This is a genomic window from Pirellulales bacterium, from assembly GCA_035546535.1.
In the GTDB taxonomy this organism is placed as follows: Bacteria; Planctomycetota; Planctomycetia; order Pirellulales; family JACPPG01; genus JACPPG01.
Map to the genome: position 1 here is coordinate 1 of DASZWQ010000176.1, position 57,671 is coordinate 57,671.

General features: G+C 60.3%; 41 protein-coding genes (1 of these 41 running past the window's edge). 13 read left to right on the forward strand and 28 right to left on the reverse strand.

Annotated elements, in window-relative coordinates:
• Positions 1-105 precede the first annotated feature (105 nt).
• The 7 genes from VHD36_20180 to VHD36_20210 all read right to left on the reverse strand — a co-directional run bounded on the left by VHD36_20180 (position 106) and on the right by VHD36_20210 (position 12,059).
• The gene (locus tag VHD36_20180; GenBank protein HVU89658.1) at positions 106-810 is read right to left on the reverse strand and encodes a hypothetical protein; all 705 of its coding nucleotides are present in this window, start codon (positions 808-810) and stop codon (positions 106-108) included.
• A 574-nt stretch (positions 811-1,384) separates the two neighbouring features.
• Positions 1,385-3,085: a glycoside hydrolase gene (locus VHD36_20185; GenBank protein ID HVU89659.1), complete on the reverse strand. Its 1,701-nt coding sequence runs from the start codon at positions 3,083-3,085 to the stop codon at positions 1,385-1,387.
• Between the two features lie 646 nt (positions 3,086-3,731).
• Positions 3,732-4,424: a class I SAM-dependent methyltransferase gene (locus VHD36_20190; protein ID HVU89660.1), complete on the reverse strand. Its 693-nt coding sequence runs from the start codon at positions 4,422-4,424 to the stop codon at positions 3,732-3,734.
• A gap of 925 nt (positions 4,425-5,349) precedes the next feature.
• Positions 5,350-6,288 carry a hypothetical protein gene (locus VHD36_20195; GenBank protein HVU89661.1) on the reverse strand — a complete coding sequence of 313 codons (939 nt, stop codon included), beginning with the start codon at positions 6,286-6,288 and terminating at the stop codon, positions 5,350-5,352.
• A gap of 785 nt (positions 6,289-7,073) precedes the next feature.
• Positions 7,074-9,872, reverse strand: a complete 2,799-nt coding sequence (locus VHD36_20200) for a cellulase family glycosylhydrolase (GenBank protein ID HVU89662.1) — start codon at positions 9,870-9,872, stop codon at positions 7,074-7,076.
• 21 nt (positions 9,873-9,893) lie between these two features.
• On the reverse strand, positions 9,894-11,021 hold the full coding sequence (locus tag VHD36_20205; GenBank protein ID HVU89663.1) for a DegT/DnrJ/EryC1/StrS family aminotransferase: 1,128 nt from the start codon (positions 11,019-11,021) through the stop codon (positions 9,894-9,896).
• A 39-nt stretch (positions 11,022-11,060) separates the two neighbouring features.
• Positions 11,061-12,059, reverse strand: coding sequence for an NAD(P)-dependent oxidoreductase (locus VHD36_20210; protein HVU89664.1), 999 nt, complete (start codon positions 12,057-12,059; stop codon positions 11,061-11,063).
• 1,401 nt (positions 12,060-13,460) lie between these two features.
• Here VHD36_20210 and VHD36_20215 point away from each other — a divergent pair.
• From VHD36_20215 to VHD36_20225, 3 genes are all read left to right on the forward strand, one after another.
• Complete coding sequence (locus tag VHD36_20215; protein ID HVU89665.1) at positions 13,461-14,705, forward strand: PEP-CTERM sorting domain-containing protein; 1,245 nt, start codon at positions 13,461-13,463, stop codon at positions 14,703-14,705.
• 548 nt (positions 14,706-15,253) lie between these two features.
• Positions 15,254-17,557 (forward strand): DUF4159 domain-containing protein, encoded by a 2,304-nt coding sequence (locus tag VHD36_20220; GenBank protein HVU89666.1) that lies wholly within the window; start codon positions 15,254-15,256, stop codon positions 17,555-17,557.
• Between the two features lie 250 nt (positions 17,558-17,807).
• The gene (locus VHD36_20225) at positions 17,808-19,115 is read left to right on the forward strand and encodes a Gfo/Idh/MocA family oxidoreductase (GenBank protein ID HVU89667.1); all 1,308 of its coding nucleotides are present in this window, start codon (positions 17,808-17,810) and stop codon (positions 19,113-19,115) included.
• 212 nt (positions 19,116-19,327) lie between these two features.
• On the opposite strand, the gene lysA is transcribed toward VHD36_20225, so the two are convergent.
• Positions 19,328-20,629 (reverse strand): diaminopimelate decarboxylase, encoded by a 1,302-nt coding sequence (gene lysA, locus VHD36_20230; GenBank protein ID HVU89668.1) that lies wholly within the window; start codon positions 20,627-20,629, stop codon positions 19,328-19,330.
• Positions 20,630-20,960: 331 nt separating this feature from the next.
• On the opposite strand from lysA, the gene VHD36_20235 reads away from it, so the two are divergent.
• Positions 20,961-21,221, forward strand: a complete 261-nt coding sequence (locus VHD36_20235) for a hypothetical protein (protein ID HVU89669.1) — start codon at positions 20,961-20,963, stop codon at positions 21,219-21,221.
• A 225-nt stretch (positions 21,222-21,446) separates the two neighbouring features.
• On the opposite strand, the gene VHD36_20240 is transcribed toward VHD36_20235, so the two are convergent.
• The 3 genes from VHD36_20240 to VHD36_20250 form a co-directional block, all read right to left on the reverse strand.
• Positions 21,447-22,220: a biotin--[acetyl-CoA-carboxylase] ligase gene (locus VHD36_20240; GenBank protein ID HVU89670.1), complete on the reverse strand. Its 774-nt coding sequence runs from the start codon at positions 22,218-22,220 to the stop codon at positions 21,447-21,449.
• Positions 22,221-22,442: 222 nt separating this feature from the next.
• Positions 22,443-23,384: a formylmethanofuran--tetrahydromethanopterin N-formyltransferase gene (gene fhcD, locus VHD36_20245; protein ID HVU89671.1), complete on the reverse strand. Its 942-nt coding sequence runs from the start codon at positions 23,382-23,384 to the stop codon at positions 22,443-22,445.
• Positions 23,381-23,995 carry a 5-formyltetrahydrofolate cyclo-ligase gene (locus tag VHD36_20250; protein ID HVU89672.1) on the reverse strand — a complete coding sequence of 205 codons (615 nt, stop codon included), beginning with the start codon at positions 23,993-23,995 and terminating at the stop codon, positions 23,381-23,383. The genes fhcD and VHD36_20250 overlap by 4 nt, the downstream gene beginning before the upstream one ends.
• A gap of 349 nt (positions 23,996-24,344) precedes the next feature.
• On the opposite strand from VHD36_20250, the gene VHD36_20255 reads away from it, so the two are divergent.
• Positions 24,345-24,581, forward strand: a complete 237-nt coding sequence (locus VHD36_20255) for a hypothetical protein (GenBank protein HVU89673.1) — start codon at positions 24,345-24,347, stop codon at positions 24,579-24,581.
• A gap of 73 nt (positions 24,582-24,654) precedes the next feature.
• On the opposite strand, the gene VHD36_20260 is transcribed toward VHD36_20255, so the two are convergent.
• The 13 genes from VHD36_20260 to VHD36_20320 form a co-directional block, all read right to left on the reverse strand.
• Positions 24,655-25,956 carry a hypothetical protein gene (locus VHD36_20260; protein ID HVU89674.1) on the reverse strand — a complete coding sequence of 434 codons (1,302 nt, stop codon included), beginning with the start codon at positions 25,954-25,956 and terminating at the stop codon, positions 24,655-24,657.
• Between the two features lie 69 nt (positions 25,957-26,025).
• Positions 26,026-26,970, reverse strand: a complete 945-nt coding sequence (locus tag VHD36_20265; protein HVU89675.1) for a lactate/malate dehydrogenase family protein — start codon at positions 26,968-26,970, stop codon at positions 26,026-26,028.
• Between the two features lie 291 nt (positions 26,971-27,261).
• A complete protein-coding gene (locus tag VHD36_20270) occupies positions 27,262-28,134 on the reverse strand; it encodes a class II aldolase/adducin family protein (protein ID HVU89676.1) in 873 nt (290 codons plus the stop codon).
• 335 nt (positions 28,135-28,469) lie between these two features.
• Complete coding sequence (locus VHD36_20275) at positions 28,470-28,775, reverse strand: EutN/CcmL family microcompartment protein (GenBank protein ID HVU89677.1); 306 nt, start codon at positions 28,773-28,775, stop codon at positions 28,470-28,472.
• Between the two features lie 60 nt (positions 28,776-28,835).
• Positions 28,836-29,405: a hypothetical protein gene (locus tag VHD36_20280; protein ID HVU89678.1), complete on the reverse strand. Its 570-nt coding sequence runs from the start codon at positions 29,403-29,405 to the stop codon at positions 28,836-28,838.
• Positions 29,406-29,657: 252 nt separating this feature from the next.
• Entirely contained in the window at positions 29,658-29,918 is a 261-nt protein-coding gene (locus VHD36_20285; GenBank protein ID HVU89679.1) for a EutN/CcmL family microcompartment protein, read from the reverse strand.
• A gap of 72 nt (positions 29,919-29,990) precedes the next feature.
• Positions 29,991-31,442, reverse strand: coding sequence for an aldehyde dehydrogenase family protein (locus tag VHD36_20290; protein HVU89680.1), 1,452 nt, complete (start codon positions 31,440-31,442; stop codon positions 29,991-29,993).
• 272 nt (positions 31,443-31,714) lie between these two features.
• Positions 31,715-32,032, reverse strand: coding sequence for a EutN/CcmL family microcompartment protein (locus tag VHD36_20295; protein ID HVU89681.1), 318 nt, complete (start codon positions 32,030-32,032; stop codon positions 31,715-31,717).
• Positions 32,033-32,036: 4 nt separating this feature from the next.
• A complete protein-coding gene (locus VHD36_20300) occupies positions 32,037-33,221 on the reverse strand; it encodes an acetate/propionate family kinase (GenBank protein ID HVU89682.1) in 1,185 nt (394 codons plus the stop codon).
• Between the two features lie 47 nt (positions 33,222-33,268).
• Positions 33,269-33,538: a BMC domain-containing protein gene (locus tag VHD36_20305; GenBank protein HVU89683.1), complete on the reverse strand. Its 270-nt coding sequence runs from the start codon at positions 33,536-33,538 to the stop codon at positions 33,269-33,271.
• 168 nt (positions 33,539-33,706) lie between these two features.
• A complete protein-coding gene (gene eutM / locus VHD36_20310) occupies positions 33,707-34,006 on the reverse strand; it encodes an ethanolamine utilization microcompartment protein EutM (GenBank protein ID HVU89684.1) in 300 nt (99 codons plus the stop codon).
• Positions 34,007-34,256: 250 nt separating this feature from the next.
• Positions 34,257-34,931 (reverse strand): phosphate propanoyltransferase, encoded by a 675-nt coding sequence (locus VHD36_20315; protein HVU89685.1) that lies wholly within the window; start codon positions 34,929-34,931, stop codon positions 34,257-34,259.
• Positions 34,928-35,689 (reverse strand): DeoR/GlpR family DNA-binding transcription regulator, encoded by a 762-nt coding sequence (locus tag VHD36_20320; GenBank protein ID HVU89686.1) that lies wholly within the window; start codon positions 35,687-35,689, stop codon positions 34,928-34,930. Before VHD36_20320 ends, VHD36_20315 begins: the two co-directional genes overlap by 4 nt.
• A 244-nt stretch (positions 35,690-35,933) precedes the next feature.
• On the opposite strand from VHD36_20320, the gene VHD36_20325 reads away from it, so the two are divergent.
• Together VHD36_20325 and VHD36_20330 are read left to right on the forward strand one after the other, a co-directional pair.
• Entirely contained in the window at positions 35,934-36,455 is a 522-nt protein-coding gene (locus VHD36_20325; GenBank protein ID HVU89687.1) for a GNAT family N-acetyltransferase, read from the forward strand.
• 65 nt (positions 36,456-36,520) lie between these two features.
• Positions 36,521-38,101: a TIGR04222 domain-containing membrane protein gene (locus tag VHD36_20330; GenBank protein HVU89688.1), complete on the forward strand. Its 1,581-nt coding sequence runs from the start codon at positions 36,521-36,523 to the stop codon at positions 38,099-38,101.
• 118 nt (positions 38,102-38,219) lie between these two features.
• On the opposite strand, the gene purN is transcribed toward VHD36_20330, so the two are convergent.
• From purN to VHD36_20350, 4 genes are all read right to left on the reverse strand, one after another.
• Positions 38,220-38,849: a phosphoribosylglycinamide formyltransferase gene (purN, locus tag VHD36_20335; protein ID HVU89689.1), complete on the reverse strand. Its 630-nt coding sequence runs from the start codon at positions 38,847-38,849 to the stop codon at positions 38,220-38,222.
• Positions 38,850-39,095: 246 nt separating this feature from the next.
• Entirely contained in the window at positions 39,096-42,590 is a 3,495-nt protein-coding gene (gene ileS / locus VHD36_20340; protein ID HVU89690.1) for an isoleucine--tRNA ligase, read from the reverse strand.
• 262 nt (positions 42,591-42,852) lie between these two features.
• Positions 42,853-43,686: a purine-nucleoside phosphorylase gene (locus tag VHD36_20345; GenBank protein HVU89691.1), complete on the reverse strand. Its 834-nt coding sequence runs from the start codon at positions 43,684-43,686 to the stop codon at positions 42,853-42,855.
• Positions 43,687-44,002: 316 nt separating this feature from the next.
• Positions 44,003-44,434, reverse strand: a complete 432-nt coding sequence (locus tag VHD36_20350) for a hypothetical protein (protein HVU89692.1) — start codon at positions 44,432-44,434, stop codon at positions 44,003-44,005.
• 859 nt (positions 44,435-45,293) lie between these two features.
• Between VHD36_20350 and VHD36_20355 the strand changes: the two genes are divergently transcribed.
• The 6 genes from VHD36_20355 to VHD36_20380 form a co-directional block, all read left to right on the forward strand.
• The gene (locus VHD36_20355; GenBank protein ID HVU89693.1) at positions 45,294-46,145 is read left to right on the forward strand and encodes a hypothetical protein; all 852 of its coding nucleotides are present in this window, start codon (positions 45,294-45,296) and stop codon (positions 46,143-46,145) included.
• A 361-nt stretch (positions 46,146-46,506) separates the two neighbouring features.
• The gene (locus VHD36_20360; protein HVU89694.1) at positions 46,507-48,198 is read left to right on the forward strand and encodes an aminotransferase class I/II-fold pyridoxal phosphate-dependent enzyme; all 1,692 of its coding nucleotides are present in this window, start codon (positions 46,507-46,509) and stop codon (positions 48,196-48,198) included.
• Between the two features lie 6 nt (positions 48,199-48,204).
• Complete coding sequence (locus tag VHD36_20365) at positions 48,205-49,221, forward strand: GDP-mannose 4,6-dehydratase (protein ID HVU89695.1); 1,017 nt, start codon at positions 48,205-48,207, stop codon at positions 49,219-49,221.
• The gene (locus VHD36_20370; protein HVU89696.1) at positions 49,218-50,411 is read left to right on the forward strand and encodes a DegT/DnrJ/EryC1/StrS family aminotransferase; all 1,194 of its coding nucleotides are present in this window, start codon (positions 49,218-49,220) and stop codon (positions 50,409-50,411) included. Before VHD36_20365 ends, VHD36_20370 begins: the two co-directional genes overlap by 4 nt.
• A 581-nt stretch (positions 50,412-50,992) precedes the next feature.
• Positions 50,993-56,689, forward strand: a complete 5,697-nt coding sequence (locus VHD36_20375; protein HVU89697.1) for an Ig-like domain-containing protein — start codon at positions 50,993-50,995, stop codon at positions 56,687-56,689.
• A gap of 183 nt (positions 56,690-56,872) precedes the next feature.
• Positions 56,873-57,671, forward strand: the 5' portion of a protein-coding gene (locus VHD36_20380; protein ID HVU89698.1) for a formyltransferase family protein. 278 nt of this gene lie beyond the right edge of the window; 799 of the gene's 1,077 nt are visible here — the first part of the coding sequence; it begins with the start codon at positions 56,873-56,875; its stop codon lies beyond the right edge, outside the window.

Sequence of the window (57,671 nt, forward strand, 5' to 3'; positions counted from 1 at the left end):
CAATTGCCATTGTTCGTCCGTCAGGTCGCTGGGATAATTCGCGCACATCGTTACGGCTCCGTCTTCCTTGACTTGAGAACCAAGACGGCGGAGTCGTAACGTTTTTCATCGATTCATGCAATTTGAAAACACGGTCTTAGAGAATTCGCTGGCGGACAAAGCGCGACGCTGTCGTCGAATATCAGTCTCAGCGTTAAGCGAGTGAAGGTGGACCAAAGGACTCGATGGAACATAGCCGTCCCTAACCATCCACTGACAGAACTCCTTCATTGCATTCAAGTAGTGGTTGCTGGTCTTGACGCCAATACGCTTCGTGCGACGCTCCTCGGCCAGCCAACCGAGCAGCTGAGAGCTTGAAATGTCTGCCCAGCACTTCAGGCGACACCCAGCGAGAACCCGTTCGACTCGGCGACACGTGTGGTCAACATGTTTGGACGAATTACCCTTACTTTCGAGATAGCGTTGAAATGAAGTGAGGTGCTCGATCAATGGTTTCGATTTACCGTCCTCATGCGGATCACCGAGCCCGGACTGAAGGCGCTCGGCCTTACGTTCGAGTTCAGCGGCCAGCTGTGCTGTCGCCTCCTTGTCGGCGTATCCGGCGACTCGTTGCCAGCATCCCCTCGCATTCCGATATTGGACATACCACTTGCGCGACTCTTGAGTGAATCGCGTACCACAGTCGGCGACCGGTAAGACAATGGTCCGTCCGGATCGCTTAAGGCGGACGAAGCTACGGCCGTTCTTCAAGACAATTTCCGCGTCACTTGGAATCGGCTTCGTTGTCTTGACCTTGAATATGTGAGCCATACAGACGCTCCCCGACGAAAACCATGAGCCTTGGCCATCACGCTGCCAAGTTTAGGCAGCCAGCGCGAAATCGTCTTTCGCAATCTTGTGCAAACTTCTGTGTGCGTAAGTGGTTAGCAAGAAACGCGATGCAACGCCGAGCCGCGGGTTCGATTCCCGCCGCCTTCAGATAAGGGCGCGCGGCCGCTCGGGACAACCAACACGTCGATTCGATCGCCCACTTTGCCCTATTGCCGTTTATCAAAGCGGAGTACTTCGCAGCTCGGCTTCTGATCCGCATTGATCTCGCATTAAACCGCGACACGACGCTCGCTATTGCCGCTCCACGCATCGATCGCCTTGGCTGAGAGTGAAGCCCTTGCGACGGCACATTTCTAGTCACTCCCCTTCATCGTGCAACGACTGATATTGGATTTGGTGATACCTGAGTTCGGCCACAATGTTCGACGAGTCGGTTCAGCTTGCGCCCTGCCCGCTCGCCAGTCCAAAAGTCCACTTCCGAGCGCTTCATGCGTAACGCTGCACAACACATCTCTCTGCGTCGCTGAACTGCTTTTGCACTGCCGGTAATCACTTACTTCTCGCCAACCCAGAGGGCGTCATACGAACCTCGCTCATTGGCGATATCTATCATCACAGAGCGAGGCGGTAGCACCTTCTCCGAATAGCTATACGGGCTCTCTCCGAAATTCGCTACGATTACTGATCGATTACCGAATGACGTACGCTGTACCAGACGGTCTTCGGTAAGTATGTCAAACGCCGTCATGCGTTTTCCGGCTAACAATCTGTGTACTCTAGTAAAGACTTGGTAATGCCGACATATTCTGTCCCGGCGCGCTGCATACTCATCTAAGTTCAGGTGGTACAGCGGAGGAACACAATAGAGCATGTCAATTAGCTCCACTGTCGCGGCCTGATCCAGAAACTTCAAAGACCCAGTAGTCCAGTGATGCGTCGATATTAATGAGTCGTGAAATACCGTCTGATATAATGGCAGTCTAAAGCGCGGTTCAAAGTAAATGGCCTGGTACTCGGGCTTCAAGGGAACGGAAGACATAAATAGACGCGGACCGTCTGATGGCCAATTGCCTCCCAGCCAGTACTGGGACTTTGGATCGGTCAAATCGGGATCACCAAATCCGATAACCGGCGTTGCGATTCCATGCGCAAAGTCGATCGCAGGAACTGCAAAAGCTGCGCCTCCTTCGGATCCGACGGGTATTCCCCACGTATTACTAATCCACTTCAATCGTCGTAGTCGCCAATTGGCATCGCCCCTTTGCGACGCCGTGTGTTGCGACGAAAAATCATCCAACAATTCGCCAGCCGCGTCGCAATCAACAAACCACGCTGAGTACTCGCCTCTTCGCATCATCCGTGATACTCTGCTTTTCACGTAGGGAAATGCTGCTATAGGACTTAGTGCAAAGCCAGTTCCTTGAAAACCCGGAACGGGTTTGCAATCCCGACTTAGTACCGGACCTTGCCGAAAAAGCCGCCAATCAAAACTAGCAGTCTCCCACGTTACGTCGACTTCATCGCTATGGCGGCGTGTCGTATTCGGAGCATGGATCGTGTGATACGAATCGTACGGCCCCACAAGAAGTCCGTCGCGATCTGCTTTTGCTAACACGTCTTGATGGTATGTTCCACTTGACAAGTCACCAAAACATAAACACATCTTGTCAAAACCATCCGTGTGCAGACGATCGAGCATTTCAATCGATACGCCGTCTCCCCACTTATCTACCTCCGAAAACATCCCCGGCAAAGCGATGGCCAATAAATGCGCGTTTGCCTTTGCCACTTCCGTTGGACTTGTGCATCCCTTGCGAAGTATCGCTGCGCAAGAACGGGAGCCCTGAATCGTCCGCCAATACCTTGAGTCATAGAAGCCAGAGCATTCCAATACCACTCCAATCGCTTGCGCTGCCTCCCGCTTGTCATAGATCGAAGGCGCGTCGCTCTTGGCTATATTACGAATTGCACGTCGCCCGTCACTTTCAAGCAACAACCATAATCTATAGGCAGGAGTTGGCTCCTTCGTCACTTCAGCAGACAAAAGCACGTTCGCCAGCTTCCGCCAATCCGTGACATTATGCCGACTGATTACGCCATCCCCCCATAAATATGCATGGGCGGCTCCAATCAGTCGCGTCGCTCGTGGCACGATAGCGCACTTTTCATCAAACGTGACGAACTCGCCACGTCGAACAAGCAGATCTCTAAATAGAAGGGCTGGTGCGACCGGCGAGTCGTCGCAGAATTTCACAATTACTTGGTAATCGTCGTTATTTCCGCGTCGAGGAAAACTATGCGTAAGCCCTACCGTAAGATGGCCGCTTTCGCTTCCAAATACTAGTCGATTATTGAACTGCGTTGGGATTACATACGTGCATGTATTGCCTGGACGTCGTACGGCCCAAAACGGCATTGTCAGATCACCCGCTGTGTCCATCGGATATCCCGACAGAAATGACTGCCACCGTTCATCGGTGCACGGGATATTCAGGCCTTCGTAGTACGGGAGTATAAGAGAGTCCGCTGCACCGCGACAAATAATACGGGGCCATTCTATCGAAAGCGGTACGGCGCTCTTAATTGTTGTTACGATACTGTCTCCGCTCACGCACACGAACACTTCGGCATGCGCGCCCACTAGCTCAAGCGATAATGTGGACCTTGTCTGATTCCGCCGCACAATTACTTCCTGAGAAGAAAGCGGCTCTGCGACCACCACGCGCTCCCCGCTGGGGAGGACCGCGATCATTTCGAGTGTTTCTGTGTTAACAGCAGCACTGACGTTTCCGTCGCACAGATGCACATACCCAGATGCAGCGCAATCCGGTCGCCCTGGACCTGCCCAGATCCACACGGTTGCGACCGCAAGCACCGCACACCGCCGTCGAGTATTCCCGCTACCCGGTATCATAAGAAGCCTTTTTTTTGAAGATCAAATACTGCGCCTGCCCTGGTCCCACCCTTCTGTTGAACTGATGAACAAGATAAAACGCGCCGGAAGAAAACCACGCCTCCACCGTGCCTCGCGGCAGCACTACTGGAAAACGCTCGGGGGTCTGGAGCCATTTATTTATTTCTTCTGAGTCAAAGGTGTCTTCAGGAAACATATCGAACACCACATAGCCGCCCGGACGACACACTCGCATCATTTCCCTAAAATAAGAGAACGATACGAGCAACGGTACGTACACGAACACACCGTGTGCATGAACTAGGTGACAGCTCCCACTTTCAGTCTGTGAAAGGCTGATACCGTCTGCTGCACGAGCAATGACACTCTTGAATGTGCTGTAGAGCCATCGCTCCCATGCGGGTGCCGTCTCATAAATCTCGTATGTACACGATTCTAGTCGATCTAACGTATGTTTTAAGAAGCGACCGCTCCCGGGACCGATCTCTAAAACGCTAATACCCTTAGTTAGCTCGCAATGCGACAACATTTCTTCGACCACAGTCGTCGCCTGGCCCACACATCCCCATAAAGTCTCAAGGTAGTCGCCGACCTCTTGCTTCGCCGCGTTCGCGGCCGTAATTGTTTCGTCAAAATCCAGAAAAGGCTGTCCATATTGGCTGGATCGAGAGGTATGCATAGTGCATGCTCGCCATGGCTTGTGCGACGTCGCCCGCCAATAGCACGTTACATCGGAAGCCGAAGATATCTAAAGGCGTCAAGAAAATCACTACGACAACTTAACACAGCAAAGTTAGTTATTTTACGGTCCAGCGGCCACGGATTCTGGCGCACGGATTTAGCGATGGGCCTCCGATTTAGTTGAACTCCAATGAACGCGAGTACTCTTGTCATCTGCCCAGTCGGATCTTGTATCAATGCCTCGTATTCTACGTATAGCACCTCGCACTTCTCACGAAGCGCGCCTAAACAGTCGCTCCACAGGCGCCGCTCGTTGTTACAGAACTCCATGAACTCGTTCCAATCTACTTCCACCGCATCTGCATTCGGCGCTTCCCTCGAATACCACCGTTCAGTCCGCATTGCTATTTTACGGGACACGAAGGCCTCCAGCATATCAGTCCTATAAAGTGCTATCACTTTCGGCACGCCTAGGTCGCGCGCAACGTCTGACGCGCTAATAGCATTTATGGCAAACTGATCGATCAAGACCTTCGCACCGACGAATTGTCGTGGTAGTCGGCCACACAGGGGAAGCTTTACGAAAAACGACAAGATGTGTAACCGCTTCCGCACGCGGCATTTGTGTGTGACGTTGCCGTACACTTCGAAGTTCGCATTTATAATTTCGCGATGGCATGTGACGCGCCAATGCTGCTTCAAGTAGTCGACCATAAGATTCGATCCTGACCTGGCCGAACTAAGGACGAGGAAATTCCTGCGGCGAACGGTACCAAGTACGATTCCCAATAGTGCCGCGGTGAGTTGCACGGGAAGACAGCACCGTATGGTGCCGAGCATGCGGTCTTTGCTAAAGCCTCTTCCCATGATATGGCTCTTCCGACGTCTATACTCTACAGGCTATCGAGTCTCTTAAAGGAACCTTACAGGTGAAACAAGAAGCCTTTTGCAGACCCTTCCGGCTTATGAAGTGGTAGAAGCACCTGTGAGTGCTCAGCACAGAACGTCCGTAGTCCACCCGCGCGCGCATTTCCATATTGCTGAAATACTACTACAGTGTGATCGGGGACAAAATACGGCACAAAGCGTTCCCACAACACTTGCGTAAGGTGGAAGTCTTGGCTCATGTCAAATACAATGATCCCAATGGACTGACCGCTCCACTCGAGTCCATTAGTCATCGTCAGAGTAACATCGCATTCATGGATTTCCACGTAGTCCAACCAGTCGCCACACATACGCTCGAAAACGCTACGAAACGAGTCGCCCGTCGTTACCTGTAGCTCTGAGCGGACATCGGCTCGCAAGAGCCGTGTCATATAGTCTTCCCACGTGAAACGATCATACACATGGAGCAGTTTCGATTCGCGCCGCAGATTGCGCTGCAAGCCCCGCACAAGGCAACGCGATCCGCTCCCAAGCCAGCATCCTAATTCGACACACTCACCAGTGGTGCCATGGGTGCTCGCCAGCCATTCAAGGTATGCCATCGTATCTGGATGGAGCATATTTGGAATGCTCGCATATTCAGTATGATGCGAAAGCACTGCCCAAGGACGCTCCTGACTCGCGCAGCTCTCTGAGGAGTACTTCAAATTCTCCGCAGCGACAGTAAGGTATTCGCCAGCTTCGCGATCAGCGAGCCCCAACTCCTTGTATTGCGATATCAGGTCCGCTACCTCTTCTCGTACGGGCACAAGCACTTCACCGGATTCTCGCAAATAGTAATTTTGCAAGCGACCACACAGTATGATGAGCCGCAAATAGAATTCCGCTTCACCGTAGGCTTCTAAAATAAACTCCCTGTCCAGCACTCGGCGAGCAAGGGATCGTACCGCATCAACCGCCTCCGTCGTGTCCATGTTCTGGAACCTTATCGCATTGGGCCTCATGTGACATTAATAGATCGCAAGTGTGCCGACGCGGGAGGCAATAGGCACAATTGCGTACAGTTGTCGCCTTCCCCTGCAAGTGGTAGCGAGGCCCAGTTGGAAATTTTTTCTGAAAGCGGCCGGGGGTTTTGGCGGACCGACTCGGTGGCAACGTCGCATGGCGCAACGTCAAGAAAGCAAAATAGCTTGTGGAGCACGCTTTGCGGGGCCATCACCAAGTCTTCATACGAGACAAGCCGGGACTCACATTCGCGAGCGGCTAAAAGGTTTAGACAGCGCCTCCACCGATCCCGTTCACGTTCGCGATACCGCAGAAAGTGGCTCCAGTCCACTGCTACCGCGTCCTGATTTTGGAGTCGTGTCGAGTACCAGAGATTATTGCGCTGAGCCACCTTAAGCGATACATATGCCTCGAGAGCGTTACGTCGATACAAGACGATCGTCCGAGCTGCCGAGCTGAAGTCCAAGAACGCTCCTAAATCAATAGGAAGTTCATCAAAGTGGTGAGTATGAACCTTCGAGCCCACAAGGCGCCCACGACTATCTGAATAGGCAGACCGCACATACTCGCATAGCGCATCTCGACCCATCGTTTCAGGTGCCGCATCCTTTCGGCCATCGCCATTCAGGATTTCCCCCCGACACCAAATATCCGAATGGCAATTTAGGTAATTGACCAGCAAGGATGAGCCACTTCGAGCGGAACTGAGCAACACGAAGGCGGGCATCATTGATATTCAGTGTCCAAATGTGTGTTACCGGCGTTCTGTGCTCTTCGCCAGTCGTCGTGATATCACGTCAAACATGTGTCCGCCCTCAACCCTAAACATCTGATCGAGCGACGGCCCTAACTCATAATCCATGGCATCCCACGCTTCGTCGCGGAACGCGTAAAGACACCACGACCATCGGAACTCGTCAAAAATATCCATCAAATCCGTTAGGTATTGCTGGGCACCGACGGTTTCGCGACAAATCCCAAATTCGCCAATGAATATTTGAGACGAGCTCAAGCCCATCTCTTTGCGCCACACTTCGATAGGACTAAGGTAATTCCTAAGTGTCGCCTTATCCCACACCAGTATGCCGCCTTCCGTTGAGTCCGGCGATTGCCTCACCGGGCCGGGATAACAGTATCGCTGTTTATTATGCGCACGATTAGTTAACGCCACTGGCTGATACATGTGGCACGAATACATAACATTGCTATCGTCTACCAGCTTAAGCTGCGATACCCTTTGCGGATTTGCCCAGTGCGTGCTTTCAAATATTACCTTCAGAGTTGTCGAATGGCGCCGAATTGCGGTTAGGCAATCGGCGTATATTGCATTTAGCATATCTATGCACGGATCCGGCCCCAGCTCTTTAGAGGACCTGGTTGTATCAAGAGGCGTGAATGGCTCGTTAAGAAGATCGAACGCGACGACATTGCGGTGCGAAGCGAAGTAATGTGCCAATGTATCCCATAGCTTAACGATGCGCATCCGGTGCTCTACGGACGCCCACATCCGAAGGTCGTACTCGTCCGCAACGCTGAACAGCCTTCCTGGAACATGAGTGAGAGTCAACACAACCTTGAGGCCGTGTTCCGCAGCCATTTCAATGGACGTTGCCAGCCGACTGACCGTTTCGTCGGATATGCAAATGTTATCCCCAGTTGCGTCGACCAAATACCGCAGATCTGTTGCATCGTTTACTGCCCCAATTCGTATCACTTTAACTCCCGCCTGGCGCACATCTCGAAAGTCCTGCCGCGTCGCTTCGGAAAACATATTCACGCCCGCAAACCTCGCATCAACATCCCACTCCACTGTGGTAGCAGGCACATCCACTTTCTTTGCTGAGGCACGTCGTAGACTGTACGGCCAGCCCGCCCTCATGTGATGCACGTACATGTTTACTCGCTCGGCCTGCACGTGTGGATTAAGGAACAAGGCCACCGACGCGTCCTCGGCGCTTGGGGTGAAGCGCGCCACGTCATCGGCTCTGATCTTCCATACCGGAATGTGCAGGATCGCACCGAACACATAGGACATCCAGTAGTCGTCAATCAGCCAAAAGTCCAAACGGGGAATCGGCACACTCGCGGCTGCTTGCATTACCTTAGTGCTTATAAGGCAGTTGTCCGCATGAAAGAAATGCACCTGCCTGTCGTCAACCCCCTCATCAAAAAAACGAATATGTTCATAATCGGTCCATATACGACCTGGATTCTCTTCATCCATGTCGTGCGGAAGGAACACGTGTCCACGAATACATAGGACAGCCTCGGGCCCATATTCGCGACGCTTGCTCATGAAGCGCGCTACGTAGTGCGTTGAGGGGATCACATCGTCGTCGCAGATTAGAATATCGGGGCTTCTTACGAGACTGGCCGCCGCGAGGCGCACGACACAATAATAATTGAACGACGACTGTATTAATGTAATATCTAGGACGTCACGGAAGCGAGCACATATGTGCTCCAACGCATCTTGTGTGTCCTTGTTGTTGTTCCAGATGATCACCTCGAACGTGCCGTCATACGTTTGTTGGCAAAGAGCCTCTAATATTACAGCGATGTTATCTAGCCGCTTGTAAGAACAGATAAGAAGGGACACGTCGTACGTGCGAAAGCGCTGTTGAGTGCTGGGTACTGGCAACGAACGGTATATTGCCGATTCGACCACTGCGTCTACAAACGTCTCTCTCGATAGTGTGCCGCCCTCGCGGATCTCCGCAAGATGCGCCACCGCGGCCTCAAGGCGTGCAGAATCCGATAACAATGCGGAAGCCTCGTCCAGCGATTCGTAAAATAACGGGTAGTCGTTTCCCAAATACTCTACAACTCCCGGAAGTCTATTTATTAGTAACGGCGTACCCCTCGCTATGCACTCCAAGACGGTAGTATTTGCCGGGGCGTCGTATAGATTTAAGAAGAGAACTGACCTTGCCACTAAAGCATCGTATTCCTCGTCGCTCACTCTCGGAAGTCGGAGAACTGATCCTGTGTCACGAACGTGATCTAAACGTGCATTGCTGGGCAATAATAGGTACTTCCTATAACCGGGTGCCTCGAGATCGAAGAACGCCTGGTAATTTCGCAAATATTCGCCAACGAACAATAAGCGTCGCTCGCTCTGCTGATTGTACGTGCGAAAGTCGAAGCGCGACGTTGTCGGCGTAAACGGGTAAGGTACTCGAGCGACGGGGATCTCTGGACATTCGGCGAGAAGATAATCCTTCAACACGGTAGAAAGGACGAAAAGCCCAAGACAATTCTTGGCGCTTGCGATCCAGGTGTCGAGTCGAAGAAGGCGTTCCAAGTCCGGAAACCACTTGAGGTTGTGGCGGGGCACCTGATGAAGAAACCCCACCCACGGCTCCGCAATTACATGTCCGGCAAACATTTCGTCTTCAACGGAACCAAGGAACTTGATTCCGTCGGCGCAGTGAAGGTTATCGCGGACTGCTTCGATGACGTCCTTCCAGCCGCCAGCATGATGCTCCCAGCCTTCTTGACCGTCGAGGCGTATACAACGCGCGTGGCCGTCTCGCATAAACATCCAGTCCATATAGGGCACGAAGACGACGGGCTAAGTGCTAATGCTTCTCACTGTGTGAGTAATGCGTGCGATATCATCATTTACAAGACCGACGTAAGTGGGCAGGTAAAGCCCTTGACTGCACAATCTTGAAGATACTGTGTAGCTGTGTCGATGGGTGTCTTTGGTCATGAATGGCTGGTCGTGCAGCGGCGTAAAGAACCGTCGCGTCTCGATTCCATTCCTTTGCAAGTATTGCTGCATTTCTTGTCGCGATACAGCACAGTCATCATTTACTAGAACTCCGTAGACCCAGTTTACAGCATCGGCCCATGAGGCTTGAGGCGGACATACGATTCCGGAAATACCGTCGAGACCAGAGCGATATGATTGAGCGATTCGCCGACGATCGGCAATCGCAGCATCAAGGTGGCGGAGTTGTGCCACGCCGATCGCGGCATGCATATTGGACATGCGAAAGTTAAAGCCAACGCTAGCATGGACGAAGCGCGTTTCGTCCGAGTCGCCAAAACACATGTTGCGAAGCGAACGCAAGCGCGAGGCAAGCGCGTCGTCATTGGTGACAACGATGCCGCCTTCTCCACAAGTAATAATTTTGTTCGCGTAAAAGCTAAATACAGAGGCAATTCCAAAGGTCCCGACTTGTCGCCCATCCACCTTTGCTCCGTGCGCTTCTGCGGCGTCCTCGACCAGGAGTAGATTATGCCGTGATGCGATACCAGCAATCGCTCCCATATTCGAGGGATGACCGTAGGTGTGCACAGCAAGAATTCCGACGGTGCGATTGGTGATTCGACTCTCTATCTGGCCGGGGTCCATATTCCAGGTTTCGTCGGCGTCCACGGGAATTGGCGTGGCGCCACAATGAAGGAGAGCGAATATAGGTGCCATCATGACGAAATCCGGGACGATCACTTCGTCCCCAGCTTGTATGCCTAGAGCGGCAAAGAGAAGTTGCAACGCGCACGTGCCATTGCATGTCGCTATTGCATGAGTAACACCGACTTCTGAAGCGAAGCCAGATTCAAATTGCGAAACAAATGCCCCCTGCGAAGAGATCCAGCCCCCATCAAACGCTTCGAGCAACAAGTTGCGCTCGTCGCCCCAGAAATAGGGCCGACTCACTGGGATTCGCATTGAGTTGTTGTATCCTTCCACCGTCACACTCCGTGCAACCACAAAGCGCTTGCGTTTACGTCATCGATACATATTGCAACCATCGGAAAAGGCTTCCCAGCTCCAACGGCTTCCATTCGCACGAAACCAATCGAGTGTTAATCGCAAGCCCTCCTCGATCGTAACGGTGGGTGCCCAGCCAGTTAAGTGTTTGAGTTTTGTATTGTCACACCTAAAATAGTCGATGTCACAAAGGCGTAAGCGTGCAGGATCGACCTCGATTTGCACATTGTCCAATTCCATTAGGCGCGCGAGCATCTTCACCAACTCCTCAACGCTATGTGCGTTATCTGATCCTACATTCACCGCAGTGCCCGACGGCACATCGGCCTCCAAAAGCGCAATGAGAGCTTTAGCGGTATCGTGGACATATGTAAAATCGCGCTGGGCCTTCGTGTTTCCTAGCTTCAAAACGGTGCCCTTATTAAGCTGAGAAATGATCTCCGGGATAACATAGGGCTCGGATTCTCTAGGGCCGTAGCAATTAAAGATTCTTGCGATTACAACAGACACAGAGTGCTCTATCGCGAACGTGTAGGACAGGCGGTCTGCCGCTAGCTTCGAGACAGCGTACGTGTTGACCGGCGCAAGAGGATGAGACTCGCTAGCACGCGGGGAGATGAGCGGGCCGTACACCTCAGTACTTGAGACGTATAAGACTCGTCGTATCGCGTGGTTGCGTGCTGCCTGTAAGACGTTGTAGTGGCCCGCTAAATTAATATCAAAGAAACGTTTTGGCATACTGTAAGCAGTCGGTACAAATGTGTCGCCAACACAGTTAATTACGGTCGATACATTGTGTTCCGAAATGGTGCGAGATAACTTCCATTCGTCCAGTAAATCACCGCAAATCGCGACCAAAGAATCGGGAAGACCAGCTACGTTCGACGGAACTCCATGCAAATAGTTGTCGTAGGAGACAACTTGGCAACCTCGCGATAGGAGTTCTCGAACAACCGCCGATCCGACAAAGCCGGCACCGCCAGCCACCATCACAGTTCCGTTTCGCAGATCAATCATCGGGAGCTCTCCTGTGCAACGCGCCGTCTCGTTGACTATACCTCGACTTAAGTAATATCGATGCGATGACTATAGAAGAATCGCCGTATCCTGTCTGGTAAAAGCCAAATGGCGATTCTCGTCGTCGTTGACGACGTCGCCGTAAGGCATGAGTCTCGCATTCGCCTATCGCATGTTAAGTGTCGTGAGGTCGTTAAAAGCTAAATCGCCGGCAGCTGCACCAGTCGCCTGAAGACGGCAGCGCTTCGCGGTCGTCAAGAAGCAGCTAGTGTAAGCGAAAATCAGACGACGCGGTGAGCGTTGCAGAAAAGAGACGATCGCTTTTCGAGATTCGACGCTTTCGCGAAGATCAAGGAGTGTCACCCGCTAACCATGCGAAGAAGAACTGAACCGACTAGCCCTAACTTTGTGCTAATATACGAAAAATCGTATCCCCGATAGCCAATGGAGACCTACAACAATAACGGCGCACCGACAGGTCGGCTCAGGTCCTTGTTATAGTTTTCGGATCTAAAATATGGACGGCGACCTAGAAGGATGCGACCTTGGCGTCGCAAGCTACCAAAAGGCTGAAGAATGTCAAGCATTTTGTCGAGATGCCGCACCCGGTGCGATCAATGCCCCAAAGTCGCGGCATAAAGCGTTCTGAAGTCTTGCAGGCAAAGACGAAGCGCCAGCGCTTTAGCCTACTAACATGGGCACCGACGCGCCGAAAGGTAAGTTGATCCCGACGTCGCATTAGATGTCACATTGTTAAGGAAGATGCCCCATTATCCTAGCTTTAATTGCGTCGGGGAAACTTGGCCAGGCTACCACGACTCGTGCCAAGTCGCCGTTCTCTATTAGGCTTGTGCAAACCCATGTGCAAACGCCGTCAACATCAGTTCCCAATCCGTTGGCCGCCAAGCACTTGTCGATCACGTCTCCCGGAATCATAATCCGCGTGTCCGGGGTTCGAGTCCCTGCGCCGCTATTTGCCGAAAGGCATTTAGCTCTATCGGTTTGCGTCGCCGGCCTTCGCCGGCCTTCGAATCTGCCCGTTCCCCTCGTTGTCATCGGCGGTTGGTGATCTCGAAGCGCCTCGAGCCGCCGGCCAAAAGCATCGGCCGCGGTCCGCGTCTTCTCGCCGACTTCTTAGGGCACGCTCGTGTTTAAAGACTTTCGATTGCAAATTGGATGACCGGCGATTACCTTGCACGGCATTCATCTGCCCTTGCACTCTGGTAAAGCCAGCCCAGCGAATCACGCCGCCGTCTCTCGACCGATTCGCCATCGTCCATATTTTGCAAGGGCTTGCCGTCTTTCTCGCCCATGGGCCGCCATCCGTGCGCTTGTTCGGTGGGTTGTTCGCGAGTGAACACGGCCCCTCTCGTTTTCACATATCTCCAGGGGGTAAGAACTATGATCCAGAAGACGCTGCTGTGCCAGATGCTCGTGCTGAATGCTGCTTGGATAGGGATGAGCTCTTCGACCTTGGCCGACGTTCAAAAAATCATCTTCACGATCGATCCATCGCAAAGTTCTCTTTCGGCAATTGCCGTCGACAATGCTTTTGGTACCACCGTCGCGCAGCCTGGCGGCAGCCTCAGCAGCCCGCTCAGTGGGCACTTCCTGGTCGAGTTCGATCCGACGAATCCGACGTCGATTCAATTCGATGGGGGCAATGGCTTCATGAACCTGGCCACTACCGGCTCGTACCTGCCCGGGCCCGATCCGGCCAATAATTCATCGTCGTTAACCACGCCGGCTCCGGCCGACCTGGGCGGACGCAGCACCGACGATCAGGTGCAATATGCCTATCGTGGACTTTCTTGGGATTGGCAAAGCCCCACGCTGCCGATCAACTCTGGCGATAATTCCTTCGACGTGAACCAGCTTGGCTATCAAGTGCTCGGCGGAGTCGCGGACATCATTTATCCGGGCCTGGGCGGAGGAACCGTTCAGTTCACCGGTGATTCGGGAAATGTTTCCGCCGTCGGCACCGCGAGCTTTTCGCAAGCTTCGCCTGGCAACTGGACATTCTCCTTCTCGTTCCATGTGCCTGAGGATTATTCATTCGGCAGCGCGGGGAGCGGAGTGATCGACTACGCCGGGCACCTGGTGGCGACTGCGCAGTTCGGCGCGGGCAACACGGCCCCGGTATCGGCTGGAAGCAACACGCCGCCGGCCTCGTTGATTGGCGGCGCTGCTCAGACCGGTGGCCTCGATGCATCGTTCGCCAACGTGACGACGTCCGGCAACGTCTATGCCCAGCAGATTCCGACCACCGGCCTGAGCGTGCAGGCGTACAATTCGTTGGCCACGGAAACCAACTTTCATCTCATCGGTGGCGCCACGCCGCAAATCTGGGAAGTGAGCTTTAGCGGCGCGTTCAGCGGGCCGGCAACGCTGACCTTTAATTACGACCCCACGCAGCTCGGTGGGGCGGATCCGTCCAGCCTGTTCATTGAGCACTTCAACAGCAACACGCAGCAGTGGGAAAACCTTGGCGGCATTGTCGACGCCACGAACCACACGATCACGATCCAGACCAGCAGCTTCTCGGGATTCGCGCTTGCCACGGTGCCGGAGCCGTCAACCCTGGCGCTCTTGGCCATGGGAGCGGTGTTCCTGGCCGGCCTGGTTCGTCGCAGGCGCCGAAAGTAGTTCGCGACAAGTTTGATACGGCCGTCGAGCAATTTGCGACCGCCGACGCCGATCAGATCAAGCGCGATCCTGCGCAGTTGCGAAAAGCAAAAAAGAACGGCCGGATCAAAGTCGTCGAGGAAGACGCTTCGATCCGGCCGTTCTGGCACTGCCGTGTGGCGCACCCACCGTTCATTTCACGGTACGGCCGTTCGGACGCGCGTCGGCGGGCTCGCGACCGATGGTTTTTGCATATGAAGAATGTTCTTAGGCGTTGCAAAGCGCGTTCCGTCTGAGCGAACCCAGGGACGCCTTTCAGTCGCTGCATGCAGGTAGCCGATTCACCGCCAGGAGAACTGCAAAGTTGAGATTCTCCGCGCGAATCTTCTGTAGCCGGCCTCTGCGAGGCAGGGAGTTCACGTGCCGCTTCCGGGGTCACAGACCCCCGGCTACAGACTTTGCAGTTCTCCTGGATTCACCGCCGAATTGGTTGAAAGGCAGTCATGCCGGGCATTAAGATGGATGCCGGAACAGCGTAGACCGGCAATTCTTTTCGCGGAGCTGTGCTGATGGCGGGTCGCCCTCTGGCGTGGCTTTTTCTCGCGCTGTATTGCGCGGCGAGCGTCGCTCCCCCGGCGCGGGCCGACGTCACGGCGGAACAGGTGCGCGAGGCAATCGATCGCGGCGTCACCTATTTGCGCCGCCAGCAGTTTCCTGATGGCTCGTGGCAGGAAATCGCGCCGATCATGGCGGGCGGTGTCACCTCGCTGTGTACGCTGGCGCTGTTGAACGCGGGGGTGCCCAAAGACGACCCGCAGATTCAGGCGGCGCTGAATATCTTGCGACAGATTCCCGCGGTTTCGAACTATCCGACGGCACTGCAAACGATGGTGTTTGCCATCGCCGAACCAGAGAAAGATATCCAGTTGCTGCGCCGCAATGTGCGCTGGATCGAAGAGCAGCAAAAGCGCGACGCGGCGCATCGCGGTATGTGGAGCTACCCACTCGGCAATGGCGACAATTCCAACTCGCAATTCGCCATCCTGGCGCTGTACGAAGCGCAACGCGCGGGGGTCTCGATCAGCCCGCACATTTTGCGCACGGCGCTCAGCTATTGGACGCAGTCGCAAAACTCCGATGGCTCCTGGGGCTATCAGCCCGGCCAGCAGGGAACGGGCAGCATGACGTGCGCCGGCATCGGTGCCGTGGCGCTGGCTCTCGATGTGCTCGAAGAGGGGGACGCCACGGTCGAAGGCGCTAACGTGCGCTGCTGCCGGCCGCATCGTCAGCAAGGTTCCATCGATCAGGCGCTCGATTGGCTCGCGAAGCATTTTTCGGTTCGCAGCAATCCCAACAACAACATGTGGCCTCTTTATTACCTTTACGGTTTGGAGCGCGCTGGCCGTTTGACGAATCAACGCTTCGTCGGCCTGCACGACTGGTACCGCGAAGGTTCCGAGGTGCTGGTCGAGCAGCAGAACCAGGTCACCGGCGCGTGGATCGAAAAGGGACTGGGGCAGATCAATCCGAATATCGGCACTAGTTTTGCCCTGTTATTTCTCGCCAAGGGGCGCCGGCCGGTTGTTGCCGCCAAGCTCAAACATCAGCCGAACGAAGATTGGAATCATCACCGCAAAGACCTGGCCCACGTGGTGGAGTACGCCGAAAAGCGCTGGAAACGCGACCTGACCTGGCAAATCATCGACGTCGACGCCGCCACGACCGAAGACCTGCTCGAAGCGCCGGTGCTGTACCTGTGCGGCGAGGACGCTCCGCAGATGAGCGATGAAGAAGTGCGGATGCTGCGCGACTACATCAACCGTGGCGGTTTCATCCTGGGGGACGCTGTCTGTGGCGGCAAGGAATTCGATCGCGGCTTTCGGGCCCTCGTCGAGCGTGTGTTCCCTGAGCCCGAGTACAAGTTGCGCTTACTGCCCCCCGAGCATCCCATCTGGAGCGCCGAAGAGCCGGTCGACGCCCGCTACCAGAGGCCGCTGTGGGGCATCGATCTGGGGTGCCGGACGTGCGTCGTTTACTGTCCCGAAAACCTGTCCTGCTACTGGGAACTGGCGCGCGAGCATCGCGAACGAAAATACGGCGGCGACATGGAGGCCCGCATCGACGCGGCTAAGAAGATCGGTGTGAACGTGCTGGCCTATGCCACGAACCGCGACCCGAAATACAAGCTCGACCTGCCGCAACTGGCGGGCGCCGGTCCGCGCGAAGCATTCGATCGCGCCAAGCTGTACGTCGCCACGGTACGACATTCCGGCGGCGCGAATGTCGCGCCTTTGGCGCTTCCGAACCTGCTGCGCTATCTGTCGGGCGAACTCGGTTTGCGCGCCAATACCGACGATCGCGAGCTGGGCCTGGCCGACGACCGGCTGTTCGAATTCCCGGTCGTGTTCATGCACGGCCGCGAGAAGTTTTCGCTCAGCGAGCAGGAACGCGAGAAGTTGAAGACATTCTTGCAGCGGGGCGGCGTGTTGTTCGCCGACGCGATCTGCACGAGCGAGGCCTTCGCTGGGGCATTCCGGCAGGAAATCGCCACGATGTTTCCCGATCACCCGTTGAAAACAATCTCGGCCGACGATCCGCTGTTCACCACCAAGTACGGTGGATTCGATTTGAAGACCGTGACGCGCCGCGAGGCGGCGCCGCCGGACGCCGATGGTCGCCCGAAAACGGCCGTCCGCGAAGTCGCGCCGGAGCTCGAGGTGCTGCAACTCGACGATCGCTACGCCGTGATCTTTTCGCGCTACGATTTGAGCTGCGCCCTGGAAAAGCACGAAACGGCCGGCTGCTTCGGCTACTCGAGCGATTCGGCCGCGCGCATCGGGCTGAACGCGCTTCTGTACGCGATCGAGCAGTAGGACCGCGGCGACCATCGGCATTTCTATTGCCGGGCTCGGTGGGTCCGCAATCGGTGCCTTTGAAATCCCGGGCTCGCAAAGCCCCGCCACAGAGGACGGGCCATCGTAATTGCGACCCACGCAGCGGGCGGCTAGCATAGCGTCATGTGCGCGGCCGGTGCTCCGCGGGCATGGCAAAGTTGCGTGGCAAGCTGATTGCCACGCCGAAAAGTGTTCCCTCCTTGCATCCTCCTCCCTCAGAGACCCTGTCATGACCCGATCTCCGCTCAGTCGTCGTGAATTCTTGCACCAGGCGGCGTTGGCCGGCACCGGCGTCGCCACGGTCGGCTTGCTGCCGCGCATAGCGCCTGCCGCGGCGCCGCGTTCGCCTAACGACAAGTTGAATATCGGCGTGATCGGCGTCGCCGCCCAAGGCGCTTACAACCTGGGAAACGTGGCGACCGAGAACATCGTGGCCCTGTGCGATATCGACCAGCACCGCCTGGCCGAGGCGGCCGACAAGCACCCGAACGCCAAGAAGTACGCCGACTATCGGCAGATGCTCGATCAAAAAGATCTCGACGCTGTCGTGGTTGCCACGCCCGACCATTCGCACGCCATTCCCGCGGTGTGGGCGCTGAAACGTGGGCTGGATGTGTATTGCGAGAAGCCGCTGGCTCATTCGGTCTATGAAGTGCGACAGGTCCGCAACTGGGCCGCCAAGCAAAAAGCGGTCACGCAAATGGGCACGCAGATTCATAACACCGGCGACAACTATCGCCGCGTCGTCGAGCTGGTGCAGGCGGGTGCGCTGGGAAAGGTCGGACGCGTACACGTCTGGAAAGAGAAGGATTCGCGCCTCGGGCACGGCAAACGGGTCAAGCAAGGTACGCCCCCGGACTACGTCGACTACGATTTGTGGGTTGGGGCCGCGCCGATGCGCCCCTTCGACGAATCGCACTTCCACTTCAATTGGCGCTACTGGTGGGATTTCGGCGGCGGCATCCTGGCCGACTTCGGCTGTCACTTCATGGACCTGCCGTTCTGGGCCCTCAACTTGCGCTATCCCAAGAGCGTGCAAGCCAAGGGCGAGATCACGTACCACGCCGACAACGACGTGCCGGACAACATGCAGGTCGATTACGAATTCCCGGCGCGCGGCGATATGCCGCCGGTACACCTCACCTGGTATCACGGCACGTGGAAGCCCGAGGGGGCCGAGGCCTATGGCAAGGGGAGCGCGGTCTTGTTCGAAGGGGAACGCGGCCGACTGCTGGCCGATTACGGCACGCGGAAGCTGTTCCTTGAACCGGGTCTCACCGCCGAGACGCCGCCGGAAACGATTCCGCCCTCGATCGGGCATCATCAGGAATGGATCCGCGCCTGCAAAACGCGCGACAACACGACTTGCAACTTCGACTATTCGGGCGCGCTGGCCGAAGCAGTGCTCTTGGGCAACGTCTCGTACCGCGCCGGCGGCAAGAAACTCGACTGGGATGGCGAACTGCTGAAGGCCACCAACTGCCCCGAGGCCGACAACTACCTGCAGCGCGAATACCGTCCCGGTTGGACGCTGTGAAGAAGTTGGCAGAGGGCAGCGGGCAGCCGGCAGAAAGGCAGTAGCCGGTAGTCAGTATCCGGTAGTCAGTAGTCAGTAGTCAGTAGTCAGTAGTCAGTAGTCAGTAGTCAGTAGTCAGTAGTCAGTAGTCAGTAGTCAGTGAGGGAGGCGCGTCCTCGGCTCCCTATTTTGCCGCCGGGCTTGCGCGGCGGTTTTGCTACGCGCCGCGCCTCTTACTCGCTCGCCGGAATCGATTCGCCGCGGACGATATCCTCGAACGATTGCCGGCTGCGCACGAGGTGCGCCCGCCCCGAGCGAATCAGCACCTCGGCGGCCAGCGGCTTCGAGTTGTAATTCGAGGCCATCACCGAACCGTATGCTCCGGCGTTCTCGATCACGACCAGGTCGCCTACCTCGGCAGCCGGCAAGCTGCGGGTGGCGACGAAGCCCCCTTCGTTCTGTGTGAAGATATCGCCTGACTCGCACAACGGTCCGCCCACCACCACGTCTGTCAGTGGACGTTCTGCTCGATTACCGCCGCGCGGCACGATCGACATCGGATGATACGACCCATACAGAATCGGTCGCGCCAGATTGTTGAATCCGGCGTCGAGCAGGTAGAACGTGTTGCCGCCCATCTGCTTGATCGCGCGAATCTCGCTCACCAGGTAGCCGCTTTCGGCCACCAGGTAGCGGCCCGGCTCGATCTCCAGATGCACCGGATGGCCGAAGGCGCTTTCCAGCCGCTTGCGCGTCTTGTCCCACAGCCCGAAATAAATATCCAGGTCGACGTATGACTCGCCGGACTTGTACGGCACGGGCAACCCGCCGCCGGCGCTGATCGACGTGATCGAGCGCCCGGCCGCCAGGGCCAATTTTTCCATGGCGTCGCAGACCTGCGACAAGTGCGCGAGGTCCGTGCCCGACCCGATGTGCAAGTGCAGCCCCGTTACGCCCAGCCCATGATGATCGGCGCGGCGCAGGCAGTCATCGAGTTGTTCGTGCCAGATGCCGTGCTTCGACTGATCGCCGCCGGTGTTCGTCTTGCGGCTATGTCCGTGGCCGAAGCCCGGGTTCACACGCAGCGTGATCGAACGCCCCGGCGCGACCGCGCCCAGTTGATCGATCATGTCGGGCGAGCCGCAATTGACGTGCAGCCCGAGCGCCACAACCAGGTCGAGCGATTCGCGATCGAAGATATCGGCCGTGTAGACGATCGGCGGTGGGTCGCCCGCGGCCGAATAACCGGCGGCCAGGGCGCGGTTGACCTCGCCCGCGCTCACGGCGTCGACCAGCACGCCGGCGCGGCGCACCAGGTCGAGAATCGCCAGGTTCGAGTTCGCCTTTTGCGCGTAGCGAATCGTGTCGAAGCTGCGCAGATCTTCGATCCGCTCTTGAATCTTGGCGGCGTCGTAAGCGTAAAACGGCGTGCCGAACTGCCGGGCGAGCTCGTCGACGCTCAGGCCCGCGATTTCGTGGCGCAAAACTGGAAAGGCATCGGCCGGAGCGGTCAGGGATCGGGTCGAGGATGTCATCGAAAAACCTGGAGGATAGGGGGCGAGAAATTCCAGTATATCAGGCCGTTTCTACACGACGAGGCGGCGGACTCACACGCTCTTCCATGGGCGTGCAACATGTCCACCGGCAAGAGGGGGCGGTTTCGCTACGGGTTCGCCTGGTGGTCGAGTCTCGACTGATAAACCGGTCAGAACGGTTGGCGAAACGTGCTCGGCGGCTGACGAACCCTATCAAGTTCCGGGCGACCAACCGCCGATTTGCACCGAAAGCGGCCCGGGCGATAGACTTATCACGGCAGGCCGCACAGGCGGTCAATCTTCCCCGGCGAAGCGAGCATAGGCATTTCCGATGGTCGAACGCACCAAGTATCAGCAGAACATCATCAAGCGCTTCTACGAGAACCAGGATGCAATCCTGACGCAGCGTCTGGGGGAGCAGATCACGGAGCTTTACCTGGCTGAGGGAAAAGCGCGCGAAAAGCAGTGGACGAAGGTGGTCGGCACGCTCGAAAAACTTAAAGTCCCTAAAGCCCGCATCGACCACGTCCGCAAAGCCGACAATCCTTCGCTAGTCGCCAAGGTGCTGGAAGAGATCCTGGCCAAGAACTGAGCCACTGGCTCGGAAGATTTTGCCACAGAGCACGCCGAGGACACAGAGAATCAGAAAATGAGTAGAGAGCGAGGGAATACCACTTCTTTCTCTTACTCATCATTCTGCACTCTTACATTGGCATTCCTCGGTGCCCTCTGTGAACTCGGTGGCCGGTCGGCTTTCTGACTACCGACTACTTCCTCTGTGCTCACTGCCTGCTGCCCTCCGCCGACTGCCTACTATCTAATGCACCAGCACGCCGGAGTAGAACTTCTCCTCGCCGCGATCGGTGCGCAGGACGAGTGCTCCATCGTCGGCGATTTTCACACAGGTGCCCTGAGCGCGCCGCGTGCCTGATTCGATCGTGATCTGCTTGTCATGCTGCAGGCAGGCGCGGTTCGCTTTGCGCCCGACTTCCGCCGCATTGGCTGCCAATTGTCCTAGATGAGGCCACAGTCGGCCGAGCAGTTCCAGGAGCACGTCGGTGCGCGACAATTCGCGCCCGGCCAGATCGGCCAAGGACGTTGCCCGTTCGCGCAGTTCGGCCGGGGCCGCCGCCGCGCGATTGTTCACGTTCAGGCCGATCCCCAGCACGTGCTTGCCGTTGGGCAGTCCCTCGACCAGGATGCCGGCCAGCTTGCGTCCCGAGGCAAAGACGTCATTCGGCCAGTGCAGTCCCAGAGACCCGCCAGGAATGGTCGGCCGTACCGCATCGACGATCGCCAAGGCCACGGCGAGCGACATGAGTGGATAGTTCTGCCGCTTGATCCCTTGCGCCGCGGGATCGAACACCACGCTGCACGCCAGGCTGCCGGGGCCCGTCCACCAGCGGTTGGCGCCGCGCCCGCGGCCGGCCGTCTGCTCGTCGGCGATCACAAGCGCCGTCTCATCCGCCGGCAAATCGAGTGCAATATCGCGGGCCCGATCGTTCGTCGATGTGAGCTCGACGTAATGCTCGACGTGCGAGAGCGACCCCTCGCGCAGCAAACGTTCGACATCGATGGTGGACGAGGGCATGGGGAATTAGTGGGCAGTCGGCCGAGGGCAGATGGCAGTGAGTAAAGAGTCGGTAGTCAGTGGTCAGCGCGTGGGGGCCGGCATCAATTTCCTATTTAGCCGCCGGGCTTGCCCGGCGGGCTACGAATCAAGAAGCGCGGGGCAAGCGCCGGCGGCTAAGTAAAGGTTGACGCGAACCGCGTTCTCGTCGCTGCCCGCTGCCGACTGCCCTCTGCCCGCTACTCACTGCCCCTGCTTCTCCGGGTGCAAATAGACGAAACTCTTGCCCAGTCGGCCGCCGTAGTTGCCGGCCGAGATCTTTACCAACCCCGGCGTTTCGACCGAGGCAGCGATCGCGGCGTGCGTCGCGCGGGCGATCGTCGGCAGATCGGCGCCGTTGATGATGATCTCCATGATCGAATGGACGCCCGAGGGCACTTTCGACTTCTCGCCCAGCTTGTCGCGCAGCGTCGGACAGAACTCGGCGTAGGTGCTGGCGATCGTGAACGAGTACCGGCTGCCGGCCTTCGACCCGCTGGCCGCGATGCCGCCGGGAAAGGGCATGATCACGCCGGGCGTGGCGGCCACGGCTCGCGTGCCCGCCTCGGCCGCCGCGAGGGCCGCGTCAAGCGTCGCGCCCATGTACCACAGGTTGCCCCCCATCAACCCATCGCGAAACCCAAAGCGCCGATCCAGAGCGAACTCGCCTCCCAGGATCGGAATGACCCACACGGGGCGATCGTTGCGCACGTCGCGGAATTGGTAACCGTCGCCGAAGAAGGCGATCTTGCGCCCCAGCTTGAAGTAATCTTCACTGGTTTGAGCGTTACCGTCGATCAGGTTGAAGCAACTGGTCGTCGGGCAGGTGAGCACATTCTGGCTCAAACGCACCAAGAGCGAGCGCTCGAGCGCCTCGCGCCGGTCCTTGCGGAACCGCGGCACGTGAAACTGCACGATCGCGCCGGGGCGCCCGTCGGGCGTGGGAAAGCTGGTGTCGCCCCCCGGTCCCACGTAGCGGTCCAAACCCGCCTCGCAATCGCACAAAATCGTGCTCGAGGCATTGCCCGTGGCGGCCCGCACGGCCTCGTCCAGCCATTTACGGTCGCGGGCCGTGATCAGCACCTCGGCATAGATGCTGCGAAAGGCTTCGGCGTAGGTGTCTTCGACTTCGGCTCGGTGCGTCACGCCGATCCTCGCCCCCGGCCGGGGTAAATGTCTTTCTCGGTGATGATCTTGTCCATGAAGATGTCATGTTCGCCGACCGGAATCTCGGGGAAGAGCTGGCACTCAAAGGCCAGAGCCACGAGCGGCGCGTCCGGGCGGGCGTGCTCGAGCAGCTTGTCGTAGTAGCCCATCCCGTGCCCCATCCGCGCCCCGCGCCGATCAAAGGCCACGCCCGGGACCATCACCAGGTCCAGTTCCTTGACGTCGATTCGCTTGCCCGGTGCGTCACGCAGCTCGGGCTTGGGCTCGAGAATCTTGTACATGCCGATCGACAGCTCGTCCATGTTCTCCAGCAGGAACAACTCCAGTTCGCCGTCGACGCAGTACGGCACTACGATCCGCTTGCCGTGCCCCAGGGCGCCCGGCAATGAATGCCGGGTGCGGACCTCGGTACGGACGTCGACATAGAACATCACCGTACCGGCGGCGGCATATTCCGGCAGGGCCATGAATCGCTCGACGATTTTTTCGCTCAAGGGCTCCTTGTCGAGCTGCGCCTTGCGATTGGCGTGGGCCTGCTCGCGAATCTCGGTCTTGCGGGCGCGTAACTGCTCGGCCTGATCAACGTTCATGGCGTCTCTCGGGGCGGTCGGGACGAGTGGGAAAAGCGTGCGAACTGCTGTCGATGCACCGCTATCGTAAAAAAGCAGCGACCATTAGGCAATCGGTCCGGGTTGCGCGCGGTCGCTACGGCAGCACATTGCGGATGAAACGCCGGGTGCCATGCTCACGCTTGCGTGAGCATGTGGCCAAGGCGAAGTCAGGCCTCTTCGTGATCCAGCATGGCCACGGCAAGCGTGGCCATGGCACCCAAACCAAAAAATGCCTGACAGGTCACCAGGTCGCCTGGACGCCGTGCCAGCCTTTTGCCAGACTCCGCCCTCTTGGCACATCCTTGGGGCTTGGAAAACCGACTGCGCTATGATGGATTGCCCGCGAACGACGACGCGACGCGATCGTTTGGTAGCCGTGCTCGCCTGCACGATTCTGCTGTTCGCGGGCTGCCAGCACTATTCCACGCGCGAAGCGTCCCCCAGCAAAATCGAGCCGCCGAAAGATTCGAGCGAAGCCACGGCCCGCCGAGTCTTGCTGCGCGGCGCCGGCTCAGGCCTCACACCGCAGGCCCGCAAGGTCGAGCAGAGCCTGGGGTACCAGTAAGACGAAGTGATGAGTGCGGAGTGAGGAGTGATGGACGAAGGAATGAATACCTTTTTCGCTCAGCACTCATTACTTACCGAGTAGCGCTTCCGAAGATCCGGTCGCGCTCGCGCTGGTTGTAGGCCAGCTTTTCCGCCTGGCTCATGCGCTTGAAGTCGGGCGCGCCGTCGGTGGACGCTGAAGGTTGGGCAGCGGCCTTGTCCGGGCAGCCACAAGCCGACGGTTCCGCCGGGGCGGCTTTCTTCTTACCACCGCAACCACAACCGCAATCCTTTTTCTTCTCGCCGGTCGTGGCGGAAACGCCTGCCGGTACGGTCACTGTACTTCCGCCGCCGTAGCTCATCACGCCGGTGCGCAGCTCCAGATCTTCGGCGAGCGAGCGTTGCGGCTTGATCGATAGCTTCTGTAGCACGCTGTGATACGCCCGCACTGCCTCTTCGGGACTGATCAGGCGATCGGTAATCAGCCGCAGGAACTCGACAAAGGCCAACTGGTTCTCGGCCTGGTTGATTTTGCGGCCGAAGAGCGCCACGCGGGCGCCGTATTTCTGTGCCTCGGAGATCAACTTGAACGCGTCGTACGTTGTGCCCGCGCCGCCGCCGAGTATGCCGACCACCAGGTGCGGATCGTACGCAACCAGTTCTTCCATCGCCTTTGGGCCGTGATAGACGACCTTCAAGAACACCGGCCGGCCAGCCTGGGCCACGCCGGCCAGCGTGCGAGCGATCGAATCGTTAATGAAATGCGGCAAGTTCACACTATCGAGTCCGACCGGGGCGTTCGGGTCGAAGACTTCGAGGAAGTGGCGAAAGCCCTTGCTTTCGGCCTCGATGCGGAAGCGGCGATACTCTTCGACCGCCGCGAGGTCTTCGTCCAGGCGATTGTTGAACGTAATGCTGTACAGGCCGAGGTTTGCCCCGCGGCCGCGCTCGCCTGCCGCGCATTCGACGTGCCCGCACTGGATGTGATCGATCGCGGCGGTGCGAAACGGCCGTGACGGCTCTTCGATGTACTTGTTGCCGCGCAGCACGAAGATATCGCTGGTGTCGTTCGCCCGGGCGGCGGGCGTGACGTGGCTATTCTCGAACAATCCTTCTTGAATCGTGAGCAGGTCATTGCTGCTGGCGGACATGAGCATGATATCGACCAGACCTTGCCGGACGATCTGCCGCATCTGCTCGCGGTATTCGGCCAGCGTCCGCAGGCGGACTTCGCCGGCGTGCATCTCGGGCGACTGGCCCGGCGCGCCGATGCCGAACGCCATGTCGGCGTCCTTGGCGTCGGCAATGATGAACTCGCGCGAGCCCGACGGATCGGCGTGAATGGCGGCCAGTTTGCGATCGAGCGATTTTTGCATGGCGGATTTTGAAGACATGTTGAGTGCGTTGTCCGCGGCGGCCCTTCCCCTCACCCTGACCCTCTCCCGGCGGGAGAGGGAATTCTGTTAGTGGGCGGCGCCCACGCGGGATAGCACCGTGTCGATCGTTTCGCGCAACACCTGGCCACTCTTGCGCAGAGCCTGCACTTCCTTGGGCCACAATTCAATTTCCAGGCGATCGACCACGCCGGCCCGGCCGACGACCGTCGGCACCGATAGGGCCACGTCGCGGATGCCGTAGCACCCTTGCTGCACACTCGACACCGGCAGCACGCGCCGGCGATCGAGCGCGATCGATTCGATCACTTCCTGAATGGCGATGCCCACGGCGAAGCCGGCGCCACCTTTTTTCTTGATGACTTCCGCGCCCGAGCCGCGCGTGCGCGTGAACAACTCGTTGGCCAGATGCGGCGTCCAGCCGGGGTATTTATCGAGCGGTAAACCGGCCGCCGTTGCGCACGACCAGATCGGCACCATGCTGTCGCCATGCTCGCCCAGGATCACGGCCGAAACCTGCGTTGGCGCGGCGTGCAAGGCCGTCGCAATCAAACTGCGAAAGCGGATCGTATCGAGCTGCGTGCCCAGCCCCAGCACTTGCGACAGCGGCAGATCGAGCCGGTCCGCAGCCAGATAAGTGAGCACGTCGACGGGGTTCGACACCACCAGCACGATCGCGTCGCGGCGATAACCGACGCGGCGCACCTCGTCCAAGATGCTCAAGAATAAATCGACGTTGCGATTGATCAGATCCAAGCGGCTCTCGTCCGGCTTGCGCCGCAGCCCCGCCGTGATGCAGATCAGGTCGCTGTCGGGAATGTTTTCGTAGCCGCCGGCGTGAATCATCTGATCGGCGACCAGCGGGCTGCCGTGAGCCAGATCGAGCGCCTGGCCGGCCGCCCCCTCGGCATTCGCATCGAGCAAGGCGATGTCGCGCACGATGCGGCCGGTTTGCAAGGCGAAGGCGGTGCAAGAGCCGACAAGACCCGCCGCGCCGATAATGCTGACTTTCATGGATGAATCTCTAGCTGGTCTGTTCTTCAAACCCTCTCCCTTCGGGAGAGGGCAGGGTGAGGGGCAAAACGCTCCGCACCGCAACGAGTTATTGCTGTTTGTCTGATTACGGACATGGTGCCCACAGGGCACCCTACTTGTCGTTCGTTGTCCTTAAACCCTCTCCCCTCGGGAGAGGGCAGGGTGAGGGGTGAAACGTTACCTTGCTTTGACGCGTTTCTATCTCTGATGGCTCCGACCCTCCCTCGATCCCTCCCTGAAAGGGAGGGAGGTTTGCGAGCGCACATTCCTCTACTTCGATAGCGCCGCCAGGACGCGATCCGTGATCGCCTGGATCAGCGCGTCTTGATCGTTCGTGACGGGCGCGCCGTTGGCCGACGGCCTCGGCGTGGCGCCAGGCGTGCGCGGGGCGGCCGGGGGCGCCTCGAACGCGCGTCGCTGGACTCCGGAATCCTTCCAACTGTCGCGGAAGATGTCGTTCGCGCAGATGTCGCAATTCTCCATGCCCGCTTCGAGCCGGGCGTCCTTGAAGCCCCACTTTTGCTTCAGGTCCAACAGCTCGCGCGTCTGTTCAGGCGTGAAGAACGTGACGCGGCCGAGTTGCTTCGACAGCATCAGGATGCGGCAATAGGCGTCGAGGATTTCGGTCCACCAGTACGCCCGCTCGAGCGATTCGCCGAAGCTGACGGTGCCGTGGTTGGCGAGGATGATCACGTTCGATTTTTTGACGAACGGCAGCACCGTGTCGGCGAATTTCTGGCCGCCCGGCGTCTCGTACTTCGTGATCGGCACGTCGCCCAGGAACACTTCGACCTCGGGCAGGACGCATTGTGGGATCGGCTCCCGCGCCACGGCGAAGGCCGTTGCATGGGGCGGATGGCAGTGGACGCAGCTTTTCACGTCCGGGCGCTCTTTCATGATCGCCAGGTGCAACAGCACCTCGCTCGTCCGTTTGCGGCTGCCCGAGAGCTGCTTTCCCTCCATGTCGACGCTGCAAATATCCTCGGGCTTCATGAAGCCTTTGCAGATCATCGTGGGCGTGCACAACACTTCGTTGTCGCTGATGCGGATCGTAATATTGCCGTCATTGGCGGCGGCGAAGCCTTTGTTGTAGAGCCGCTGCCCGATCTCGCAGATATCTTTTTTCAGTTGATGAATGTTCATGGCTTTCCGTCGTTCTCCGTGCTGAAAGTGTTTCTTACCGTGTTGTGTCTGTAGGGTGCTCTGTGAGCACCGTGGCTCGTTCTTCGTTGCTATTTAATGTGGTGCCCGCAGGGCACCCTACGTTGGCTGTCTTTCGTCCAAACCCTCTCCCGTCGGGAGAGGGCAGGGTGAGGGGCAAGGCGTTGCTTGTCTCTACACGCTTCTGTCTCTGACCGCTCTCACCCTCCCTCGATCCCTCCCTGAAAGGGAGGGAGGTTTTCATGTAGGGTGCTCTGTGAGCACCGTGGCTCGTTCTTCGTGCTATTTAATGTGGTGCCCACAGGGCACCCTACTTGCTATCCGCGCTTCTTCTTGTTTCCGTTGGCAATGTCGACTGAGTCAAGGATGGCCGCGTTGTACGCATCAACCGGTTTGTCGTGTGGCCGAAACGGCTGGGCCGCTTCGCCTCCTTCACTGATCGCGATGAGCGAGCCGTCGCCGGCGCCGAGGTCGTCGTAGACGACGATCGGTTCGCCCGCGCCGGCGCTGCCACTCGACAACTCGACCAGCGTCAGTGGCACGGCCAGGCGAAACGAAGCGCCCGTCAGGCTGGGATGCCTGCGGCTCAACGTCACACTGCCAATCACTTCGCCGATACGCATCGGTCTTTGGTCTTTCTGGCGTTCGTCTTTTCGGGCCCGCCGCGGCGGGCGTTTTATCGCTCAAACGCTGGGAAAATGTACGTCAAGCAACTCGGGGACGCGTCGCGGCCAGCCCGTGCGAAATTCCGTGATGAGCCGGCGAAATGCGGCCGGCGCCACCCTCGGATCGAAAGCCAGCAGGTTTGCCGCCACTTCAAACATCGCCAGCCGCACGGTCGCAACATCGCGACCGCCCACCGCCCGCACGCCTGCGAATCGATTGGCCAGGCACGCCGCTGCCTCGGGACGGCTGGTGAGCAAGACGGTCGGCCGGCCACCGCGCGCCGCGTGATCCGCCAACTCGCCGATAACGCTGGCCAAGCCCGTGGCCGCGATCCGTTCGATGGCAATACCGTCTCGCGCGAGCGTTTCGACAAAATCGGCTGCGGCTTTTACGCGTTCGCCCTCGCCCAGCTCAGCCACGCCCAGCACGATTGCCACATTCGCCGCGGCCTTGGTTCCGGCCGTGTACGAAACCGTGATCTTGCGCTCGCGGAACACGTCACGCGCCGACGGCGTCACCACCGCCCCGCGCGCGAGCACGACGTGGCGAATGCCGGTCAGTCGATGTTCCAGGGTTGCAAGGGTCACGAGGCGTTCCGTGATTTCCAGTGGGGCTGAATCCGATCCGTTGCTCGTTGCTGCCGGAATCGATGGCTGTTCGGGCTTCCTCTGTTCGTTCGCTGTCGTCGCAGGTTGACTGCGTAGCTGAGCGACGACCTGCCGCACGATCTCATCAATGTCGACTTCCAGAGGCATCAGCGGGCGGTAGTCCGTCTATCTCGGTCTGACTCGTATTCGTGTAAGCACTGGTGGGCGAGCCACCCGTGGCACCGTACGTTGCTAACTGTTTGGTATTCCGATCACGCACCAGCGGACCGGTGTTGTTTCGTCGCCAAGCATTTCGCGGGTGTATTTTCCGTCGCTGGTGATCATGACGGTTTCGCCCACGCCCGCCCCGAGCTGATCGGCCGCCAGGACCGGTTCGCCATCGGGGGACTGGCCATCGGCCAGAAGCGTCTGCACAACGAGCAGCTTCACTCCGGAGAGTGACGCGTGCCTGCGTGTGGCGGTCGCGGTTCCAACAACAAGTCCGAGTTGCATGAGCAGTCGTCAGTAAGCAGTAGTCGGTAGTCAGTAGTTCCCTCTCCCCTTGGGAGAGGGCAGGGTGAGGGCTCAAATCACGCGCAGGTCGTCGATCATCGAGCAGCGGCGTTCGCGCGTGAACGTCAGTGGCGTGGTCACGCCTTCGCCCGTGGGCGTGGCGATCGAGAACGACAGGTAACCTTCGCCGCCGAGTCCCAGCGACGCCATGCACGGACCGTTCTTCACGAATAGAGTCGTGTCCATCGCCCGGCCCATGCGGGTCATGTTGCGCACGTTGTTCGAGTGAATGATGCTCGTGTGGCGGAAGCCGTGTTCGAAATGCTTGGCCTTCGCAATCGCCTCGTCAACGTCGCGAACGCGCACGAACGGCACGAACGGCATCATCTGCTCGACGGGGACGAACGGGTTGCTCTCGTCGGTCTCGCCGAACAGCAACTCAGTCGATGCGGGCACTTGCTTGCCGATGCCGGCAGCCAAGAAGCCGGCGTCCTGACCCAGAAAATCTTTACTCGGTACGTCGTGCTTGTGCTCGCCTTCGCCCACCGTCGTGATTGCCACGCGGGTCAGAGCGTCGACTTCGCGGGCCGACAACCGTGCGGCCCCGGCCCGATCCATCGCCGCGAGCATCTGGTCAAACACTGAGCTGACGACGAACACTTCCTTCTCGGCGATACAGAGCAGGTTGTTATCGTACGAAGCGCCTTGAATGATCGAACGGGCGGCGCGATCCAGGTCGGCCGTTTCGTCAACCACGACCGGCGGGTTGCCGGGCCCGGCCACGATCGCCCGCTTGCCCGAGTTCATGGCGGCCCGTGCCACGGCCGGTCCACCGGTGACGCAGATGAGTTTGATGCCGCGATGGCGGAATATCTGGTCGGCGGTTTCCAGCGTCGGCTCGGCGATGACGCAGATCAGGTTGTCGATGCCCAGGTCGCGGTAAATCGCTTCGTTAAAGCGGCGCACGCCTTCGGCGGCCACGCGTTTGCCGCTGGGATGCGGATTTACCACCAATACGTTGCCGCCGGCGATCATGCTCACGGCGTTACCGGTGATCGTGGGCAGCGAGTGAGTGACCGGCGTGATCGCGCCAATGACGCCGAACGGCGCGTGTTCGATCACGGCCAGGCCGTGGTCGCCGCTGAAGACTTCGCTGCGCATGAACTCGACGCCTGGCGTCTTTTCGCCGAGCGTCTTCAGCTTCTCGATCTTGTGGACCAGGCGGCCGATCTTGGTTTCTTCCATTTCCATCGTGCCCAGTTCGACCGATTGCTCGATCGAGATGCGGCGGATGTGGTCGATGATCCGCTTGCGATCTTCGATCGTGCGGTCCGAAAGCTGGTGGAAGGCCTCGGTGGCCGCGGCGACTGCTTCGTCAACACACGTAAAAATGCCGAAGCGGCCGTTGAAGCCGCGACCGTTCGCGGCCGGCGGCACGCGACCATTAGTCGCCAATGGCGTGGTGCCGATGCGGGCGAGCACTTCCTGGACAACGCTGCGAATGACGGCTTCAGTGGCTTGCATGATGATTCTTCAACCGTGGTTGTTGAGTGACTTTCCTGTGAAGTTCAAAGTCCGTTTGGCTGTCGTCTTACTCCCCTCCCTATCAGGGAGGGGTTACGGGAGGGGCAAAGCGTTCTGGCGGTTATGATTGCCGCGTTCTGCATCGAGATTGATGTCGATCATTTCTCCCTCACCCTGCCCTCTCCCGGAGGGAGAGGGTTTTATTTGTCGGCCCGTTCTCCCGGAGGGAGAGGGTTCTATTTGTCGGCCCGTTCTCATCAAAGGGGCAGGTTCTACTTCTCTCCTTCGCGGCTGTATACGCTCTTGTGATCGACGTGCACGCTGTCGACGATGCCGATGATCGTCGTATCGACGGGCAGGTTCTTGGTTTCCGGCGTGAGCCGGGCGCTCGAGCCCTGCACGATCAATACGAATTCATCCTGCCCGGCGCCGACGGTGTCGACCGAAACGAACGTCCGGCCGGTCGAAACCAGCCGATCGCGATTCTGGCCGTCGACCCGGTACGGCTCGACGATGAGCAGCTTGTGGCCAATCATCGAGTTGACTTTCTGCGTGGCGACGACACTGCCGGTAACTTTCGCAACAAACATACGACTAACCTTGTAAGAGTTCCTTCGCCTGCCGTGCCACGACGATTTCTTCGTTCGTGGGCACGACCCACACTTGCGTCCGGCTGCTGGCGGCATGAATCGGCGCTTCGCCCGTGGCCGCCTGGTTGGCCGCCGCGTCGAGCTCGATGCCGAGCTCTGCCAGTCCCTGGCACACCGCCGCGCGGATCGTGCGGCCGTTCTCGCCGATGCCCCCGGTGAACACGATCACATCCGCCCCGCCCAGCTCGACCAGGTACGCCCCCAGGTAATGCCGAATGGCGGCCACGTAAACGTCGAGCGCCAGTTGCGCGTCCTTGCTTCCCGCCGCGATGGCCGCCTCGAGATCGCGCACATCGCCGCTGGTGCCGCTGAGCCCTGCCAACCCGCCGCGCGAAGCCAACATCTCGAGCACTTCGGCCAACGGCTTGCCAGTGCGCTCGACGATCATGGCCACCGCGTACGGATCGAAATCCCCCGCGCGGTTGTTCTGCGGCAGACCGGTCTGCGGGCTCATTCCCATGCTCGTGGCCACGCTCTGTCCATTGCGAATGGCGCACAGCGAGCTCGAGCCGCCCAAGTGGCAAGAGATGATCCGCAAATCGTTGCGACCCAGAATCTCGGCCGTGCGCTGCGCGATGTAGCGATGGCTGGCCCCGTGAAAACCCCAACGGCGCACGTGGTACATGTCGGCCCACTCGCGCGGGATGGCATAGAACCGGTTGCGATCGGGGATCGTCTGGTGAAAGCCCGTTTCGAAGGCCGCCACCAGCGGAATTTCGGGGAGCTTCTCGCGCAGCAGCCGCATGGCAGTGATGTACGGCGGGTTATGCGCCGGCGCCACCGAGCTCATTTCATCCATGGCCGCGAGCACTTCGGGTGTGACGCGCTGCACGCCGCTGAAACTTCCGCCGTGTACGGCCTTGAAGCCGATGGCGGCCACTTCGGCGGCATCCTGGATGCAGCCCGTCTCAGGGTCCGTCAACTGCTCCAAGCAGCGGCGCACGGCCACGGCGTGATCCGGCACGGACGAAACGAGCTCACGGCGCGTGCCGCCGATGTCGACGTACGAACGACTTTCGGCCGAACCGATGCGTTCGGTCCCGCCGCGCGCGAGCTGGCGCTCGTCGGTCATGTCGTACAGCCGATACTTGAAGCTCGTCGAGCCCAGGTTGGCCACCAGGATCTTCATCTTAGGTCGTGCGCTCCGTCTAACTGGGAAGAATGTCGAACGTCCGTTTACGACAGGTACGCCTTGACCAGCCCTTCGCTGGGGCGAGGAATGACGTGGCTGGCCGTGAGCTCGCCGACCTTGGTGGCCGCCGCGGCGCCTGCCTCGACCGCGGCACGCACGCTACCGACGTCGCCTTGCACGACGGCCGTCACGAGTCCGCCGCCGATGGCGACTTTCTTGATGATCCGCACGTTGGCGGCCTTGGCCATGGCGTCGGTCGCTTCGACAAGCGCCACGAGCCCCTTGGTTTCGACTAATCCGATCGCGTCTTGCATGACTTGAACCTTCTGTTAAAGCGTTTTTGTACTTGGTGCTCGGTCACAAATGCAGAATGCGTTTTTCACCACGGAGGCACGGAGACACGGAGAATTCGACATTTGCCTTTCGACATTCGTCATTTCCACCTCCGTGCCTCTGTGTCTCCGTGGTGAAGCTCTTCATCCTCAGTCGGCGCCCTTGCTGCCGGCGGTCGGCATCACGCCCTTGAGATCGTCGTGCGGGCGAGGAATGACCTGCACGCTGACAACTTCGCCAATCCGCCCGGCTGCTGCGGCACCGGCGTCGGTCGCGGCCTTCACCGCAGCCACGTCGCCCGTGACGAACGCCGTCACCAGGCCACTGCCCACCTTGTCCCAGCCGAGAAACTCGACGTTCGCGGCCTTCATCATTGCGTCGCTGGCTTCGATCAGGGTTACGAAACCCTTCGTCTCGATCATGCCCAACGCTTCCATCGCTTTCGCCATGTCACGGGTACTCCAGAAAAACCAAGAACAAACAGAAACTCGAAAACTCTTTGTGCCTGCACTTTCGTCAGGCGTTCATTCCCTCTGCTTAACCCTCCTCCCGTGGCGTCAAACCCTCTCCCTTTGGGAGAGGGCAGGGTGAGGGGCACATCGTTCACTTACCTGTCGCGTGTTTCTTGCCGAACGCTTCGACCATCCCCTAACCCCTCCCTGACAGGGAGAGGGATTCGTGCCTTAACGCTTTGGCCCTTTACTGCTTCAACAATTCCACTTTCGTCGCGTGATCCAGATCGGCGGCGTTGCCTTCGTCAGTATCGATGTGCACTTCCAGCTTGCTGGTGGCGTCGGCCCGCACCAGCAAGTCCTCGTAGACCGTGGTGCAGGTCGATTCGATCCGCAGCCGCATCCGCTCGCCGTTCTTCACGCCGTAGAAGGCTGCCGTTTCGTTGCTCATGTGGACGTGCCGCTCGGCGCGAATCACGCCTTCCTTCAACTCGACCACGCCGTTTGGCCCAACGAGCACGCAGCCCGGCGTGCCCTGAATCTTGCCACTGGCACGCACCGGGAGATCGATGCCCAACGAAATGCCGTCGGTGAACGCCAGCTCGACCTGGCTGGCCGGCCGCGTGGGTCCCAGCACGCGCACGCTGGGGAGCATCCGTCGTCGCGGGCCGACAACCATCACGGTTTCCTCGGCGGCGTAGAAGCCATCTTGATACAGCGGCTTCTGCGGCGTCAGCTTGCGGCCCGGTCCGAACAGTGTCTCCACGTGCTCGTCGGTCAAATGGCAATGCCGGGCCGAGATGCTGACAACCAGCTTCGGCACGCCCGGGGGGGCGCTCGATTTGCCGAGGACGATCTCGCGCACGATGCGCTCGATGGTCGTTCGATCCAGGGTCGGCGCGCTAGCGGTTGCAAGGCTCATGCGTTTTTCAACGGTTGTGCATCAGGAGGTTCGGCAATGACGAGGTCGACGCCCGCCGCTTTGACTTTCTTCTTCCAGGCCGCGTCGATCTCGTGATCGACGACCAGGTAATCGACACGTTCCAGGGCGCACAAATGCGCCAGGCTCTGATGGCCGAACTTGGTGCTGTCCGCCACCACGATCACCTCTTCCGAGGCTTGCAGCATCGCCTGCTCGGTTTCGACCAACAGCAAGTTGCTGTTGTAAAACCCGCGGTCGTTGATGCCGGCCACGCTGAGCACCGTGCGGCGCACGTTCAGGTTCGCCAGCATCTGATTCGCGTAGGGACCGAGCGACACGCCGGTGCGCGGATAAACGTAACCGCCAACGAGCACCAGATCGGTCGAGGCGCCCGAGGCGAACAGATTGGCCACGGGCAGCGAGTTGGTGACGATTTGCAAGTGGCGGCCAACGAGCAGCCGCGCCACTTCGTAAGTCGTGGTCCCACCATCCAACAAGAGCGTGTCGCCATCCTGGATCAGTTGCGCGGCCCGGGCGGCGATGGCACGCTTCTTGTCCCACTGCGCCGGCTGGCGCTCGTCGAAATGCGGCAGCTTCGGCGACGAGCCGGTGTAGAACACGCCGCCGTGGGTGCGCTTGGCGCTGCCGGCGTCCTCGAGGAAATCGAGATCGCGGCGCACCGTCGACTCGGACACGGCCAGCGCGTCGGCCAAATCGGGCAATGCCGCAAAGCCGCGTGAGCGGACGAGTTCGAGCAAGCGGGACCGCCTTTCTTCGGCTAGCACGGGACCATTCCGCGAGGATTCTGGCAGGAGGTTGGCAAACGTGGCTCCATTATGTGCGCATTTGTGATAGATAACAATCACTAATTGGCACTACGGATGGCCGGTATAGCCATATTTCAGCAGGTCACGCCCAAACTCGGGCGGCGATTGGAAATATACAACACCCCAAAGGGGTGGGTTTCGCGGCTCGCGGGGCGCGGGGAGAATGATGGTGGATATGGCCTCGGCCCTCCACTTCTCGAAACGGCTTCTCACTCGCCCCCCGTCGGCGACTCCGACGGGCTTTGCCTTGCGACAATTCGCAGGGCTCCAGGACATCGCGCTGTGGCTCGAGCTGCGCAACCGGGCCTTCGCCCGGGCCAAACCCGGCATTCTTAGCTGGGACGCGACGGACTTCGCCCGCGAGCTGACAGAGCGCCCCTGGTGGTCGCCCGACCGGCTGTGGTTTGCCCTGGCCCACGAGCCGGGGGCTGACCAGCCGCTGCCGGTCGGCACGGTGGCACTTGCCGAACGAGCGGCCGGCCCCGAGGCGGTCGCCGCCGTGCATTGGCTGGCGGTGCTCCCCATGTGGCGGCGTCGCGGCGTGGCCCGGCTGCTGATGGCCGCGCTCGAAGAGCGTGCCTGGGATCTAGGCTACCGCACGATCGCGCTGGAAACCCATGCAGGCTGGACTGCCGCGAAACAGCTTTATGAATCGCTCGGATATCTACAGGACCCTGGAGAGACGTTTATGCGTTAGCGATCAGACGCGAAGCGAGTGCCCAAGAATCCCTCTGCGATTCCCTTTCTTGTCAAAGGTGGCAAATGGACACGAAGCAAGCGCAACTGTACGCGAAGATTCTGGCGTTCGAGTTTGATGAGCCTGGCACCTGCCGCACGTTCGCGGCGCGGCTCGCCGAAGAGAACGATTGGTCCGTCGAATTTGCTGACCGAGCCGTTTTCGAATATCGGCGGTTTCTCTTTCTCGCCATGGCCGCCGGACACGTCGTCTGTCCTTCGGAAGAAGTCGACGAAGTCTGGCATCTGCACCTGATCTACAGCCGCTCGTACTGGCAGCGCCTGTGCGGCGAAGTGCTCGAGCGTCCGCTGCACCACGATCCGTCGCGCGGCGGTCGCCAGCAGTACCACAAGCATCGCCGCATGTATGCCGAGACGCTCGATAGTTATCGGCGGCTGTTCGGCGAAGAGCCGCCGGCCGATCTGTGGCCTGATGTCGAGAGGCGGTTCTCGCCGCATCGCAAAGACCAGCCGGCCGATCGATCGCGATACTGGATGATCCGCAAACCGGTTCTGTGGTGGCGTGTTCGCTCATGGTGGCGAAAATTCAGCACCGGCGTGGCCTTCACTTTGATGGCCACTGTGCCACTCTTCGGAGTCGCCATCGATCATCCGTTCAACATGCATGGGCCGGAATTCCTGGCGTTCTACGCGTGCCTGTTGATCGTCGCTTTCGGGACAGCGGTCACGGTGCGTCTGCTGGCGAAGCGGTCGTCGGACATGAACAAGAAGGGAGACAGCTCGCCGCTCGATCCGTATCAAGCGGCGTATCTCAGCGGCGGACCGGGCTGGGCCCTGAAGACCGCCATTGCACGCATGCTGGCCGATCACGAAACCATCGTCACCCGGACAACACCGCTTCGTCTTGGCCGATTCGGGATATCGAAAACGACGGGGCATCCGCTCCTCCGCGCCCTATCGATGGCTATGCCGGCGGCACCACAGGGAGCGAGCATGGGCGGTCTGAGAGGAAATGCTCAGGATGCGTTAGACAATCTCGCTGAGTCGTTGCAAACCCGCGGCCTCTTGATGTCGCCGCAGCGTGCATCAATTGCTCACGTCGTGCCGCTGGCGATCATGGCCACGACGATTGGCGTGGGACTGATCAAGATCATTGTCGGGCTCCAGCGGCATCGCCCCGTCGCGTTTCTCGTGTTGATGTGTGTCTTGGCCGTGATCGTAACGCTGCTGGCGTTCGCTCGCCGGGTCTATCGGACAGATGCCGGGGATCGGCAGCTCTTATCGCTGAAGCTCGGGAATCAGCATTTGCGCAAAGAGGCTCGCGATTCAGAGTTCTCGGCGCATGACTCCTTGCCGCTAGCGATTGCGCTGTTCGGCTTTGGCGTCTTGCTTGGTGGCCCTTATCAGAATCTCGCTCGTTCGCTCGATCCCAACGCGAAAACCAACTACCCAGCGAAGGGGCATCGCATCTGGGGCAATAGTTGCGGAGGCATTGGCGTCGGCTGTGGGGGTGGCGCCGGCGCTAACCTCGGCGGCGGCGGACATGGCTGTGGTGGCGGAGGGGGCGCCGGCTGTGGAGGCGGCGGCGGATGCGGCGGGGGAGGTGGTGGTTGCGGTGGAGGGGGCTGCGGAGGATGCGGCAGCTAATGTCGACTGCTTTTCAATCGCGACCTGCGTGTTCCGCGTGCCACTGCTGGCTTGTCCAGCAGTGCATTGGCATCGAGCAAACACTGGTGGACAAGCCACCAGTGGCACACGATGCGGCTCAGCCCGGCAACACGCGCACGCGCCGCCCTTCGACTTGCAACCGGCCCGCGGCGAACAAGCGCAGCGCCTCGGGCAAGGCCTCGCACTCGGCCGCGAAGACCCGCGCGGCGAGCGATTCGGGCGTGTCGTGCTCTTCGACCGGCACGACGTGCTGCAAGATGATCGGCCCGTGGTCGTACTCGTTGTCGACGAAGTGAACCGTGCAGCCCGACACTTTGGCTCCGTAGTCGAGCACGGCGCGATGCACACGCAGACCATACGCGCCGCGCCCGCAGAAAGCCGGTATCAGCGCGGGATGGATGTTCATCACGCGATTGGCAAAATCGGCCGGCACCGGCGCGAACTTCAAGAAGCCGGCCATCACGACCAGGTCCGGCTTCGCTTCTCGACAAGCCGCGAAGATCGCACGGCCAAACTCATCGTCGCTGGCGAATTGATTGCGTTGGCAGATGTGCGTGGGTATCTGCGCGGCTTCGGCGAATTTCAATCCGCCCGCTGTAGGATTGCTCGAGATCACTCGCTCGACCCGCGCCGCCAGGCGGCCATCGGCCATGCGATCAAGCAGATTGCGCAGCGTGGTCCCACCGCCGGAGATGAGCACGACAAGTTTTAGCGGTGCGGTGCTCATGGGTAGGGTGCTCTGTGAGCACCAGCATTCTTATCGGAAAGCAATTTCTTTTCGCTCGGTGCCCACAGGGCACCCTACGGTCATCTCGCGTTTCACCCTCTCCCTTCGGGAGAGGGCAGGGTGAGGGGCAAACCGCTCACTCAACGAACACGTGTCCCTTGCCGAACGCGTCGACCCTCCCCTAACTCCTCCCTATTCAGGGATTGGCATCTTGCCGCGATGCGAACGCGGTGCCCACAGGGCACCCTACTTAAGGCGCTTCAAATAAATCTGCACGCTCTCGCCGGCCAGCTTGATCTCGACCGGCCCAATACCGGGCAAAGGCTCGAACACGATCTTCACGCACAAGGTTTCGCTCTGCACGTATTCGGCAAAATCCTTGATCGCCTGGCGCAGCACGGCACTTTCGGTGACGATCCCCAGCTCGATGCGGTCGGTGTATTCGCAGTCTGTGTCGCGGCGCTGATTCTGGATCGAGTGGACCAGATCCCGCACGTGTCCCTCGGCCACGAGCTCGTCGGTCAGCTCGGTCGACAGCACGACGACGGCGGCCGGACCTTGCGCCGCGGCCCAGCCGGGCTTGGCCTGCAGGCGGACTTGCAAATCTTGTGCGTCGAGCGTGACCGATCCGTCGGGCAGGTCGAAGGTGACGGCGCCCTCCGCCTCCATCCGCGCCAGGAGCTGCGCCGCGTCCGCCTCGGCGAGCGCTTTTTTCAGCGCCGGCAATTGCTTGCCCAGTCGTGGTCCGAGACGTTTCAGATCAGGCAGCACCGTGTAGCTGATGTACTGATCGGCTTTCTGCGTGTACTCGACCTGCTTGACGTTGAGTTCGTCTTTCACCAGGCCGTTGTGCTCTTCGAGCCAGGCGCGATGCGTCGGGTCGGCCAGGATTACTTCGACTTTGGCCAGCGGCTGCCGGACTTTCAGCTTGGCGTTCATTCGCGCGCTGCGACCGAGCGAGACAATTTCGCGCACCAGGTTCATCCGCACCGACAACTGCTCGTCGGTCTCCGCGGCGTTGGCCGACGGATAATCGCACAAGTGCACGCTTTCGGCGGCGCGATCGCCGAACGGCTCGCGCACCAGCCCTTGCCAGAGCGTCTCGGACAAAAACGGCACGAATGGCGCCACCAATTTGGCCGTGGTCACCAGGCATTCGTACAAAGTCCAATAGGCGTCGAGCTTGTCCGAGCCTTTACGAGCGGACTCGCCACTCCAGAAGCGCGACCGGCTGCGGCGCACGTACCAGTTCGACAGGGCGTCGACAAACTCCGTGATCCGCGCGCAGGCGTTGAAGTTGTCGTAGGCGTCCATTCGCTCGACGACCGCGGCGCTCGTGCGGGCGAGCTCACTGAGGATCCAGCGATCGAGCTCGCTGCGCTGCGCCACCGGCCGATAATCCGCCGCCCGCGCCAAATCCTCGGGCGCGAGCTGCCCGGCCTCGCCCGGCAAAGACTTCGCCGGATCGAAGCCGTCAATATTGGCGTAGATCACCAAAAAGCTGTAGACGTTCCACAACCGCAAGAGGAACTCGGGGATGCTGTCCTTGATCGCCTGCTCGTTGTAGCGAATCGAGGTCCACGGCGGCTGATTGGCGAAGAAGTACCAGCGCAGCGCGTCGGCCCCGTAGCGATCGAAGATCTCGCCCGGCTCGCGATAGTTCCGCTTGCTCTTGGACATCTTCTGCCCGTCTTCGCCGAGCATCAGCCCCAAGACGATGCAGTTGCGGAACGGGTGGGGGAACTTCACGTCGCCGAAGACCAGCGTGCTGATCGCCAGTTGGCTATAGAACCAACCGCGCGTCTGATCGATCGCCTCACTGATGAAATCGGCCGGGAAGTTTTCCTGAAATCGTTCTGCGCTGTCGCTCGCCGGGTAACCCCATTGGGCGAACGGCATCGCGCCCGAGTCATACCAACAGTCGATGACTTCGGTGACGCGCGTCATGCGGCCGCCTTTTTCGAACGGCGAGTCGTACGTGATGGCGTCGATGTACGGCTTGTGGATCTTCAGATCGTCGACCAGCTCGGGATTCTTCTTTTTCGCGGCGTCCCACACTTCGGTGCCGCGCACGCCGGGCTTTGCAATCAGCTCGGCATAGTTGGCCACGGCTTCCATCCGACCGGTCTTATCGCAAACCCAGATCGGTAGCGGCGTACCCCAGTAGCGTTCGCGCGACAGGGCCCAATCGACGTTGGTGGCCAGAAAGTTGCCGAAGCGGCCATCCTTGATGTGCTCGGGCAGCCAGTTGATCTCGGCGTTATTGGCGAGCATCTGCACTTTGAACTGTGATGTGCGAATAAACCAGCTTCTGCGCGGATATTGGATCAGCGGATCCTCGTCGGCCCGCCAGCAGAACGGATAGTCGTGCAGGTACTGTTCTTGATGCCAAAGCAGTCCGCGATCGCGTAGGTTGCGTGATATGTCGCGATCGCAGTCTTTAACCCAGCGGCCCCGATAATCAGGCGCCTCGGCGGTAGACCTATCTCCAGGCGGTCCAAGGTCGAACTTACCGTCCGAGGCGACAGGGCAAAGCAGATCCGGTCCGCTGCCGTTTGACCCAAACGTGCGGCGTTCGTTATTGAGGACCTCGAAGTCGTCCTCGCCAAATGCTGGTGCAATGTGGACAATGCCTGTGCCGCTGTCGGTAGTAACAAATCCCGTACCCACGATTCGCCAGCCGACGTACCTTTCACTCTTCGCGACCTCCACTTCGACGTCGGCCGTGTCCAGGCCTTGTTTGTGGAAGTAGTAGTTCGCAACGGTCGCTTCCATCGGCGCGTAGTCGACACGTCCGAGCACATTGCCGAGGCTCCTGTAGTAATAGTCAAAGGGCGGCACATAGCGGCAGCCGACCAGCTTTGAGCCCATCAGCTTCTTCTCGACGTGCAGCTCGCGCTTGACCTTCGCGGCAAGCGTCTCGACCAGGGCCGAGGCCACGATCAGCTTGTGCGTTTGCCCGTCGTGCTCGTCAACGACGACGGAATACTCCAACTCGGGATGCACGGCCGCGAATTGATTGCTCGGCAGCGTCCAGGGCGTGGTGGTCCAGACCAACAGGCTCGTGTTCGCGTCGAGCCCCAGCTTTTCGGTTTTCTCGTCGACAACTAGCGGAAAGCGCACGAACACGCTCGGGTCGGCCACTTCGCGATAGCCCTGGCCTACTTCGCCCGAACTGAGTGCCGTGCCGCCTTGTGCCCACCACCAGACGATTTTGTGCCCCTGGTAGAGCAGACCGCGATCGAACAGATTTTTGAGCGACCACCAGACGCTTTCGACGTAGCTCTGGTGATACGTGACGTAGGCATGATCCAGGCGGATCCAAAAGCCGATCCGTTCGGTGAGCCGTTCCCACTCTTGCATATAGCGCCACACGCTCTGCTGGCAGCGGTGGATGAAGGGCTCGATGCCATAGGCTTCGATCTCTTCCTTCGCGTGGATGCCCAGCTCTTTGCAGACTTCGACTTCGACCGGCAGCCCATGCGTGTCCCAGCCCGCCTTGCGTTCGCAGTAGCGTCCGCGCATGGTCTGGTAGCGCGGGAAGAGGTCCTTGATCGCCCGCGTCAGGCAGTGCCCCGGATGCGGCATGCCGTTGGCCGTGGGGGGACCTTCGTAGAAGACGAATTTTGGCGATCCCTCGCGGCGGGCGAGCGACTTCGCATAGATCGCGCGCTCGCGCCAGAAGTCGAGCACTTGCTGTTCGAGCTTGGGAAAGTCGGCGTTGGGCGTAGGGCGAAACATAGGCAGATTCGAACAAATCGACGTACAACGAGCGGCGCAAAGCGGCCCGCAAGGACCCGCCTTCGGGTTCGCCGGTGCGCCTACGGCGGCCTGACAAACAAGTGGTCAGGGGCACCCAGGGAATTTCCCATACAAGAATTAGGGCCACCCGGGCCGCCCTGACGAATAGCCCACTAGAGCAGCCAGGGGGCGTTTTTTCAATCGGGGGGGAGAGGTGCCAACATCTGCGAAACAGACTCCGCTGGATGGCGGACCGCTTCACTTACCGCTCCACGGCGATCCGCTGTAGTGCCCCCAGCACGATCGCCCGCAGCTTCGGCTCGCTCTCGGCGGCCGCGGCCAGGATCATGTCGATATTGGCCGGCTCGAGCGCGTCGGGGAAGCACATGTCCGTGATCACCGACAGCCCCAAGACCCGCATGCTCGCGTGGACGGCCACGATCACCTCGGGCACGGTCGACATGCCGACCACGTCCGCGCCGATCGTCCGCAGGAAACGATACTCGGCCCGGGTTTCCAGATTCGGTCCCGTCACCGCTACATAGACACCCCGATGGGCGGTAAAGTTCTCGAGCCGGGCGATCTCCAGGGCACATTCGATCAAAGCCGGGTCGTAGGGGCACGACATGTCCGGGAAGCGCGGGCCCAGGGCTTCGTCGTTCACCCCTATCAGCGGGTTGTCCCCGAGCAGGTTGATGTGGTCGTCGATCACCATGATGTCGCCGCGGCGATAGAACGGGTTCATGCCGCCGCAAGCGTTCGAGACGATCAGCGTGTCGGCCCCCAGCGCCTTCATCACGCGCACCGGAAAGGTGAGCTGCTGCTGGCTGTACCCTTCGTAGGCGTGAAAGCGTCCTTCCATGGCCACGACGCTCGCGCCGCCGAGCTTGCCACAGACGAGCTGCCCGGCATGGCTGATCGCGGTCGAGCGCGGAAAGTGCGGGATCGCATCGTAGGGAATCGTGACGGGTGACTCGATCTCGCGCGCGAGTCCGCCCAGCCCGGTGCCCAGGATCACGCCGGCCTGGGCGGTGCCCTGCCATTGGGTGCGGATGTACGTCGCGGCCTCGGCGATTTGTGCGGCAAGGTGAAGCATTGGCTCGTTCACGCGCGGGGAAGGTCCGGGGAAGCCCGATCAGCGAGCAATGTACGCCACCAGCCGAAAAGCGACCAGTGCCACGTGAGACGGGTGCGCACGCGGGTGGTGAAACGATCGTCCAACGCCTTTTCGTGGCGCAAGCGTCCCGCCCGCGGAACCGTCGATGAGAGCACGCGGCTGAACCGATCGGACGAATTCGCAGGCGAGACGCCTGCACCACAATCGCGTTCTTGAAGCTGTGCCCGGCAATCTGCTGCTCGCCGAGCACCTTACCGATCAGCCGTGGAGAATGTTAGCGATCGATGAGGGGCGGCTAGTTCAGAATGCCGTACTCGCGCATCAGGGCGACATAGGCCGGGTCTTCGCGCAGCGAGTCGAGGTCGCCGTCGTTTTCCAGATACTCGAAGTCGTCATACCCTTGCTCGAGCGCCGCCCGCAGGGCCGCGATCGCCTCGCGGCGATACCCGCCGACGGCCAGGCTGCACGCCAGGTTGTAACGAATCACGAAATCCGTCGGCAGCAGTTCGGCCAGACGGCGATCGATCACCAGGGCCCGCTCATGCAGCCCCTTGCGCGACAGCAATTCCCCCTGACAGCGCAACACGTCGATGTAGTTCGGATCGCGCTGGAGGATGCGATCGTAAAATGCAATGTCAAAATCGAGCTGTCCGCGGGCGAACGGCTCGGCTTTGCCGGCAGGTTTGTCCTGAGGTGTCGCGCTTCGCGAGTCGTCTGCCGATGGCATCGATGATTCTCCCGGAAATCAAGATCGCGTCGCTCGTGCAGTCGGACTTCAGGCCATCAATCATGCCAACCGGGCAGTTGACCCGTCAACACCGCTCTCGGCCGGCCATCGCCTGGAACACCTGGAGCCTGGAACACCTGGGGCCTGGGACACCTGGGGCCTGGGACACCTGGGAAGTGTCCCGGTCAGGAACGCTCCCGCGGGTCCAACGGCGCTGGATCGAGTCGGTGCAGGGCTCAAAGCTCTCCGTTACAGCCACAGCAACACCAATCCATCGCTAAGAATAGCTTACGCGACATCGTTCCCTCGACAAGGCCGCCTCACGATAGGCAAACGATACATCAGTGCTTTGAGAGGCAAATAAGTCGATTTCTTGCCGGAAATTCCGGTTAGCGAACTGCGTCGGTCACACCATTCCGGGTGTCGATGGGGCCGACTTTGGAGCGTACCCAAGAAGTGTCGCGGCTGATTGTCACGGAACCATCGTCGGCTGGTTGCAACGCACGAGCTTGTCACGGTGCCGTGGCTTACCCAGTCTTCGGTCGCGGTCTGGCGCATGCCTGCTCCGCGAAGCAATGATTCCCATGACCGAGACTTCGGTTGCCATCGAGAGCGCTTGTCTGCCGATAGAAGAAGGGCGCGACTCCGCGCTGCGCGTCGTCCTTGCTAGCTGGAAACCTGGCACTGATTTGCGGTGGTCGCCACATCTCACACGTTTACACGCGCTGGTTACCGTATGGAAGAAAATGCTCGCTCTCTGGTTCAGCCGATCGCTGACGGCGCGGGCGCTGTCGCGAGAAAGGTCTCGAAGAACGTCGCCAGGCCGTTTCGCCGTTTGGCAAAGAAGCTTGCCAGGCCGATGCAAAACCGCCGCGCTATCAAGATCTTCGAGGCCTATGACCAGTCGCTCAGCAAAGTCGCGATCTCACCACCATTGCCGCTATCTTCGCCCGCCAGCGCGCACCGCCGCATTCATGCGGTTTACTTCTGCTGTCACCGCGATTTCACGATGCTGCGCATGTCGCTGGTTAGCCTGCTTGCGCACGGAGGCGGAAAGATATCGCGCATTTATGTCTACGAGGACGAGTCTGACCCGTTAACGGGTGACGAGAAGCGTGATCTGCTGTCGTTGACTCCGCTCTCGATCGTTTCCGGACCTCGCTACACGGGCTGGGGCGCTGAAGCGCTCGTGCGCGGACTGAATTTCTATCGCCGGATGCTGGCCGACGTGCCCGCGGGGGCTTCCGCCTGGCTTCTGAAGATTGACGCCGATCTGCTGTTTCTGAACAGCCATGTCTTTCAGCAGATTGCCGACTGTCGGGAGGACATGTTCGGCCAGCCGTACACGCATCCGCGTGGCCTGACGTATTCGCAAGGGGGCTGTTACGCGATCACGACGGAGTTTCTGCATCGGCTACTGGCGACACCCGTGTCCGAAGTCATGCACACGCTGAGCGCCAAAATCGGGATGCCGATCTCGCACCTTCCTGAAGATGCGTGCGTTTTTTCGCTGGCTGCGCGGAACGGGCCGCGGGTGAAATTCTCGGATTTCTATCTGCCAGCGGAGCGGATTCCCACCTTCGTGCCCTCGGCGACCGAGCCGGCGAGCGCGATTCATTTCGAAACCGGCGGCGGTAAGAATCTGCGCCTGCACATGCCGAGAATCGCGAATTGTGCGGCATCGCCCAGCGAATCCCGTCGTGCCGCTTGATCGCCGCCCGCGTAAGGCACGCTTGCTCCCGACAGCACCGCTAGCTTCTCCGGTTGCTGGGGGCCACTGGTGGCTTGTCGACCAGTGCAGAATCGCCGGAAATCCTGGCGAACAAGCCGCCCGTGGCACCCTGTTCCAGGCCGTGAGCCGTTCTGCAACAGCGATTCCGCGCGCTATTTCAATCGAGGGCTGCCGGAAAAGCTTCGCCACTTTCCCCAGCTCGATTAATGCGAAAGGCGAGCGCAGCCGATACATCCCATCACGGTGGTGCCGGCCGTGCCGACGTTGCCTCGCACGAACGGCCCAGGCGGGAGCGGTTTTCAGGCGGATTTACATCGGCCAATAGTCTACGAGCCCAACAATGCCCATTGCGCCCAACGTCTGCTTTGCATCGAACGTCGGCATCACGTATCCGGACCTGGTGAACCTGTATGGCTGCACGATCGGCGAGGGGACGCGGATCGGGCCCTTTGTCGAGATCCAAAAGAACTCGTCCGTCGGAGCTCGCTGCAAAATCAGCTCGCACACCTTCGTCTGCGAAGGGGTGACGATCGAAGACGAGGTCTTCGTCGGTCATCACGTGTGCTTCATCAACGACCGTTATCCGCGCGCGACCGGGGCATCGGGTCAGTTGCAAACCGAGGCGGACTGGAAAGTCGTTCCCACGCGCGTCTGCCGCGGGGCCTCGATCGGTTCGGGCGCCGTGATCATGTGCGGCGTCACGATCGGGGCGAACGCCACGGTCGGCGCCGGCGCCGTCGTGACGCATGACGTCGCGCCGGGCGACGTCGTGGCCGGCGTGCCCGCCGCTCATTTGGCCAGCGCAAGCAAATCTGCGCCCGTCGCGGCGAGCAACAAAGTGCCGTTTCTCGACCTTACCGAACACAACCGGCGGATCGAATCGGAATGGAAGCCGGCCATCGACGCCGTCACGTCGCAATCGCAATTCATACTCGGGCCGGCGGTCGAGCGATTCGAAGCGGCTTTCGCTCGCTACATCGGCGTCGATTATTGCGTGGGGCTGAACAACGGCACCTCGGCCTTGCAACTCGCGCTACAGGCCTGCGACGTCGGCCCCGGCGATGAAGTCATTACCACGCCGCACACCTGGATCAGCACGACCTGGGCCATCAGCTACGTCGGCGCGAAGCCTGTCTACGTTGACGTCGACCGCAAGACTGCCACGATCAATCCGGCGCTCGTCGAGCGTGCCATCACTCCGCGCACCAAGGCCTTGTTACCCGTGCATCTCTACGGCCAGGCATGCGATCTGGACGCGCTTAAGAATCTGGCTGACAAATACCAGCTCGTACTGATCGAAGACACGGCGCAGGCGCACGGCGCCATGCACCGCGGCCGCCGGCTCGGCTCGGTCGGGCACGTCGGGTGCTTCAGCTTCTACCCTGGTAAGAATCTTGGTGCGTTTGGCGAGGCCGGCGCCATCGTCACGGGCTCGGCCGATATCGCGGCACGCGTCCGGCGGCTCCGCGATCACGCACAAGACGGACGGCATAACCACGTCGAGCTCGGCTACAACGCTCGCATGGAGGGACTGCAAGGAGCGGTGCTCGAGGTCAAGCTCCGCCACCTCGACGATTGGAACGCGGCGCGCCGCGCGCATGCCAGGCGGTACACCGAATTACTCGCCGGCCTGCCCGAGCTGACCTTGCCTACGGCCACGAACGCCGAAGGGCACGTGTGGCACTTGTATGTGGTGCTGCTCAACGGAGTCGATCGTAAGGCCTTGATGGCGCAGTTGGCCGATCGCGGCGTGGCCACGGCGATCCACTATCCGACGCTCGTCCCCTTCCAGCCGGCGTACGCACATCTGGGCTATGGCCGTGGCGTGTTTCCGGTCGCCGAGGATATCGCCAGCCGCTGCTTGTCGCTGCCGATGTACGCCGAATTGACCGACGCGCAGATCCTGCACGTCGTGCAGGCGATGAAGGAATGCCTGGCAACATCCCGTGCCGCCCGGATCCAGGTAGTCCCCGCCCCATTGGGATTTCCCCTGGGGAACGCCGCTCATACGAACTCACACCTTTCCAAGTGAACGCCTATGAAACTCGATGGCCAAACGGTCCTTGTGACGGGCGGAGCCGGCTTCATCGGCTCGCATCTGGTCGAAACGCTGCGGAATTGCACGGTGCGTGTGCTCGACGATCTGTCGACCGGCAAGGAGGCTAACCTGGCCGACGTGCGGCGTCACGGACGCGTCGAATTCGTCCACGGCGATATACGCAATCGCGCGCTGGTCGCGACGGTGTTGCGCGACGTCGACACGGTATTTCACCTTGCCTGTCGCGGCGTGCGGCACTCGATTGGCAATCCGCAGGAAAGCCACGAGGTGAACGCCGCGGGCACTTTGACGTTGCTGGCCGAAGCGCGCCGGGTCGGCGTCAAGCGGTTCCTGCACGTTTCGTCGTCCGAGGTCTACGGCACGGCCCGGCGGGCGCCGATGGACGAAGATCATCCGACATTTCCGGAAACTGTTTATGGCGCCGCGAAGCTGGCCGGCGAGGCGTACGCTCGGGCTTACCATCAAACGTACGGTTTGCCGACGATCGTCGTGCGGCCGTTCAATAACTTCGGGCCGCGCAGCCATCACGAAGGCGATTCCGGTGAAGTGATTCCTCGTTTTGTCGTGTGGGCCTTGAACGGCCAGCCGCCGATCATCTTTGGCGACGGTTCGCAAACGCGCGATTTTATCTACGTCGGCGAAACCGCGCACTGGTTGTGCCGTGCGGCCGAATGCGATGCCCTGGTGGGCCGAACGGTCAACCTTGGCTCGGGGGTCGAGACCTCGGTCAGCCAGTTGGCGAAAATCGTTTTCGAAGAGGCGGGACTGCCGCACATCCAACCGAATCACCAGCCGAAGCGACCGGGCGACGTGCAGCGGCACCTGGCCGACGTGCGCCTGGCTCGCGAGGTGCTTGGCTTCAATACGCGGATCGACGTGCGCGAGGGAATCAAGCGCGTGCTCGCCCACGTGCGGGCCCAGTCGCGCAGTGCGGCCGACCTGTTGGCCGAGACGAACCCGTTCAACTGGCAAACCGTCGGAGAATTGGTGACGTGATTCCGATTACACTGCCCTTGTTTGGGCCGGAGGAAGAGCAGGCGGCAGCGGCAGCCATTCGTAGCGGTTGGGTCACGCAAGGGCCACAGGTCGCGGCCTTCGAGCGCGCCGTCGCCGATTACTGCGGCGCGGCCCACGCCGTTGCCGTGAGCAACTGCACCACCGCCTTGCACTTGGCGCTGCTGCTGCACGGCATTGGGCCGGGCGACGAAGTGATTTGCCCGTCGATGTCGTTCATTGCGACGGCCAATTCGATCCGTTATACCGGGGCGACGCCGATCTTTGCCGAGGTCGATCCGCGGACTTACAACCTTGACGTCGAGGCCGCCCGCGCGGCGATTACAACGCGCACCAAGGCGATCTTGCTGGTGCATCAGATCGGTCTGCCGGCCGATTTGGACGATTTTTACGCGCTCGCCGAAAAGCGGGGCCTGAAGATCATCGAAGACGCTGCCTGCGCGATCGGCAGCAAATATCGTGGCCGCCCGATCGGCAGCCATGCCGAAACGGCCTGCTTCAGCTTTCACCCGCGCAAAGTGATCACGACCGGCGAAGGGGGAATCATAACGACCAGCCGGGCCGACTTCGCCGAGCGGCTGCGTCTGCTTCGCCAGCACGGGATGAGCGTTTCGGATGCGGCGCGGCATTCGTCACGCAAAGTGGTCATCGAGAGCTACGAGTGCCTGGGCTACAACTATCGGATGACGGATATCCAGGGAGCGATTGGAATCGAACAGATGAAGCGGCTGGCGGGAATCGTCGCTCGTCGGCGAGAGCTGGCCGCGCGCTATTCGAAAGCACTTGAGGGTCATCCGTGGTTGCTAGCCCCGTTCGTACCAGAGTGGGCCGAGCCGAATTTTCAGAGCTACGCGGTGCAACTGGCACCGAAGGCGCCAGTGTCTCGTGACGATCTCATGCAGTCGCTTCTCGAACGCGGAATCGCCACGCGCCGCGGGATCATGCTCGCGCATTTGGAACCCGCCTGCGCCGACCTGCCGCCGCGCCATTTGCCGCGCTCGGAACAGGCCAGCACGCGCTCGCTGCTCTTGCCCCTTTATCCGCAAATGACCGACGACCAGCAGCGCGAAGTGATCGCGGCGCTGGGCGCCGTCGGTCAAGCGCACGCGGCGATTGCGCCGCCCCATTCGATCGGCGGCATCATCAATGCCGCGCCTGTCTCGCGAATTTAGTCTCGCGGATCGTGTCAGAGCAGGTCGAAGTGCGCGCGTGGCACTCTGAACATTAGCCCGAAGCGCCAGCGAGGGTAGAACGCGAATGAGCCGGTAGTTCCTCGCTCGCGATTCGGGCTGCTTTCCGGTCGGCTTTAAAAGCTCGGGCCAGGCTCACGCCTGCGTGTGCGCGCAAGTCCGTGGCGTCGTACGCTCACGACACGCCCCTTCTTTCGACCTACGTCCGGGACACTTCCCGGCCCCCTCCAGTATGGTTACCCCCCACGAAGATTTCGCGGCTGCTTTGGTGAGCCAGACGGGCTCATAACGGGTATGACCGCGCGCTTCCGGGCAACCTGACCGTGGGCCGAAATCCATCAGTGCCTGCGCGATTTCGTGAAGTATTAGTTGAGTGGTGGCTGATCGTTTGATGGCCGCCACAACTTGTCATTGGGGCGTATCGCCTGACGTTTCGAGATTGCTTGTTCGGCTGGGCACGTCCTCGGACGACGAGGCCAGCAGGCACGCGGTTGCGTGCGTAGCTCCCGGTATCAATGCTTCTTGATTGGCTATTCTCTGGCGATGCCTGGCGCGACGCCCCGGTGCCCCGGCGGCCCGGTTTGCACGCGCGCCGCTTGCGCTTCGAGCAGCTCGAAGATCGCATCGCATTGACGATCGTCGCCGGCGGCGACGGTTCGCAGAACACGACGCCCCCGACCGACGATCCCGGTTTTGCCAACATCGGCATTCGCGGTAGCGGCAGCGCTGTTTACTTGGGGGATGGCTGGGTCTTGACCGCGACGCATGTGGGCGCGGGTGCCACCTGGTTCAACGGCACCCTTTACAACGCGGTGGCTAACTCAGCGGTCCAACTCCTGAACCCGCCGGGCGCCGGCTATACGACCACCACGGATCTGACGTTGTATCAGATTGACGGACGGCCCGACTTGCCCTCGGTCTCGATCGGCAGCGCCGCGCCGGCCGTCGGCTGGAATGTGATCATGATCGGCAACGGCCGCGACCGCCAGTCGAGCGAAGTCTATTGGACCTCGTCCTGGCAGCCGTCGGCAACGCCATCGTCGTACGCCGGGTATCTGTGGAACACCTCGATGCAGAACATTCGTTGGGGGACGAATGTCATTAGTCAGGTCGGCTTCGCGCAAGGTGTTGACACCGATTCCGAAACCGCCTTTGCCACGCAATTCACGGCCAATGTCGCCAACGAAGGGACCGGCTCCTGGGGAGACTCCGGCGGCGGCGTGTTTCATAAGGATGCCAGCGGCAACTGGCAACTCGTCGGCATCATGTTCTCGATCAGCACCCTTCCCGGCGAGCCGATCGGGGCCTCGGCTTTCGGCGATATCACGTACATGGCCGACCTGTCGGTTTATCGCAGCCAGATTCTCAACATTATCGGCGTCGATCATGCCCCCGTCGGCACCTCGAACACCATCACCGTCGCCCAGGGCGCTTCGGTCACGTTTACGGTGGGCGAATTCGGTTTCAGCGATCCATCCGACTCGCCAGCCAACAACTTTGCGGCCGTGAAGGTCACGAGCCTTCCGGCCCTGGGCACGCTGACCGACAACGGCACGCCGGTCACGGCCGGGCAGTTCGTGTCGGTCGCTGACATCGCGGCCAATAAACTCGTTTACACCATCTCCTCGAACCCCGGCGGAGCCAGCTCCACAGCGTTCACGTTCCAGGTTGAAGACGACGGCAGCACCGCCGGCGGCGGAGTCAATCTCGACCCTTCGCCGAAGACGATGACGCTGGACTTGTCGCACGACGATCTGACGCCGCCGACGGTGGCGGCCGTGACGCCGCTCGGCGCCTCGACGGGCGTGTCCGTAAACACGCCTGTGACGGTGACGTTCAGCGAAGCCGTGAATCCCTCGAGCGTGACCACGAGTACGATCCAGCTGCGCGACTCGAACAACAACCTGGTCGCCGGCACGGTCACGTACAACGCCGCGACGAAAACCGCGACGCTCACGCCGACGAGTTCCCTGTCGAACTCGATGATGTACATGATGACGATCGTGGGGGGCGCCGGCGGCGTGACGGATCTGGCCGGCAACTCGTTGGCGACGAATATCTTCTCGTCTTTCACCACGGTCGCGGCCCCTCCACCGGACACCACGCCGCCGACCGTGGTCTCGGTAACGCCGATCGGCGCCTCGACGGGCGTGGCCACGAGCGCGGTCGTCACCGTGACGTTCAGCGAAGCGCTGAACGTGTCGACGGTCAATAGCGGCACGATCCAGCTGCGCGATTCGAATGGCAACCTGGTGAGCGGCACCGTCAGTTACAACGCGGCGACCAAAACGGCTACGTTTACGCCCACCAGCGCGCTATCGAACTCGATGATGTACATGCTGACGGTGGTCGGCGGCACGGGCGGCGTAACGGACCTGGCCGGCAACGCGCTGGCCACGAATATCTTTTCGTCGTTTACGACGGTCGCTGGGGATACTACGCCGCCGACTGTCGTGTCGGTAACACCGCTGGGCGCGTCGACGGGGGTTTCGGTAAATACGCCAGTGACGGTGACGTTCAGCGAAGCTTTGAGCGTCGCCAGCGTCACGACGAATACGATCCAGCTGCGCGACGCGAACAATAACCTGGTCGCCGGCACGGTCACGTACAACACGGCGAACTTCACCGCGACCTTTACTCCTAGCGCCGCGCTATCGAACTCGACGACTTACATGCTCACGATTGTGGGCGGCGCTGGCGGCGTGACGGATGTGGCCGGCAATGCGCTGGCAACGAATATCTTTTCATCGTTCACGACGGTCGCTGGAGATACTACGCCGCCGACCGTCGTTGCCGTGACGCCCGTCGGCGCCTCGACCGGTGTGGCCGTGAATACTCCGGTCACGGTGGCGTTCAGCGAAGCCTTGAACCCCGCGACTATCAGCACAAGTACGTTCCAGCTGCGCGACTCGAACAACAATCTCGTCGCGGCGACGGTCGCCTATAGCTCGGCGACGAAGACGGTGATTCTGACGCCGACGAGCGCGCTGTCGAACTCGATGACCTACATGTTGACCGTCGTCGGTGGCACGGGCGGCGTCACGGACCTGGCCGGCAATGCGCTGGCAACGAATATCTTTTCGTCGTTCACGACGGTAGCCGGGGCGCCGGTAGATACCACGCCGCCGACGGTCGTCGGAGTGATCCCGATCGGAGCTTCGACGGGCGTAGCCGTTAACGCGCCGGTGATCGTCAGGTTCAGTGAACCTCTGAACGGAGCCACCATCAGCGGCAGCACGTTCCAGTTGCGCGACGCGAACAACAATCTCGTCCCGACCTCGATCGCTTACACGCCGTCGACGAACACCGTGGTCCTTACGCCCACGAGTGTCCTGGCGAACTCGATGACGTACATGTTGACCATCGTCGGCGGGGCGAGTGGCGTGAAGGACCTGGCCGGCAATGCCGTAGCGACGAACATCTTTTCGTCGTTTACCACCGTGGCTGGGGCACCGGCGGATACCACGCCGCCGACCGTTGTGGCGGTGACGCCCGTCGGCGCTTCGACTGGTGTGGCCGTGAATACGCCGGTGACGGTGAAGTTCAGTGAAGCTCTGAACCCCGGAACGATCACCGCGAGCACGTTCCAGCTGCGCGATTCGAATAACAATCTCGTCGCGACAACGATTGCCTATAGCTCGGCGACGAACACAGTGATCCTCACGCCCACGAGCGCCCTGGCGAACTCGATGACGTACATGCTGACGGTCGTCGGCGGGGCAAATGGCGTGAAGGACGTGGCTGGCAACGCCGTGGCTACGAACATCTTTTCGTCGTTCACCACTGTCGCCGCAGCGCCAGCAGACACCACGCCGCCGACGATCGTGGGAGTGATCCCCGTGGGAGCTTCGTCGGGCGTCGCCGTGAGCGCTTCGGTAATCGTGCGGTTTAGCGAAGCCCTGAACGAAGCGACGATCAGCAACAGCACGTTCCAGTTGCGCGACGCGAACAACAATCTCGTCGCGACCTCAATCTCTTACACCGCGTCGACAAACACCGTGATCCTTACGCCGACGAGTGCCCTGGCAAACTCGATGACGTACATGCTAACCGTGGTCGGCGGATCGGCTGGCGTCAAGGACCTGGCGGGCAATGCCCTGGCCGCCAACACTTTCTCGTCGTTCACGACCGTGGCGGCCCCCAGCGCGACCAGCAGCCTGTGGCCGGCGAGCACGGTGCCCACGAATCCTGACAGCGGCGAAAACAGCGCCATCGAAGTCGGCGTCAAATTCACCGCCAGTACGAACGGCTACGTGACGGGCATCGAGTTCTACAAGGCTGCCGCCAATACGGGTACGCATACCGGCAGTTTGTGGTCGAGCACCGGTCAGTTGCTGGCCACGGGCACCTTTACGAACGAGACCGCCAGTGGCTGGCAGACCTTGGTCCTCAATACGCCCGTCGCCATCACGGCCGGCACCACGTACGTGGCCAGCTACCACACGACTGTTGGTCACTACGCCTTTACGCACTCGTACTTCAGCGCCCCGTACTCCAATGGCGCGCTGAACGTGCCGGTGAACGGCGGCGTGTACGTTTACGGCAACAGCGCCTTCCCCACGCAGTCGTACCTGGGGACGAACTATTGGGTCGATGTGCTGTTCACCACCGTAGCGCCGGTAGACACCACACCGCCGACGATCGTGTCGGTAACGCCGACCGGCGCCTCGACCAACGTGCCGACGACTTCACCGGTCTCGATCGCCTTTAGCGAGGCATTGAGCGCCGCCAGCGTCACGACCAACACGATCCAGCTGCGCGATGCGAACAATAATCTCGTGGCCGGCACGGTCGGCTATAACGCGACGAACAACACGGTCACGTTTACGCCGACGAGCGCGCTTGCCTACTCGACGACGTACGTATTGACCGTGGTCGGCGGTGCCAGCGGCGTGAAGGATTTGGCCGGCAACGCTTTGGCCTCGAACATCTTCTCGTCGTTCACGACGGCGGGCGCGCCCAGCCCGAACAGCACACTGTGGTCGACTGGCACAGTCCCCTCGACAGTCGACAGTGGTGACGGTCAAGCCGTGGAGCTGGGCGTCAAGTTCACCGCCACCGCCAACGGCTACGTTACGGGCGTCGAGTTCTACAAGGCCGCGGCCAACACCGGCACGCATACCGGCAGCCTGTGGTCGTCGACGGGACAGTTGCTCGCCACCGGCACCTTCACGAACGAAACCGCCAGCGGCTGGCAGACCTTGACCTTTGCGAGCCCCGTGGCAATCACCGCCGGCACGACGTACGTGGCGGGCTATTACGCCCCGGCGGGACATTACTCCGTGACGCGCTCGTATTTCACCTCGGGCTATACGAGTGGCTCCTTGCAAGTGCTCCCCAGCGGGGGCGTCTACATGTACGGCAGCGGCGCCTTCCCCACGCAGTCGTACCAGGCGAGCAACTACTGGGTCGACGTCCTGTTCACCACGATCAGGCCGGTGGACACGACACCGCCGACGGTCGTCTCGGTGACACCGGTCGGCGCTTCGACGGGCGTGGGCACGAATTCGCCGATCACGGTTACGTTCAGCGAGGCGTTAACCGTTGCCAGCGTCACGAGCAGCACGCTCCAATTGCGCGACGCGAACAACAACCTGGTTCCAGCAACGGTGAGCTATAACGCTGCGACGAATACCGCCACCTTGACACCCATCACCGCACTAGCCAACTCGATGACCTACGTGCTGACCGTCGTCGGTGGCGCGGGTGGCGTCAAAGACCTTGCCGGCAATCCCCTGGCCGCCAACACTTTCTCGTCGTTCACGACGGTACCCGCTTTGGGGACGGCCACCGCTTTGTGGGACGCTACCATCACGCCGACAACGCCCGATAGCGGCGACAACCGAGCGATCGAAGTCGGGGTTAAATTCACTGCCAGCACCGATGGCTTCATCACCGGCATCTCATTCTATAAATCGACGAACAATACCGGCACGCATACCGGCAGCCTGTGGTCGTCGACAGGGCAATTGCTGGCCACAGGCACTTTCACGAATGAGACTGCCAGCGGCTGGCAGACCCTGGTCTTTGATAATCCCGTGGCCATCACCGCGGGCACGACCTACGTGGCCAGCTACCACACGAACGTAGGCTACTACGCGTACACCCACTCGTACTTCGCTTCGCCCTATTCCAGCGGAGTGCTTACCGTCGCGGCGAATGGTGGCGTCTATTCTTACGGCGACAGCGCCTTCCCCACGGCGAGCTACATGGCAACCAACTACTGGGTCGAGCCGATCTTCCGACCCATCGGTAGCTGATCGGCCGTGGAGTGGCCAACGGTTGCCTAATCCTCGCCATGCCAGCAATGCCAGCGTCGGCCTTTGCGAGCTTGCCGAGAGCCGGCCGAGTGCCCTTGGCGCGTTGCGGCACCGCATCTATTGTCTTGCCGCTCGCGACATTAGCGAAGGTCGCCGATCCCTTTCTCCGGCCGGAAGGTTCCGATGCGAATTCTTTTTGTGGGCGGTATGTACCGCGGCTATCGACTTGCGCAACGCCTGCTCGAGCGCGGCGAGAACATCGTCGGCGCCTTTGTCTACGAGGAAGACGCCCACGAGGCTCCGAAGTACGCCGAGCACATTGCGTCCCTGTTTGCGTCGCGCAACGTGTGGTGCAAAGCCACGCGCAAGATCACCGAGAACCACGCGGCCGACGTCGTCGGTCGCCTGGCGCCGGATGTGATCTTCTGCCTGGGTTGGCGCACGCTCATTCCGCCCGGCATGCTGGCCGCGACGCCACGTGGTGGCATTGCGGTACACGATTCCCTGCTGCCGCGCCTGCGCGGGTTTGCGCCGACGAACTGGGGCATGATCCTGGGGCACGAGCGCTTGGGCGCAACGCTCTTTCAACTCACCGATGAAGTGGACGCCGGTGTGATCTATTTTCAAGAAAAGATCGAGCCTGCTCCGCGTGAAAGCTTTGCGTCGATTCAGGAGCGGATCGCGGAAGTCTCCGTACGGCTGTTCGAGCGTTTTCTCGACGGCGCCCGGGCGGGCACGCTGAGCCCCCGCGTCCAATGCGAGGAACTAGCCAGCTATGCCTGCTCGCGCCGACCGCAAGACGGGGAAATCAACTGGCATGAGTCGAGCGAAAGCATCGATCGGCTGGTGCGCGCGCTAGGGCGCCCCGGGCCGGGCGCTTTCACCTATTACCAGGGGCGCGAGCTGTCGATCCTCGATGCCCACGCATTACCAAACCCGAAGAAATTCGAAGGGCGCGTGATCGGGCGGGTCTTTGATCGCG

Excerpts from the sequence above, each read along its gene's own strand:
- VHD36_20355 (HVU89693.1), top strand. The coding sequence starts at position 45,294 with ATGCAAAACCGCCGCGCTATCAAGATCTTCGAGGCCTATGACCAGTCG.
- VHD36_20315 (HVU89685.1), bottom strand. The coding sequence starts at position 34,931 with ATGAGCCTTGCAACCGCTAGCGCGCCGACCCTGGATCGAACGACCATC.
- VHD36_20235 (HVU89669.1), top strand. The coding sequence starts at position 20,961 with ATGGTCGAACGCACCAAGTATCAGCAGAACATCATCAAGCGCTTCTAC.
- VHD36_20250 (HVU89672.1), bottom strand. The coding sequence starts at position 23,995 with ATGAACGTTGATCAGGCCGAGCAGTTACGCGCCCGCAAGACCGAGATT.
- VHD36_20305 (HVU89683.1), bottom strand. The coding sequence starts at position 33,538 with ATGCAAGACGCGATCGGATTAGTCGAAACCAAGGGGCTCGTGGCGCTT.
- eutM (HVU89684.1), bottom strand. The coding sequence starts at position 34,006 with ATGGCGAAAGCGATGGAAGCGTTGGGCATGATCGAGACGAAGGGTTTC.
- VHD36_20325 (HVU89687.1), top strand. The coding sequence starts at position 35,934 with ATGGCCTCGGCCCTCCACTTCTCGAAACGGCTTCTCACTCGCCCCCCG.
- VHD36_20225 (HVU89667.1), top strand. The coding sequence starts at position 17,808 with ATGACCCGATCTCCGCTCAGTCGTCGTGAATTCTTGCACCAGGCGGCG.
- VHD36_20240 (HVU89670.1), bottom strand. The coding sequence starts at position 22,220 with ATGCCCTCGTCCACCATCGATGTCGAACGTTTGCTGCGCGAGGGGTCG.
- VHD36_20215 (HVU89665.1), top strand. The coding sequence starts at position 13,461 with ATGATCCAGAAGACGCTGCTGTGCCAGATGCTCGTGCTGAATGCTGCT.
- VHD36_20190 (HVU89660.1), bottom strand. The coding sequence starts at position 4,424 with ATGCATACCTCTCGATCCAGCCAATATGGACAGCCTTTTCTGGATTTT.
- VHD36_20260 (HVU89674.1), bottom strand. The coding sequence starts at position 25,956 with ATGTCTTCAAAATCCGCCATGCAAAAATCGCTCGATCGCAAACTGGCC.
- VHD36_20195 (HVU89661.1), bottom strand. The coding sequence starts at position 6,288 with ATGGACACGACGGAGGCGGTTGATGCGGTACGATCCCTTGCTCGCCGA.
- VHD36_20345 (HVU89691.1), bottom strand. The coding sequence starts at position 43,686 with ATGCTTCACCTTGCCGCACAAATCGCCGAGGCCGCGACGTACATCCGC.
- VHD36_20255 (HVU89673.1), top strand. The coding sequence starts at position 24,345 with ATGATGGATTGCCCGCGAACGACGACGCGACGCGATCGTTTGGTAGCC.
- VHD36_20285 (HVU89679.1), bottom strand. The coding sequence starts at position 29,918 with ATGCAACTCGGACTTGTTGTTGGAACCGCGACCGCCACACGCAGGCAC.
- VHD36_20290 (HVU89680.1), bottom strand. The coding sequence starts at position 31,442 with ATGCAAGCCACTGAAGCCGTCATTCGCAGCGTTGTCCAGGAAGTGCTC.
- VHD36_20220 (HVU89666.1), top strand. The coding sequence starts at position 15,254 with ATGGCGGGTCGCCCTCTGGCGTGGCTTTTTCTCGCGCTGTATTGCGCG.
- VHD36_20300 (HVU89682.1), bottom strand. The coding sequence starts at position 33,221 with ATGAAGATCCTGGTGGCCAACCTGGGCTCGACGAGCTTCAAGTATCGG.
- purN (HVU89689.1), bottom strand. The coding sequence starts at position 38,849 with ATGAGCACCGCACCGCTAAAACTTGTCGTGCTCATCTCCGGCGGTGGG.
- VHD36_20200 (HVU89662.1), bottom strand. The coding sequence starts at position 9,872 with ATGGACTGGATGTTTATGCGAGACGGCCACGCGCGTTGTATACGCCTC.
- VHD36_20270 (HVU89676.1), bottom strand. The coding sequence starts at position 28,134 with ATGAACATTCATCAACTGAAAAAAGATATCTGCGAGATCGGGCAGCGG.
- VHD36_20210 (HVU89664.1), bottom strand. The coding sequence starts at position 12,059 with ATGATTGATCTGCGAAACGGAACTGTGATGGTGGCTGGCGGTGCCGGC.
- VHD36_20265 (HVU89675.1), bottom strand. The coding sequence starts at position 26,970 with ATGAAAGTCAGCATTATCGGCGCGGCGGGTCTTGTCGGCTCTTGCACC.
- VHD36_20180 (HVU89658.1), bottom strand. The coding sequence starts at position 810 with ATGGCTCACATATTCAAGGTCAAGACAACGAAGCCGATTCCAAGTGAC.
- VHD36_20275 (HVU89677.1), bottom strand. The coding sequence starts at position 28,775 with ATGCGTATCGGCGAAGTGATTGGCAGTGTGACGTTGAGCCGCAGGCAT.
- lysA (HVU89668.1), bottom strand. The coding sequence starts at position 20,629 with ATGACATCCTCGACCCGATCCCTGACCGCTCCGGCCGATGCCTTTCCA.
- VHD36_20365 (HVU89695.1), top strand. The coding sequence starts at position 48,205 with ATGAAACTCGATGGCCAAACGGTCCTTGTGACGGGCGGAGCCGGCTTC.
- ileS (HVU89690.1), bottom strand. The coding sequence starts at position 42,590 with ATGTTTCGCCCTACGCCCAACGCCGACTTTCCCAAGCTCGAACAGCAA.
- VHD36_20350 (HVU89692.1), bottom strand. The coding sequence starts at position 44,434 with ATGCCATCGGCAGACGACTCGCGAAGCGCGACACCTCAGGACAAACCT.
- VHD36_20295 (HVU89681.1), bottom strand. The coding sequence starts at position 32,032 with ATGTTTGTTGCGAAAGTTACCGGCAGTGTCGTCGCCACGCAGAAAGTC.
- VHD36_20330 (HVU89688.1), top strand. The coding sequence starts at position 36,521 with ATGGACACGAAGCAAGCGCAACTGTACGCGAAGATTCTGGCGTTCGAG.
- VHD36_20360 (HVU89694.1), top strand. The coding sequence starts at position 46,507 with ATGCCCATTGCGCCCAACGTCTGCTTTGCATCGAACGTCGGCATCACG.